Here is a 57,671-nt window from a genome sequence, read left to right as displayed (position 1 = left end):
GGCGCGGGCTACGCGGGCCGGGGTTTCGCGCAAACCCTCGCGGTCGGGGTCCTCCCCCACCGCAAGGAGCAACTCGCGTACCGCCGCCTCCGCCCGGTCCTGGTCGAAGGGGGCACGGGCGGGAATGTGATTATCAGGCATTAGTTATCTTCTTGCTTGTCGTCCTCGCGCGCATAGGGATTCTTGCGGCGATCCTTCTCGTCCCAGCCAGGGCTAAACCACTGGCTGGTCTCAGCCTCAGCATCCGCGCCGGCATCCGGCTTGTGATGCTTACCGCCGCCCGTAGCGGGGCGTGCGGCAGGGCGTGCCGTCGGACGCTCAGCGGGTTCGGAAGGCTGAGCCGGCCGATCAGGCTGTGCGCCAGCTCGTTTGGTGTCTGTGGACTCCTTGCCCTGGTTTGTTGGGGTGCTTCCCAACTCGCGGGCGGTGTCCGGATCGACGTAATCGCCAGCGTGCTGGCCAAAGTTGAAGCCCACTTCACCCTTCGGTTCTTCACCGGCGAGGCGGCGCTCACGGGCGGCCCGGGAGGCATCGAGAAGCGTCATGCGCTTAGGCAGCTCCTCGCCGCGCTCCTTAGCCAGCTCGACCGGGGTCTTGACCGGCGCATAACCAATCTGGCGGGGGAAGCGATCATCCTCGCCTGGGAAAACGTCGAAGGCTTCGCGTGGCTCGATGCCATCGAAGATTCGCTCCAGGTCGGGGCGGCGCAGGGTTTCCTTCTCCAGCAAGGCCTCTGCCAGCTTATCCAGGTAGTAGCGGTTATTGCGCAGGATGTCATAGGCCTGCTCGTGCGCGCGCTCGAGCAAGTAGCGCATCTGCTCATCGATCTTGGAAGCAACCTCATCGGAGTACTCGATGGAGCCGCCGCCACCCATCTGGCTAAAGGGATCGCCCTGCTCCTTGCCGTACTTCACGGTGCCGAGCTCCGGCGAGAAACCGTACTCGGTGAGCATGGAACGAGCGATCTTGGTGGCGTTTTCGATATCGGAGGACGCACCGGTCGTCGGCGCACCGAAGACCAGTTCCTCGGCCGCGCGACCGCCCATGGCAAAGACCAGGCGGGAGAAAAGCTCATCGCGGGTGTACATGCCCTTGTCATCTTCCTGCGAAGTCATGGCGTGGCCGCCGGTGCGACCGCGGGCCAAGATGGTGACCTTGTAGACGCGCTCAATATCCTTAAGGGCCCACGCGGAAAGGGTATGCCCGCCCTCGTGATAAGCAGTGACCTTCTTCTCGTGCTCGGAGATGATCTTGCCTTGGCGGCGCGGGCCACCCACCACGCGGTCAGTGGCCTCTTCCAAAGCGTCATAAGTAATGACGTTGCCGCCGATGCGAGCGGTAAGCAGGGCGGCCTCGTTGAGCACATTGGCCAGGTCCGCGCCGGACATGCCGGCGGTGCGCTTAGCTAGCTGCGCTACGTCGACCTCTTCTGCCAGCGGCTTATTCTTCGCATGCACGCGCAAGATCTGCTCGCGGCCGGCTAGGTCGGGGTTGGTAACCGGGATCTGGCGGTCGAAGCGGCCTGGGCGCAGCAGCGCCGGATCGAGGATGTCTGGGCGGTTGGTAGCGGCGATGAGGATAACGCCCTCGCGGTCACCAAAGCCGTCCATTTCTACCAAGAGCTGGTTGAGGGTCTGCTCGCGCTCATCGTGCCCGCCGCCGGTGCCGGAACCGCGCTGGCGGCCAACGGCGTCGATCTCATCAACGAAGATAATGCAGGGGCTGTTTTCCTTCGCCTGCTTGAACAGGTCGCGCACGCGGGAGGCACCCACACCAACGAACATCTCCACAAAGTCAGAGCCGGAGATGGAGTAGAACGGTACGCCGGCCTCGCCGGCCACGGCGCGGGCAAGCAAGGTTTTACCGGTGCCGGGAGGGCCGTAGAGCAGCACGCCGCGCGGGATCTTGGCGCCTAGATCGTGGTAGCGGGTGGGGTCTTCCAGGAAGTCCTTGATTTCCTGCAACTCGTCTACGGCCTCGTCCGCGCCGGCCACGTCCTCAAAAGTATTGGTCGGCATATCCTTGGTCAGTTCCTTAGCCTTGGAACCGCCGATGCCAAACATGCCGCCTGCACCCTGCTGCATGCGGGACATGAGCCAGAAGAGCACGCCGAAGAGGATGAGCATAGGCAGCAGCATGCTGAGCATGGAGCCGAGGAAGGATTCCTGCGTGACATTGGTCTGGTACTTCTGGGCACCAGAATCCTTAACAGAGTTAAAGACCTGCTCGGAGGCGCGGGCCGGGTACTTGGCCACAATCTCCTTCACGCCTTCGCGCTCATCTACCGTGATTTCGTCCTTGAGCTTGATGCGCAAGCGCTGCTCGCGGTCATCAATTTCCACCTCATCGACGTTTTTGTCTTTAAGCTGGGTCAGTGCAACGGAGGTATCCGCTTGCACGTAGCCGCGGGCATCGTTGCTAAAGAAGGTAAAGGCGTACAGCGCGATAAGGATAAGTGCCGCTATCCCGCCGTAGCGAATAATCTTGTTGTTTTTCATTACTGCGCGATTTTAGTCGGTGGTGTAGACATCAGGGTGAAGGGTGCCCACGTAGGGCAGATCGCGGTAGCGTTCCGCATAATCTAGCCCGTAGCCGATGACGAATTCATTAGGGATATCAAAGCCCACATCCAAAAGGTCAATATCGGCCTTTACTACCTCCGGCTTGCGCAGCAGCGTGACCACATCAAGCGAGGCTGGGTTTCGCCCCTTCAGGTTCCGGATAAGCCATGACAGGGTAAGGCCGGAATCGATGATGTCTTCCACGATGAGCACGTTGCGCCCCGCAATATCGCGGTCCAGGTCCTTCAAAATGCGCACCACACCGGAAGAAGAAGTGGAGGCGCCATACGAGGACACGGCCATAAACTCCAACTCGGAAGGGATGGATAGCTTGCGCGCGAAGTCCGTAAGGAAGAAAGCCGCACCCTTGAGCACGCAGACCAAAAGCAGGTCTTGCTCAGCGTCGGCATACTTTTCAGAGACCATATCCGCGAGTTCTTGGACGCGGTTTTGCAGTTCCTCTTCTCCAATGAGGATTGCTTCTACATCGTCACCGTAGCGGTTTGCGGGAACGGCGAAGTCTTTCTTGTCGTGCACGAGTGGGCTCCTTTAATGACCAGACAACAGTGCCAGTTTGCCACCTATACGGGCTACTTCCAACCTCTGCCCCACCTGCCGCGCCGATCGCACAGCCACCGGCCCTTGCCCATGCCAGTGGGTACACAGCTTAGCGACGTCCCCCACTCCCCTCCGCGTCACCTCTACCCCTTCGCTGACTAGCCACGCCGCGATCGCTCGCCGACGCCGCGGTTCTGCCATTGCCGCCAGCTCCGCGCAGTCCGTGGTGGGTGGGGTGTAGAGGGCGGCGTCGTCAAGCGCGGCGTCGGTGGCCGCTTGCGCCAGCGCTGGCACCGCATCCCCGCCAATGATGCGGCTCAGCTGCGGGATTACCTCGCGGCGCAGCGCCACGCGGCGGAAATTCGTGTCCGCATTCTGCGGATCCTGCCACACCGAAAGCCCCAATTCCGCGCAGGTGCCCTCGGTATCGGCGCGGCGCACGCCTAATAGTGGGCGCACCACGCGGGCGCCTTCCACCTCGCTGCGCTCGCTCATGCCGGTCACTCGCCCGCGCAGCGCCCCCAGCAGCAGCGTTTCCGCCTGGTCATCGGCCGTGTGCGCCACGGCAACCTCTAATCCTTCGTCCGCGCACGCGGCGGCCAGTGCCCGATACCGCGCCGCCCGCGCGGCCGCCTCCATCGACTCCGCCCCCGCCGCAGCGTCCGCCTCAACGCTAAGCACCTGCGCCCGCGCGCCTAGCGTTCGCGCCTGGTCGGCCGCGCGCTCGGCCTGCGCCCGCGATCCGTCCTGCAACCCGTGGTCCACGCACAGCGCGAGCACCTCGTGCCCCTCCGCCACCAGCGCCGCCAGGAGAGCCAGCGAATCCGCGCCTCCGGACAGCCCCACCGCCACTGCGTGGTCAAGGCCAGCGGCGCGCACGCCGCGCCGACACGCCAGAAAGTGCGGCGAAACCCGCGGCCAAAAGGGCTTATTAGAACTCATGCAGAGCAGAAGCCAACGCGTCTTGGGCCTTGCGGGCGGCCAAAATATCGCCGTCATTCACCAGGAAGGCAAAGGCATATACGCGCCCGGAATCACCCTGCGCGGTGCCGGCCAAGGCCGAGACCCCAGTCAGCGTGCCGGTCTTAGCTCGCACGTAACCCTTGGCCGCGGAATCGCCGTAGCGCTCGTACAGCGTGCCATCGCCGCCGGCTACCGGAAGGTAGGACACCAGCGGGCGCAGGCGCGGATCCTTGACCGCGCCATTAATAAGTTGCGTCAGCAGCCCGGCCGTGAGCCGATTATCCACCGAGAGCCCGGAATTGTCCTTAATGTCGACACCCTCGACGTCGAATCCTTGCTCCCGCAGCACCTCGAGCGTGGCCTGCGTATCGCCTTCAAAGCTGGCTTCCTTGCCACGGGACATCGCCAGCTCACGCGCAATGGCTTCGGCCATGACGTTATCGGAATGGCGCACCATTTCTCGGGCGCGGTCCGCTAACGGCGGCGAATCCACGCTCGCCACCTCCTGCGCGTTCTCCGCCACAGAGCCCATGCCTACCTTGCCCGCGCCGAGGCGATCGCCTAGCTGCTTAGCGACGTCCAAAGCCGGCTCATGACTCCTCGGCACGTCCCCCGTCGTCGCGCCCAAGCGACCACCGTAGAGCATGGCCGGTTCCATCGGCGCGACGAAGCCGCCGTCCACGTTTTCTGGATCCCAGCCTGGGGCCTGCGCCTCGCCGGACCACACTGAGGTATCGACGTAGACGCCATCGACCTGCTCGACGTTCTTCGAAATCTGCTCGGCCAAATCATCGAGCTGCTCGTGGGTCATCCATACATCACCCGCAGCCTTGATGACCACGTTCTTCTCATTCGCACCGCGGTAGACCTTAGTGGTGATTTTCTCGTTCTCATCCAGCGCCAACGTCGCCGCCGCGGTAGTGAGCACCTTCGTGGACGAGGCCGGGGTCAGCCGCTTATCCGCGTCCCGCTGCCACACCACGTCCCCGGTCTCGGTATCAATTACCTCGCCGCCGAACGTGGCAAGGTCCTTATTCTTAGAGAGCTCGTCCAGCTTCGCGCTTAGCGCATCCAGGTCCGCTTCCCCCGGCTCGGCGGTGCGCAAAGGCTCCTCAGGAGCCTGCACCGCCTGTGCTTCTCCGTGTGAGAGATCGCCGTATTCGCGCTGGAGGGTAACGCCCAGCGCAGCCGTACCTCCGACCGCTGCCGCTACCACGAGCGCGGTCGCTGACCACCAAACATGCTTTGTTTTCATTGCCTTTAACCCTAGCGCGAATCCGCAACGCGCTAGACTATGGGCAGTAATTGATACCCAATCCCCCATGGAGGACATCGCTGTGAGCGTTGAAGTAACCATTGAAATCCCGAAGGGCTCCCGCAACAAGTACGAGGTTGACCACGAGTCCGGCAAGGTCTACCTCGACCGTTACCTGTTCACCCCGATGGCCTACCCGGCTGACTACGGCTTCATCGACCACACCCTGGGCGAGGACGGCGACCCGCTCGACGCCCTGGTCATCCTGCCGGAGCCGGTCTTCCCGGGCGTAGTCGTTGAGGCCCGCATCGTCGGCGTCTTCAAGATGACCGACGAGGCCGGCGGCGACGACAAGCTACTCGCCGTCATCGATGACCCGCGCTGGGAGCGCTACCAGGACATCGACGATGTGGAGCAGCACATCAAGGACGAAATCGAGCACTTCTTCGTCCACTACAAGGACTTGGAGCCGAACAAGGAAGTATCCGGCTCCGGCTGGGGCGACAAGGCCGAGGCAGAGAAGATCCTCGAAGAGGCTAAGGCTCGCTTCAAGTAAGCGCTTCTGCCGCACGTTAACGGCGGCACTGTGAAGGTACGTTTCCGCAGACGGTGGGGACCGAAGAGGTTTCCCACCGCGCGCCGAAGCGTACCTTTCGCGTTTTCCGACTAATCACTGTCGTTCACGGTACATAGTGGCGAAAAATAGCGTGTTTCGGGGCGTTATTTGCCGTGAACGTTAAAGGCACCTGTGGACGAAAACCGCGCCTTAGAAGCCACAATGGGAGGCAAGCCAGCCGTCGAGCTCAGATTCCGGAGCATCAGGAGCGATGGGGTCCTCGACGAACTCCTCACCTGTGCACGCCTTGTCCTTGGCAGTAGTGAGCATGAGCGAGCGGCCGTCCGGGTAATCCAGCACCACGTTGGCGGAGGCGTAGCCGGCGGTCGGCTCGCCGAAGGTGCGCACGTTGTCCAGGCCGCGGAAGGTCAGGAGGATGGCTTCGGCGGAGGAGGCGGCGTCGATGGCGGCATCGAGGAGCTCCGCGTTGGTCGGGTCCTCTTTCAAAGCCTCGCGGGCGCGCTGAAATTCTTCACTCTCGCCATAGATTCCGGTATACGCTGCGGTATCCACCACCGCGGTGTTGATGTGTTTTTCGCTGGCGTTGAAAAGAAAATAGGGCTAGCCCAGCAGCGCCCCGCCATAGGAGGGGCCGAGGAAGTACACGGCGGCGAACACCGCGATAAAGGCAACGCTGAAGAGTCCGCCAAGAATTTTCAGTACAGTTTTCATTCTTTTTTCATTCTTTTCGACCTCCTGTGCGCAGCACGTAGCCGCGCAACGGTTCAACAAGGACAATGGCAAGAAGCGTGACCACCCAGCCCACCGCCAGGAAGCCGAAGGCCATAAGCAGGCGAGCGCTCACATCGACGTCGCTTTGCTCGACGTTGGAGAAGAACATCAGCGAAGCAATTCCGCCGCCGAAGAGAAAACCGAAGGAGCTCAAGGCCACGACCGGCCCCATGACGGTCAGCGCCCCGGAGCGGAACTGGAAGCCGCGCGGCACGCCCATCAAATCCAGAGAGCGGATGAGCTCCTTGTCCTCGAAGATGCCGGAAACCTGACCCAGGATGATGGACATGGTGGTCAACGTGAAGCCGAAAACGAGGGTTAGTACAACGCCAGTGGAGATGTCCTTGAACACCACGTTCATTCCGGGATCTTCTTCGAGCACCGAGGCCAAGGCATCGGAGCCCAGGGGCGCGGCAACGAGGAAGCCGGCCAGGTAGCCGAAGAAGCCGATGGCAGCGCTGCGCCGCCATGCCGGGCGGGCATTGCCCGCCACGCGCTGGCAGGCCACGAAGTGCGCGGTTCCGGGGAAGAGGGAGAAGACGTGCGCGCCCAACTGCAGGATGAAAGGCGCGATGAGGTTGATGCTCATCAGCATGCCAAACATGACCACGATGACCATCGCGGTGGGCGGGCCCGCCTTGCCCGTGAGGAACACGCCGCCGACTGCCACGATGATGAGGAAGACGATGGCGCGCCACCAGCGGTAGGCCGCGGGCATCTGGCGTTTGGCCACGCCCAGCGGGCTCACCCGCACGCGGCGCATGCCGTACAGTGCCGCGCCGATGGCCAGGAGGAAGAGCACGCCGGCCACGGCTATATATCCCCACCAGGGCAGCAGAATCTCTGTCAGGTCAATGGGCCGCATTTGGAAGTCCAGCTGGGTAAAGACCGGTGCGACGAGTAGGCTAATCAACCCGCCGAGCACGATGCCGATCACCGCCTGGAGGCCGGTTTCCACAATTGCCATGCGCTCCACCTGGCGGGAGCTTAAGCCCAGCAGGCGCAGGGTGGCTAGGCGCTGCTCCCTTCCGGACGCACCCAGGACGGCGGCCTGGGAGGTGAGGTTAAACAGCGCGGGAAGGATGAACGCGCAGGAAAAGAGAGCCAGGGCGAACCAGGGATAGAGGAAGGCCTCCATCTCGTTGCCAAAGGCCTCCTTGAGGGCGGGCGCGGCGTCCTCGACGTGCTGGGCGCGCTCCCAAAACATCCAGGTACCGCCCGCAACCAAAAAGGCGATGGCGGAACCGATGGTCAGGCTCACAATCGCCAATAGAGAGACGATGCCCGTGCCCGAGCGCGCGCGAATGGATTCGCGCTGCAGGTCATAGACCAAGGTGGCGGTGTTCATCGAATCACCCCCAGGCGGCGGTCGTCGTGAATGATGCCATCGCGAATCTCCACGCGGCGCTGCATCCAATCGGCCACCTTCGGGTCGTGCGTGACCATGACCAGGCTCGCCCCGGCCTGGCGCACGATGGTGGTGAGCATCTGCATGACCTCGTGGCCGGTGGACTGATCCAGCGCACCGGTCGGCTCGTCGGCGAAGACAACGCCTGGGTTCGCCACTAGCGCACGCGCAATGGTCACGCGCTGAGCCTGGCCACCGGAGACCTGCGCCGGGCGGCGGTCCGCCAGGCCACCCAGGCCCAGCTGATCAAGAAGCTCCATCGCGCGCCTGCGGGCCGCACCCCGCCCCATACCGTTAAGCATGGCCGGCAGCGCCACGTTATCCACGTTGCTGAGCTCCGGCAGCAGCTGACCATCCTGGAAGACGAAGCCGAAGTTGCGCAGGCGGGTGCGGGAGCGGGGGGTGTCGGAAAGCGCGGAGAGCTCCTCGTCCCCGTAGCGCACGCTACCGTGCGTGGGGGTGAGCACGCCGGACATGCAGTGCAGCAGCGTGGACTTGCCGGAGCCAGACGGCCCCATGACAGCCACGAGCTCGCCCGGTTCAATGTCGAGGGAAATTCCGGCGAGCACCGGGCCGCCGCCGAAGTCCTTGGTGATGTCTGTCAGGGAAAGTATCTGTGCCATGTCTCTCATTTCACCGTGCCGGGCCCGCAGAAAGAACAGCCCTAGCGTTGCTCTTTAAGGTAGTGCCAGCACTACCCCTGTAGTTCGGGACACCCGATATGCTGTGAACCGTGTTCCGAAAGAAGCCCCAACCCACCACGCACGAGCAGCAGCAGGCGCAGCAGATTGCGCAGCTCACGGCCTCGCGCCGCGCCATCGCGGACGCCTACGAGGTCGAGCGCGCCCGCATCGAGCGCGACCTGCACGACGGCGCGCAGCAATACCTCGTGGCCGCGAGCATGAAGTTGGGCGAGGCTCTTCTCGACGCCCCCGCTGGCCTCACCGAGCTCCTCACCGCCGCAAAGCAGGACGTGGACCGCGGCCTGAATTCCCTGCGCGCCACGGTGCACGGTATTCACCCACAGGTGCTGCAGGATCACGGCCTGGTCGCCGCGCTTGCCGACGCCGCCTCCTCCCACGGCCCCCACGTCAGCGTCTTTGCCCCGCATTCTCTGCCTGAGCTCTCCGCCTCCGTGCTGGCCTGCGGCTATTTCTTCGGCACGGAAGCTTTGACGAATGCGACCAAGCATGCGCCGGGCGCGCCGGTTTCGGTGCTGGTGACCTCGGACGATTCGCTGCGCATCACCGTGGTGGATGAGGGCCCCGGCGGCGCACAGGTCGTCCCCGGGCGCGGCCTGGCGGGGATGGCCGAGCGTCTTGCTGCCTTCGGCGGAGAAATGTCTTTGTCCTCACCGCCTGGCGGCCCGACCCGGGTGGCCGGGTCCATTCCCCTTCTTCTCGATCGCGGACAGCCAGGAGTGTAAAAGATGAGCTTAAGGATTGTGGTAGCGGATGACTCCGCCATTCTGCGCGAGGGCCTGGCCGGCCTGTTGGAGCGCCGCGGGCACTCTGTAGTGGACCAGGCTTCCTCTGCCCCTTCGCTCGAGGCTGTGGTGGATAAACTGCGCGACGACCTGCCAGACATCGTCATCACGGACGTACGCATGCCGCCGGGCATGGGCGACGATGGTTTGAAAGCCGCCGTGAATTTGAGAAACGCCTACCCGGGCCTGCCTGTCATGGTGCTCTCCCAATACGTGGCCCCGGCCTATGCGGTGGAGCTCTTCGACTCCCCCGAGGCCGGCACCGGCTACCTTTTGAAGGACCGTGTCTCCGAGGTGCGCGACTTCCTGGCCAGCCTGGACGTGGTGGCCCAGGGCGGCACCGTCATCGACCCCACCGTGGCTCAAGCTCTCATGAGCTCCGGACGCAGCGGCTTGGGCGAGCTCACCCCGCGCGAGCGCGAGGTTCTCGAATTAATGTCCCGCGGCAAGTCCAACAAGGACATCGCCGCCGAGCTCGTTTTATCCGCCGCCGCGGTGGCCAAGCATGTCTCCAACATCTTCACCAAGCTTCGCTTAGACCCCAGCGAGGACAACCGCCGCGTCAAGGCGATTCTGGAGTACCTCTCCGCGCACCGTTAAAACGCGCACGCAGGCCTCCGCGGGGCCAGCGCCGTGTGTGTCACTTTGACCCGATGCGCCACACAAGAATCGCCGCGGGCAGCCCGCACGACGCTCACGGTAAATAGAGCGCGAACCCCCCAATTTCCGACGCTATTTACAGAAAACGACATCGACTCCTCACACGAACCGACGATTTAAGTGCCACAGCCAGATCCGCGGCTTGCACCTGCGTGCTCTCCGCCAGAACCCGTTCTTCAACACGACGAATCACGCGGTCCTTCACATTTTTATTCCGGGCAGGTGTGGCCTAACTTTCTGGCCGGTTTGTGCTCTGATTCAGCAAGGTGCGAGTTTTAACCTTCACTAGGTTGAGATTCCACAGTCGAGCCTCATCGACCATAGCGAATTCGGTGGTGTCCTCATCCGAGATGTCCACTTCGATGGTGACAGCATTGCCTGCGGAAGAAATGATGGTGTAGTTAAGCCCTTCAAGCCTGTCAATTAAGGTGGTGACCGCTTCGCTTCTCGGGGAGGTCTTGCCCGAAAGCGCAGTAGCAATATCAACGAGCTTCTTTTCATCGATTGCTTCATCGCCGCTGTCGATGAAGCAATATTGTTGAATTGGCGATCCATCCTCTACAGGAGCGATGGAATGCTCTTCCGCTGAACCAACTTTTCTAAGTGTCAGCGTCCCGGTGACGTCCTCAAAAGCTAGCTGCTCCCGTGGACTGCGGTTGTTGCAGGCAAAGTGAATGGTGTCGCCTTCCCTCTCAGTGATAACAATTCCTGAATCACCAGTCATGCATTCGTATCCAGGTTCGACTCCTTCCATGTAACTATGGAGGTATTCGTTAAAGACACTGAGCCAGTCTGACTTTTGTCCGGTTCGCAGACGAAAGCCTGCGCTATTGCTAACGCCATCGGTAAGACGAATGCTGTTTTCTGTCTCATTATCAAAGAGCACGAACTCAGCGCTAAAGGTCCTAAGCCTCATTGCAGTGGGAGCCGTTCCTTGGCGAACTTCAAATTCGAGGTTGACAATATATTCGGTGTGAGGCTCCAAGCTCACCTCGATATCGCTTTCAATGGTTATGCCATCGATTTCAAGCGTGCCTTGTCGAAGCTCTGTCCGCATCTCTGCCAGACTTTGCATCAAAAATTTCCCTTTCAATTCAGATGAGCGTTGAAAGCGTGGCGGAGAAGCCCCACTCTCGCCATGAACAGAAAGCCGTACCGTGGGCTGTACGCCACTCTAATCACAACCAAGACGGGTTCGCCTGAATTCATCTCAGTTGCCGCTGGAAATTCATGCCCTGCGCACATCCGCCGCGGATGCCAAGGATTTGGACCAAGGCATACTCTAAGCCTCGACTACAAGGGGTTAAACGCCGAAGCAGATAACTGTTTGGGCTACAAATCTGGCGAGACAAGAGCTAAAGCTGCTGGAACAGACAATTGACGCAACGGGCCGAGCTCGCATGTTGTCGCCGTCCCTAGTTCCTCACGGCTCTTCTCGGACGCGGCACGCGGAGCAGCATAAGGACCTATGCGTGACTAGGGTATGAGGCATGAAAAACGTTCAACCAACCGAAGTACCAGAAGGCGCTCAGCTCATTGATGTCCGCGAGAATGATGAGTGGGCAGTGGAGCGCGCGAAGGGCGCGACCCACATCCCGATGAGCGAGATTACGGGTCGCATCCAGGAAATCGACCCAGATAAGGATATCTACGTAATCTGCCACGCAGGCGGTCGCAGCATGCAGGTCTGCCAGTATCTAGAACATGCGCTGGGCTGGGACACCATCAATGTGGATGGCGGCACGGATAAGTGGAAGGCTTCTGGGCTTCCCATCGAAACGGATTAATTGGCCTTAACCAATCTTTTGGGATTATGATGATGGTATGGCTTCCACGAATAATTCTGTAATCCCAACGACCCTGCTCGAGTCCCCGTCGTTCCAATTGGAGCGCCTCCGCCGCCGCACCCGCGATGGCGTAGAGGCTGCTTTGCAGACCAAGCAGACAACGCTGCGCGAGTACTGGGTCCTTACCTGTCTGGTCGACGCGGATGCCGCGTCGCAGTCTTATCTGTCCGAAACCCTGGCCATTGACGCCTCTGACATGGTGCGTCTTATCGACGCCCTCGAGGACCGCGGCTGGGCAAAGCGCGAACGCGACCCAAAGGATCGCCGCCGCCAGATCGTCGCTTCCACCAAAAAGGGCACAAAGGCCCACAAGGACCTGGCGGTGCTGGTCGCTACCGCCGAGGACGAGGCATTGGATGAGTCCACCAATAAGCAGCTCAAGCATCTGCGAAAGTTGGCTAAGTCCATCATTGCCGCGGACGAAGAAGAGGCATAAATGGCGGGTCCCGAATCGCTCGTCCCACAGCAGTACCTTCTAGGAAGCGCGGCACCGCGGCCGCGCACGCTGTGGGACATCATTACCACCACCGCGGAAATGAACCCCGATGCCGCCGCGCTTGATGACGGCGAAATCATCACCTATTCCGAGCTCATCCACGAGGTCGAGGCATGGGCTGCCGAGCTGCACGCCAATGGCGTGCGCCGCGGCGATCGCATCGGCATTAGGATGACCTCCGGCAAACGCGAGCTCTACCTCGCCATTTTGGCGACCTTGGCGGCAGGCGCAGCCTATGTGCCTGTCGACGCCGATGACCCTGACGAGCGCGCCGAGATGGTTTTCGGCGAAGCCGATATCGATGGCGTTTTCACGGACGACGGATTCCGCTTCCTGCGGGACTCCGCGCGCCCGGACGCCCCTGCCGAGGAGACGAATGCTCCGCGCCCAGAGGACACCGCGTGGATCATCTTCACCTCAGGTTCGACCGGCAAGCCTAAAGGCGTGGCCGTCAGCCATCGTTCCGCGGCCGCCTTCGTGGACGCGGAAGCGAGCCTCTTTTTGGTCAACCACCCGCACGGGCCCTTAGGTCCTGAGGATCGCGTGCTCGCCGGCTTGTCCGTCGCCTTCGATGCCTCCTGCGAGGAGATGTGGCTGGCCTGGGGCCACGGCGGCTGCCTGGTCCCAGCACCGCGGTCTCTGGTGCGTTCCGGCATGGATTTGGGCCCATGGCTCATCCGCCGCGACATCACCGTCGTGTCCACCGTGCCCACCCTGGCGGGCCTCTGGCCGGCCGAGGCTCTCGACAATATCCGCCTACTCATCGTCGGCGGCGAGGCCTGCTCGCAAGAATTGGTGGACCGTTTGGCCACCGAGGACCGCGAGATGTGGAATACCTACGGCCCCACCGAGGCCACCGTCGTCGCCTGTGCGCAGCAGATGCTGCCGGGCCGGCCGGTGTCCATTGGATTGCCGCTTAACGGTTGGGACCTGGTGGTCGTCGATAAGCAGGGCATGCCCGTGGAAATGGGCGGCGTCGGCGAGCTGGTAATCGGCGGCGTGGGACTGGCGTCCTATCTGGATCCGGCCAAGGACGCGGAAAAATACGCACCGCTGGAGTCCATGGGCTGGCAGCGCGCCTATCGCACCGGTGACCACGTTCGCCTGGAAGAAGACGGGCTGTACTTCGTCGGCCGCGTGGATGACCAAGTAAAGATTGGCGGGCGCCGCATCGAGCTCGGCGAGGTCGAAGCTAATGTTGCGGCGCTAGATAACGTCTACAACTCGGCCGTGGCCGTGCAAAAGACTCCCGGCGGCGAGTCCGTTCTGGTGGGCTATGTCTCCCTCGAGGATGAGGCCAAGGGCTTCGATCACGAGGCCGCGCACGCTCGCCTGGCCGATACCATGCCGGCCGCGCTCGTCCCGCGCATCTGCGTGATGGAAGAGCTGCCGGTGCGTACCTCCGGCAAGGTGGATAAGAAGGCCCTGCCGTGGCCGCTGCCTGGAGTGGGCGTGGAATCGACCACGCTGACCGAGACCGAGAAGTGGCTCGCGGAGCTGTGGGTAGAAACGCTCGGCGTATCCGTGGAGGACGAGAACGCCGATTTCTTCTCTCTCGGCGGCACCTCGCTCGCGGCCGCGACCCTCGTGGGTCATATCAGGGAGCGCTACCCCACCGTGGCCGTGCGCGACCTCTACGACCACCCACGCTTGGGCTCGCTGGCCGAGCTCATTGCGGGAGCCGAACCGCGCCCCGCTGCTGCTGACGTCCCCATGCGCGAGGTCACCAAGGTCGGCTTCGGCACCCGCCTCGCCCAGACCTTGATTCAGATTCCGGTCATGACCCTGGCCGCATCCAGCTGGCTGGCTTGGCTTATGTTGGGCTCCACCGTGGCGGCATCACTGGGCTTCGAGTGGGCCACTGCTTTCCCGTGGTGGCTGGTCATCGCCATGCTCATTGTCTTTGTCACCCCGGTGGGGCGCATCCCCCTCGGCGGCTACGGTGCGCGGCTCATTACGGCCGGCATTAAGCCTGGAGACTACCCGCGCGGCGGTTCTACGCACCTACGCATCTGGGCGGCTGAGCGCTGGGCTAATGCCGCTGGCGCGAGCTCCCTGGCCGGTGCCACGCGCGTGAATAACTACGCCCGTGCGCTCGGAGTCAAGGTCAAGCGCGGCGTGGACCTGCACTCCCTGCCGCCAGTTACCGGCCTGCTCACCCTGGGCAAGCACGCCGCCATCGAGCCCGAGGTGGATCTTTCCGGCTACTGGCTAGACGGCGATATCTTGCACGTGGGCGCCATCGACGTGAAGGAAGGCGCCCGCGTGGGCGCGCGCTCCACGCTGCTGCCTGGCACCGTGGTGGGCAAGTACGCCCACGTGGAGGCCGGTTCCACCGTCACTGGCCGAAAGAAGATCAAGGACGGCCAGCGCTGGTCCGGCTCCCCTGCCCAAAAGGTGGGCCGCTCCAAGCACCGCTTCCCGTCCCATACGCCAAAGCGTCGGCCGTGGTGGGTGGCCATCTATGACGCCACCTCCGTCCTGCTGGCCATCCAGCCGGTCGTGGCGCTGGCGGTTGGCGCGGCCCTTGTTCTCACCCTCGTGCAGTCCACCGGCGGCGATGGCTTTATCGGCGCGATCTTCTTCGCACCTGTAGGTGCGCTGGCGGCCTTTGCCACCTATATGCTGCAGACTTGGTTGGGCGTGCGCATTCTCTCCCTCGGCATTAGCCCGGGCGTAACGCCTGTGCGTTCGGTCAAGGGCTGGCGCCTGTGGGCCATCGAACGCCTCATGGACGAGGCGCGCACCAAGCTTTTCCCGCTCTATGCCTCGCAGCTCACCCCGACGTGGCTGCGCGCGCTCGGCGCGCAGATCGGCACTAACGTGGAAATTTCCACCGCGGTGATGATCCCCAAGCTCACCGAGGTCAAAGAGGGCGCCTTCCTGGCCGATGACACCATGATCGGCGGCTACGAGCTCGGCGGCGGCTGGATGCGCACCGGCGAGACCAAGGTGGGTAAGCGCTCCTTCGTGGGCAACTCCGGCATCACCGCACCCGGCCGCAAACTATCCAAGAACTCGCTGGTTGCCGTTCTTTCTTCTACCCCGAAGAAGACGAAGGCCGGCGCTAACTGGTGGGGTGCGCCGCCAGAGCGCATGCGCCGCGTGACCGTAGAGGTGGACTCCCCCGCCAACTCGGGTGAGGCGCTGACCTATAACCCGGGCTTTGCCGTCAAGGCCGCCCGCGGCGTGGTGGAAACCATGCGCCTTTTGGCACCGATGTTTTCTGCCATGTTGCTCGCGGCAACCCTTAGCGTCTACGACTTGCTTCTCGACGCCCTCGGCTTCCCCCTGACCTGGCTCCTCTCCGGCCTCGTGCTCATGGGCATGGGTGCGGTGGCCATGGCCGTCACCGTCGCGGTGAAGTGGATCTGCGTGGGCAAGCACCGCGCGGCTGACCACCCGCTGTGGTCCGCTTTTGTCTGGCTCAATGAGCTGCAGGATACCTTCGTGGAGGTCGTCGCCGCGCCGTGGTTCTTCCAGCACACCTACGGCTCCGGCGAGATCAACCTGGGGCTGCGCGCCCTCGGCGTGGAAATCGGCCGCGGTGCGTGGATCGATTCCTACTGGTTCCCGGAAACGGACCTCATCCGCGTCGGTGAGGCCGCCACCGTGGGCCCTGGCACGGTGGTGCAAACCCACCTTTTCCAGGACCGCGTGATGAGCCTAGATACCGTCACCATCCAGGACGGCTCCACCCTGGCCGCCCACTCGGTGGCGCTGCCTGCCTCGCTCATCGGCACTGCATCCACCGTGGGTCCCGGCTCGCTGGTTATGCGCGGTGACCGCGTGCCCACCAACGCCGTATGGCAGGGCAACCCCATCGAGCCGTGGGAGCGATAGGTCGCCGGCCATAATCTGCGCCCTACCGCGCGAAGTCCTGGTATTTAATCATCTCGCCGGACTTGAAGTCCCAGGCCTCCACCCGGACACGGTCAGCAAACACCTTGACCCGCAGTCCGGTGGAGGCCTCTTCCTTTTCCTTAACAATTTTTTCGTCGTTATCGCCATCCGGTAGGTACTCATTGAGAATGGCGCCGGTGTTGACCACGGGGAAGCCGGTACGGCCAGCCTCACCAGTGCCGTCATAGCGGCGGGTTCCCCACCAGTTATTCTGACGCAGCGAAGAGTGGCTGTGGCTGCTAAACCACACGATGTTGTTGTACTTATTGACCACGTTGGATAGCGCCTCGAGGTCCTCAAAGTCATTCTGGTACCACGCCGAATGAGACATCGATACCGTCTGCGGCAGCAGCGGATGGCTAAAGACCAACGCCGGAGTGCCCTTAGCATCCCAATAAGCCAGGCGCTCATCTAGCCAATCGAGCTGCTCCTTGCTGATGCGCTGGAACGGCTCCTTGCCGTGGCGCAGAATATCGGAATAAAACTCGGTATTTACCGAAATGAGCGGCACCCCATCCACCACTTCTTCCTTCCACGGTTTATCCTGGCCGGAGTATTTGAGAAAGCGATCCAGGTAAGTCTTAGAGCCTTCCTTGCCATACATTTCGTGGTTGCCGATGGTCCACAATTCCTTGCCCGAATCGTGCGGCACCTCGCTGTGCGCGGCCAAGAAATCATCCCACTGCTGCTGCGAGCCATCGTCCACGAGGTCGCCGTTGAGCACCAGCGCCCCGGCCTTGTCCTCCATACCGTTCAACTGGCGGACCGCGTCTTTGTAGTCTTGGGGGTCGCCCTGGACGTCGGAAAGCACGTCCACGGTAGCCTGCGGCGAGCCCTGAAGCTCACCGAGCGGCTTGACGACGCCCACGTTATCCACCGCCCACCACCAGTCATCATTGCCGTTGTTGTAGCTGAAGCTAACCTGCATATTCTTCGCGCCGGCTGGCACGTCCACGCCAATGGACTCGTGCTTGGAGAAGACATCCTTATCAAAGACGGCGATTTCCTGGGCTTCCCCGCCATCGAAGGAGACAGTCACCGTGGCATTTTGCCCGTCCTTGCCCTGGCGGTAATGGTGGTCGAATTCCACATTCACCCGCTCCTGCCCCGCCACCGGGATGGCCGGGCTCTTTAGACCCGCGGTCATGGAATCGCCTTCGGCCAAGCGCTGCTGCTTGTTGTCGATGATGGCGAAGGTGTCATGCGCCTGGGTGAAATAGTGGCGCATATCGGTACCAGATGCCCAGGTCCAATGGCGCATATCGCCAAAAGTCCAGCCCTTCCAGCGGGCCTCGCCCGAGTCCACGCCGTGCACGTCGGTCTTCCACCCCTCCGGCGCGCGGTGAGTAAACCATGCCGGGGTATCCACCCCGTCGAAGCTTTCCAGCCACAGCACCCGAGACTCAGTGGCGTCCTCCTGCTGCACATCGTCTCCTGTGGAGGAACCGTGGGAGGAGCTCGGTGAAGAACTCAGCGAAGAGCCGAATGACGACCCCAATGAAGAACCATGGGACGAACCCGGAAGCGAGGACTGGGCCGCAGCTCCGGGCGCGCCTACTATTGCGGTAAGCGCCAGGATAGATGAGAAAGCACAGAGTTTATTTTTCATAATTCAATTTCTATCCGTCCTGGGCAACGACGCGGTTACATATACGTAAACTCTTGGCAAGCACTACATGCCTGCCAAGAGTCCTCACTTTGAGGTCCGCGTGAATTTAGGCGTGGCGGTCGAGCCAGTCCACGACGGTATCGAGAGCCTGATCGGCAGCCGGCTCATTAAAGACCTCGTGCTTCTGCCCCTCCCAGGTCACGTACTCCACGTCCTTGGAGGAGATGGAGTTATACCAATCCTGGGAGAAGTACGGCGGAACGATTCCGTCTTTGGTGCCGTGCATGATGAGCGTCGGTGCGGTGAAGAGGTCCGCATTGACGGCGTCGTAATTCGCAATTGCCGCCAGCTGCAAGGCCGTGCCGGCACTGGTCTTCTGCGCAATGAGCGGGCTAGAGGCATACTCGTCCTTCACCGCTTGGTTAGTGGAGATACCATCCGTAAATGGATTAGACAGCTGAATGTCCTTGCTCCACTCCGGCGATTGTGCGCCGATTTCGGTGCGGTGCGGAATCAGGTTCTGCGCATAGTTCGCATTAAAGCTGGTGAGTTGGGCTAGCGGCAAGCGTTCAAAGATGGTGGGATCCAGCTTCTTCTGGGTCTCAGAAATATCATCCGGCGTGATGTTCTTTCCCGCAACATTCTTGCCCGAAAGGTTCAGCGGCGCGCCGCCACCGTTAGTGATGATGCCATCGACCTTGCCCGGCTCACGAATGCCATAGGCCTCCACGGTCAGCGAGCCCATCGAGTGGCCCAGCAGGAAGGTCTTTACTCCCTGATTTTCTTCCTTCGCCATGTCCACGACACGGTCGAAATCATCGAGGATGTACTGGAAATTATCGATATGCCCCATCGGTACGCTGCCGCCGGCGGATTTGCCGTGGCCGCGGTGATCTACGCGGTAGACGTTGTAGCCTGCATCGAGCAAGCGCTTGGCGACGTAATCGTAACGCCCCGAGTGCTCAGATACACCGTGCGCCAAAACCACCGCACCGCGTGGGCTTGCCACCTTCTGCTTCCGGTAGTAGATCTTTACACCCTGACCGCGCTGGCTATCGAAGTAGCCATCCTCGTCAGAAACCTGCTTGTCAGAGACGGTCGGGCGTCCCAATACATCTGGCTTCTGGTCTGCCGTTGGGGCCGGTGCCTCTTGAGCAGCTGCGCCAACTGTAAACGTTCCAGATACCGCCACTGGTGCCGCCATGACAGCAGCCGCCGTCAAGCAAGCGGTTATATGCTTCTTCATCATCACCGTCTCCTCTTTAGTGTTGTATCTCATAGTGCTTTCCTGGATGAGATTGAGATAACAGTGATGCTAAATACGCGACGATATAAAGCACAAATAACTTCCAATTATGTAACCTACGGTTCCGTAAAATAACCGCACGGAAACGGACTTTTAGGAAGAACAAATTTTGCCAAAACTATTGCCCAAATCCACCCCCGTTACCCCCTTAATACAAAAAGCGGGAAACTCGAAGTTTCCGAGTTTCCCGCCGTCGTGATGGCTAATCCAGCTAAAGCTTAGTCACCAATCTGGTCGCGACCACGCTTAACAATATTCTCATCAACCTCGCCCACCAGCTCGTGATCCTTGTTCGTATACTCGAACTTGGACAGTACATAGCGCATAGCGTTAATGCGGGCACGCTTCTTGTCGTTGGACTTAATGGTAATCCACGGCGACTCTTCCGTATCCGTATAACGGAACTGCTCTTCCTTAGCACGGGTGTAGTCGTCCCACTTATCCAGCGAGGCCAAGTCCATCGGGGACAATTTCCACTGGCGCACTGGGTCAATCTGGCGAATAGCGAAGCGAGTGCGCTGCTCCTTACGAGTAACCGAGAACCACAGCTTGGTCAGGGAGATACCCGAGCCCAGAATCATATTCTCCAGCATCGGAACCTCGCGAAGGAATTCCGCGTGCTGACTTTCGGTACAAAAGCCCATAACCCGCTCCACCCCGGAACGGTTATACCAAGAGCGGTCAAAGAAGACGATTTCACCACCGGCCGGGAAATGCTCGATGTAACGCTGGAAGTACCACGAGGTGGACTCACGCGGCGACGGCTTTTCCAATGCCACTGTGCGGGCACCGCGCGGGTTCAGGTGTTCGTTAAAGCGCTTGATAGTGCCGCCTTTACCGGCTGCGTCGCGCCCCTCAAAGATAATAATATGACGCTGACCAGTTTCCTTGGTCCAGTTCTGCCACTTCAGCAATTCAATCTGCAGCGCACGCTTAACGGACTCGTACTCATCGCGAGTCATGCGTTCATCGTAGGGGTAATTTTCACGCCAAGTCTGAACCGGGGAACCATCCGGCATGATCAGCGAAGGGTCATCCTCATCGGTTCCGTCGACGACGTAGCCGTCTGTTTTTGCCAGGTCAATCTCGGGAAGATCGTCGTCTTTAATATCAGCCATGCATTAAGTGTAACCCGAATATAGACAGCAAGCGCGTTAAACTTTCGAAGTTATCCCTTCCCTAAGAAGTTATCCCTTCCCTAAACAGCCACCAAAACGAAAAGAAGGCCTACCGAGACGGTAGACCTTCTTGCTTCAGTGAGCTTTAAAGCTCAGAACTGGAGGATGTTCTTATACGAACATGCCGATCAGCTTGGAAGCGCCTTCAGCAATGGACAGCAGCGGAGAAAGAACCTCGTGGATAGAGTTGAACAAATTGCTGCTCAATTCTACGAAGCTGCCGAAGTTGGAGGAAAGTTCCTGCATTTTAGTGTCTCCTTATTGAAGGTTGGTTGATGGAAAGGTCTTGCTTACTTGGAGCTCAGTTCTTCCAAGCCGTTACCGAAAGTCTCGAAAGCTTCCTTCAGGGCCTCAAATCCTTCAGCGACGCCTTTCCAGTCCTGGATGCCCTGAACAATCTTGCCCCAGCCTTCCCAGGTAGTTACGAAGTTATCCAAGTGCATCTGAATGGTGGAGAGATCCATGTTTGAACTCCTAAAATAGATCCGAAGCTACTGCCGCGGAGGGGTTTGCAGTTTGCAGACACCCTCAGCGGGCGTCACAAAAGATATTTTGACACAAGTTTGAACGAAATCAAGTCAAATTTGCATAGATGCCCCATCACGCAGGCAACTTGATAAGGATAAGTTTATGGCTTTTGGAGGCATTAAAATTTTTTACCTTAACTGAAAGGCTACTAAACTGGGCTTTTACATTACGCTTTAAATAGCTAGGTTAGCTCAGGCTTAACACTGTAACGCTTCCGGAGTAACGAACGATAGGTAGGCGCAAAACCCACTCTCCGAGAGCGAAAAACCTTTTTAAATTCCGCCCCTTCAGCTACCCCTATACGGGGTCACTGGGGTGCATGGTTCGCATGTTAAAAGCTGTGGCGGAGAATCGCGAGCCATATAGCGCGGTGAATTTCCCAAAAGCTCTCCGATCTCCAGCCCCAATTGAAACCGACTATGACGAGCACATTCGGAAAGTCATCTCGTAAAGACGCAGCGTTCACATATCGCATCACTTAAAGAAAATGGTGCAGACACGCCGAAGCGCCCCGTTTCATGCGCTCTAAAGCACAGAAACGGGGCGCTCAGGCTGATGCTAGGCCCGTTGTTATTGGCGGCCTATGGGGTATAGGGCGTTAGAAGCCCATGCCGCCCATGGCGTCAGCGTCCGGCATGCCGTTGTTGGCTCCGGCCGGCTCAGGCTTGTCGGCAACGACGGCCTCGGTGGTCAGGAACAGAGCTGCAATGGAAGCAGCGTTCTGCAGTGCGGAGCGGGTGACCTTGACCGGGTCATTGATGCCAGCCTCCATGAGGTTGACGTACTCACCGGTAGCAGCGTTCAGGCCCTCGCCTGCTGGCAGGGAGGAAACCTTGTCAGCAACAACGCCCGGCTCCAGACCAGCGTTGTGTGCGATCTGCTTCAGCGGTGCGGACAGGGCCTCGCGGACGATCTTGACGCCGGTAGCCTCATCGCCCTTGAGGTCATCCAGGGAATCCAGGACGGAAGCAGCCTGCAGCAGGGCTACGCCACCGCCGGCAACGATGCCTTCTTCCACGGCAGCCTTTGCGTTGCGGACTGCATCCTCGATGCGGTGCTTGCGCTCCTTGAGCTCGACCTCGGTAGCGGCGCCGACCTTAAGGACGGCAACGCCGCCGGAGAGCTTAGCCAGGCGCTCCTGGAGCTTCTCACGGTCGTAATCGGAATCGGAGCTTTCGATCTCAGCGCGAATCTGCTTGATGCGGCCGTCGATCTGCTCCTGGGAGCCAGCACCCTGAACGATGGTGGTCTCATCCTTGGTGACAACGACCTTGCGTGCCTGGCCCAGGTACTCGAGCTCGGCGGTCTCGAGGGAGAGGCCGACCTCTTCGGAGATGACCTGGCCGCCAGTGAGGATGGCCATGTCCTGCAGGGTGGCCTTGCGGCGATCGCCGAAGCCAGGAGCCTTAACGGCAACGGACTTGAAGGTGCCGCGGATCTTGTTCACCACGAGGGTGGACAGGGCCTCGCCCTCAACGTCCTCGGCGATGATCAGCAGCGGCTTGCCGGACTGCATGACCTTCTCCAACAGCGGAACGAGGTCCTTGATATTGGAGATCTTGGAAGAGACCAGCAGGATATATGGGTCCTCCAGGACTGCCTCCTGGCGCTCCATATCAGTAGCGAAGTAGCCGGAGATGTAGCCCTTGTCAAAGCGCATGCCCTCGGTTACCTCGAGGTCAACACCGAAGGTATTGGACTCTTCCACGGTGATAACGGAGTCCTTGTTTACGGAGCCGTTGCCCACGGTGTACATAGCCTCGGCGATCTTCTCGCCGATGGCCGGGTCAGCAGCGGAGATGCCAGCGGTGGTAGCAATCTGCTCCTGGGTTTCTACTTCCTTGGCGGAAGACAGCAGGGAGTCCACAACCTTCTTGGTTGCGGTCTCGATGCCGCGCTTGATGCCCATAGGGTTGGAACCTGCGGCTACGTTGCGCAGACCCTCGCGTACCAGAGCCTGTGCCAGCACGGTTGCGGTGGTGGTGCCGTCGCCAGCGACGTCATCGGTCTTCTTAGCTACTTCCTTGACCAGCTCGGCGCCGATCTTCTCATAAGCATCCTCGAGCTCGATTTCGCGAGCGATAGAAACACCATCGTTGGTAATGGTCGGCGCGCCCCAGGACTTTTCCAGGACGACGTTGCGGCCCTTAGGGCCGAGGGTGACCTTGACGGCGTCGGCCAGCGTGTTCAGGCCGCGCTCAAGGCCGCGGCGGGCCTCTTCATCAAAAGCGATAATCTTTGCCATTGTGTTTGTGCTCCTTGGTTTATTGAGGACGACACTCACGTCTTTCTCGCTGCGGACGCCCGCGACGGCATGGCTGGTGAGTGTGAACCAACCTCAACCACAACGATGTAGATTTATCTGGCACTCATACTGTGCGAGTGCTAACGACTATTCTGGCACTCTCCCATCGCGACTGCAAGAAAAAATGGCGCCCCCGCGAAGGGACGCCATTATATAAGGAATGGATCAGGAACTAGGAGCTCTTCACCGTGCGCTTGGTCCAGCGGTAGATGAACGTTAGCGCGATAATGAAGAGGATCACGCCTACCACGGTGGCGGAGGCACCACCCTCAAAGATTTCCAGCGGGCTCTCGCCGCCAGCGGCGGCGATGATGCCGGCATTGACCACGCCAAAGAGGGACTCACCCACGATCAAGCCGGTAGCCAGGAGGGTTCCCATGCGCTTGGCAAACTCGGGGCGGGATTGCTTCGCGGCCCACTTATCGTAGAAAGTGCCCAGGATGGCGCCGATGGGGATGACGATGGTCAGCGCGGCCGGCAGGTACATACCCATGCCAGCTGCCAGCGGGGACAATGAGTACTTATCGGTGAACTTGCGCAGGAGCTCGTCAATAATAATGAGGACAGCGCCGATGGCCATGCCGATAAAGATAAGGTCCCAATCCAGCGAGCTATCGAAGATGCCGGAGGCAACCGAAGACATCAAGGCGGCCTGTGGGGCGGCCAAGGCGTCTTCGCCCGCACCCTCCATGCCTTGGAAACCGAAACCGTTGAGCATGACCTGCAAAATCGGCGGGATGACTAGGGAGCCGAAGACCACGCCGATAATGAGCGCTACCTGCTGCTTCCACGGGGTAGCGCCAACGAGTGCGCCGGTCTTCAGGTCCTGCAGGTTGTCATTGGAAATGGTGGCAATACCAAAGACAATGGCCGCGGTAAAGAGCGTATACGCCACCAAGGACAAAGGATCAGCGCTGGTGCCGCGGGTAACGGCGGCGATGAGCAGCGAGGCAGCAAGCACGGCAATGATACCGATGGAGGAAATCGGCGAGTTAGACGCACCAATCAGGCCCGCCATGTAGCCGCACACAGAGGCGATAATGAGGCCTACCAGCAACGTAAAGAGCACGGAGACGGTAATGAGCACGGCCATATGGTCATGGATATCGGTACCCTGCACGAAGTCCCACAGCAGCAGCGCGATGGGCACCATAAACGCCACGATGGTGGTGGCAACATAGGGGAAGGGAATATCTCGCTCGGTCACATCCACGGCGGAACCGGACTTACGGGCGCGCGAGGAGGCTAGCGACTGGCGGATACCCAGCGCAATGGGCCCGGCAATCTTCAGCAGGGTCCAGATAGCGGCAATGGCCATGGTGCCCACGCCGATGAAGCGGATATCATCGGAGAAGGTGGTATCGACGACGTCGGCAAGAGCGGTGGCGCCCGAAATATCACCGGTGGTGAAAATGGGCAGCAAGATGAAATAGGAAATCACTACGCCAACCAGCATGGCGATGCCCACCGGCAGGCCCACCAAGTGGCCCACGCCGATAAGGGCGGTAGAAAGGCTCGTGCCCAGGGTGGTCGCGCCGGCGCCGAGTTTGAAATAGGCGGTGACCTCAGAGGCGGCCGCCTTCATTGCGGTCAGCAGCGCCATGACGGCCGAGGTAATACCGCCGGCGACGATGATGCGCAGACCCTTGGCATTTTCTTCCTGGCTGGCGCCGGAAGCATTTTCATCGCCCACCTTGAGGACCTCGGCCGCGGCCACGCCCTCCGGGTAGGGCAGATCGGAGCCTGTTACCAAAGCGCGGCGCAACGGGATGGAATACATCACGCCCAGCACGCCGCCGATGATGCACACACCGGCCGTCTGCAGGAAGCCGAAGCCCTGCCAGTACCCCACCATCACTAGGCCCGGGAGGACGAAGATGATGGCGGACAAGGTGCCCGCAGCAGAGGCGATGGTCTGGACAATATTATTTTCTTTAATGTTATGACCTTTGAAATGGCGCAAGACTGCCATGGAAATCACGGCAGCGGGGATGGAGGTAGCAAAGGTCAAGCCCACCTTCAGGCCTAGGTACACGTTGGCAGCGGTGAAGATGAGGGTAATCAGGCCGCCGATGATAATGCCGCGCAGAGTCAGCTCGGGCAGGGTGGCCTTGGAACCTGCGGCGGATGATGCGTTCGCCATGCCAGGTCCTTTCTATTCTCGGCTATGAAAGTTTCTCGTTTCACCCCGCGTAACAAACCGCAGCCTGCCACGTCCGTTCCTGTCTGTTTGGCCCCGATTCCTCGCCGGAATAGGGTCCGAACGGACAAAATCCGCACAGGGTGGAATGAATAAATTTTAGTTCACCACCCCAGCGTTTTCCTATTCCGGTTGCTCTATAGCTTGGGCAGGGCGGGTACGGTAGTACACATGACTGCACTTAATGAAAGCATCCGCAACGACCGCGAGACCATTTTCCGCCAGCTCAGCGAGCTCGTAGCCTTCAACTCCGTCCACAATGAGGAAGGCTTGGAGGACCAGACCAAGGGCGCGAGCCAGTGGGTTAAGTCCGCACTCGAAGAAGCCGGAGTGAGCGTGGAAACCATCACCACGGCCGATGGCTCCACCGCCATCTTGGGCGAGCGCAAGGGCGACGAGGGGGCCAAAACCGTCCTGCTTTACTCCCACTATGACGTAGTACCGGCGGGCAACCGCGAAGCGTGGGATTCTGATCCTTTTACCCTTACTGAGCGCCAGGCCGCCGATGGCTCTACTCGTTGGTACGGCCGCGGCGCCGCCGATTGCAAGGGCAACGTGGCCATGCACCTAGCGGCCCTGCGCGCGGTGGACAATAACGGCGGCACCAAGGTCAACCTGAAGTACCTCATCGAGGGTTCTGAGGAACGCGGCGGCGAGGGCCTTTCCCAGCTCATCAAGGACCGCCCGGAGCTTTTTGCGGCCGATGCCATCCTCATCGCCGATGCCGGCAACTCCGCCGTAGGCCAGCCGACCTTGACCACTTCCCTACGCGGCGGCGCGCAGATTGGTGTGCAGGTCGATACGCTGGCCGCCGGCGTTCACTCCGGCCAATTTGGTGGCGCGGCCCCGGACGCCGCCAAAGCCCTGATGCGCGCCATCGACTCCCTATCCGATGAGTACGGCCGCACCGTTATCGATGGCGTAGATACCACCGCCGAGTGGTCCGGCCAGGAATACTCGGCCGAGGCCTTCCGTGCCGATGCACAGCTGCTGGAGGGCACCAAGATCATGGGCGAAGATGACCCGGCTGGCGCCACCCCGGTGGCGAATATGGTCTGGTCCCGCCCAGCCATTACCGTGACCGGCTTTACCTCTACCCCGGTTGCAGAAGCAGTCAACGCCGTGCCCGCTACCGCTTCCGCCCAGCTCAACCTGCGCGTTCCGGCTGGCGCCGATGCCGCCGCGATTGCCGACGCCGTCTGTGCGCACCTCCGCAGCCACACCCCTTGGGGCGCCCACGTCAAGGCCGAGGTGCTCGAGTCCAATGCCGGCTTTGCCACCGATCCGGAAAAGCCAGCCGCTGCCCTGCTAGGCGAATGCCTTTCCGAGGCCTATAACGCAGAGACTGCCGCTCAGGGCATGGGCGGTTCCATTCCGCTAACCACCGAGCTGCAAGAGGCGCATCCTAACGCGGAGATCGCCCTCTACGGTGTGGAGGAGCCCAAGTGCACCATTCACTCCGCCAATGAGTCGGTGGATCCCACCGAGATCGAAAATATTGCCGCAGCCGAGGCACTCTTCCTGCAGCGCTACTCCTAAGGCTTGCGCCCCTGGCCCAGCCTGGGTCCTGGCTATTGCCGCGGCACTGCGGCGTACCCCGCTCCCCACGGAGCGGGGTTTCTTTATGCCGCAAAACAGCAGCATATAATACAGCGCCAAAAATAGTTCTTTCAAAGCCGTAGAAAAGCCGGTAAAGTGGCAAAAAGTTGGCCCCGCGCTCGGCCATGTTGCTTGCACTATGCCACCGCGGCGTACTCAGCGGCGTGCGGCTCGTGAATGTTCTCGTCTCTCAGTAGTTGTGATGCTCGTGGTGTTCGCGGCAGCGGGGCAAGAGAACGCGATACAACCAAAAGGAGCGCAGTAACCAACGTGCTAATACTCCTAGGTACTCTCATCGCCGCCACCGTGGTGGCACCGCTGCTCATCATGCGAATGGGTCGCCCGGCATTTGGAATTTTGGCCCTAGTCCCCGGCGCAGGCTTTGTGTGGACGCTCATGCACTTTCTGCGCGGCACCTTCGCAGACGGTGGCGCGGTTGAGCATACCGTGGAATGGATGCCCTCCGCGAACCTAAGTTTTGACCTCCGCTTAGACGGACTAGGCGCGCTGTTTAGCCTCATCATCTTGGGCATGGGCGCGCTGGTATTGATCTACTGCTGGGGCTATTTCGACGGCACGCGACGCCGCTTGGCCATGTTCGCGGCGCAAATGGTGGGCTTCGCCACCGCCATGTTTGGTCTAGTGGCCGCGGATAATTTCCTGCTGATGTACGTGTTCTGGGAGATTACCTCCCTGCTGTCTTATCTCTTGGTTAGCTACTATGCGGAACGAGCCTCCTCCCGCCGCGCGGCCCAGCAGGCGCTGATGGTCACCGCGCTGGGCGGGCTAACCATGCTCATGGGCTTTATCTTGCTCGGGCGGCAAACTGGGGCGTGGACCTTTAGTGATATCTCCGCCTATGAGAACTTTGCGCAAACACCCTATGTCACGGTGGCCATCGTGCTCATCTTGGCGGGCGCGCTGACAAAGTCCGCAATCGTACCGGCACACTTTTGGCTCCCCGGCGCGATGGCGGCGCCGACTCCGGTCTCCGCTTATCTCCACTCCGCCGCGATGGTTAAGGCCGGCATCTACCTCGTCGGGCGCTTGGCGCCCTCGATGTATGAGGTGGCAACCTGGCACGTGGTGGTTATCTCCTTAGGCGTATTTACCATGCTGCTCGGTGGCTGGATGGCGCTCAAACAGCGCGACCTGAAGCTGATTTTGGCCTATGGCACCGTCTCCCAGTTGGGTTTTATCACCTCCATCATGGCCGTAGGCTCGCGGGAAGCCATGCAGGCCGGCCTCGCGCTGACCTTTGCGCACTCGCTATTTAAGGCGGCGCTTTTTATGGTCGTCGGAGCTATCGATCACTGCTCGGGCACGAGGGATATCACCAAGCTATCCGGCTTGGGGCGCAAGGAGCCCTTCCTTTTCGGTATTGCGATCATTTCCGGGTTCTCCATGGCCGGCGTCCCACCACTGTTTGGCTTCGTGGCTAAAGAGGCCGTGCTGGAAGCCACCATGCACGAAGAGCTCTTGGCCGGCATGCCGCGCAATATGATGCTTGTGGCCTATGTCCTCGGTTCTATCCTCACGATGGCCTATACGCTGCGCTTTTTGTGGGGTGCCTTTGCCACCAAGAAGGAGGTCAATGGAACGGAGCTGGCAGAGGCCGTCGCCAAGATGCATCCGGTCAACCTGGGGCTATGGCTCTCCCCTGTCTTACTTACCGTCCTGACAGTGGTACTTGGTGTATTCCCCAAGCCGCTTTCGGCAGCCTTTGACCAACACCTCAATTCCACCTTCGGCCCGGAGGAGCATAGCGAGCTAGCCCTGTGGCATGGCTTGACGGTGGCGCTGGGCCTCTCCGCACTCATTATTGTGGCCGGTATTATTATGCACTGGCAACGCCAGGTCCTGGTCAAGTGGCAATTCTCCTACCCCGCACTGGGCAATGCGGATGACGCCTACGATTCGGTCATCGCTCTTTTGCGCCAGCTCTCGCTGCGCACGACGGCAACCACGCAGCGCGGCTCCCTGCAGCTGAACTTGACGGTTATCTTTGCCACGTTGATGCTGCTGCCACTGGCTATGATCATCAAAGGCGATCTCACTGATATCCGCATGATAGTGGCGGAAAATCCTTGGCAGATCGTCGCCGCCTTCATCATCATGGTGGCCGCCGTGGCTGCCACGGTCACCGATAATCGTTTATCAGCCGTCATCATCGTCGGGGTGACTGGCTATACGCTCGCCTTCATCTTCGCTCTGCACGGTGCGCCGGACTTGGCGCTGACGCAGCTGTTGACCGAGACCATCGTGATGGTTCTTTTCATGCTGGTTCTGCGCCGCATGCCGGCCTCCACCGAATGGAAGCAGGACCCCAAGATGGGCCGCCTGCGTGCCTGGCTTTCCGTGGGCACGGGTCTTACCGTCACCGTAGTAGCGATGTTTGCTATTAACGCGCGTCAGTCCAAGCCCATCTCCGAGTTCATGCCGGATCTGGCCAAAGAGATTGGACACGGTGCCAATACTGTCAACGTCTTGCTGGTGGACCTGCGCGCCTGGGATACCTTTGGCGAAATCACGGTGATTATCATTGCCGCACTGGGCGTGGTCTCGCTGATTTATCGCACCCAATCTTTCGGCCGTGAAAGCCGCCGCCCCACCCTGCGGGTTACCGGCCGGCGGTGGCTGGCCGCCGGGGTGGAATCTGAGCAAGCACTCAACCGCTCGCTGATGATCGATGTCTCCACCCGCGTGCTCTTCCCGTCCATGGTCGCACTGTCCTTCTATTTCTTCTTCTCCGGCCACAATGCTCCTGGCGGTGGCTTTGCCGGCGGCCTCGTGGCAGCGCTAGCACTCATCCTGCGTTACCTGGCTGGTGGGCGCGCGGAGCTGGAAGAAACCCTGCCTATTGACGCCGGCCGCACCATGGGCACCGGTCTCTTGCTGTCCGCACTAGCCACGGTGACCCCGATGTTCTTTGGTCACCCGCCGCTTACCAGCGGATACACCTCACCGGAGATTCCGCTCATCGGCAAGGTTTCGCTACCTTCAGCGTTGGTCTTTGACGCAGGTGTCTACCTCATCGTCGTGGGGCTCACGCTCTACATCCTAAATTCCTTGGGCGCCAAGCTGGATGAAGAAGAGGATATGCGTAAGCAACGTGCCCGCGATCGCGCCCGCTCGCTGGCCCGGCAGCAGCGCCAACGCACCGCCAAGCAAAAAGCGCAACGGGCCCAACGCAAGGAAAAGAAACAAGCCGCTACAGCAAGCACAACCGCCACCACAGGGAAGGAGAAATAAATGGAAGCCAACCTCTTCCTCCTCTTGGCCGCCGGTGTGCTCGTAGCCGCGGGCGTCTACCTGCTCCTGGACCGCGCCATGACCAAAATGCTGCTTGGACTGCTGCTTTTGGGCAATGGCGCAAACCTCTTCCTGCTGCAGTCCGGCGGTTCGGCCGGTTCTCCGCCTATCGATGGCCGCGACTCGGAACCTTTCGGCACCGAGATTGCAGATCCGCTGGCACAAGCAATGATTCTGACTGCCATCGTCATTTCCATGGCGCTGACGGCCTTCATCCTTACCCTGGCCTACCGCCAGTACCGCTACCGCACGGATGATGTCATTGAAGATGACGCGGAAGATACCGCTATTGCCGCCAAGGCCGCGCGCCCCGGCAATGCGGCCGCCAGCCCGGACCACGATGCGTCCAATGATCCGGCTACCGGCCGCGCCACCAAGCAAGGCGATAACTTCGGCCCTGCATCCTTCGAGGAACCAGTAAAGGGGGCCCGCGATGAGTGAGACCGTACAGCCGCTTGTCGATGCCCTCTTTCCCTACATCGGCTACCTCATTCCGCTGCCCATTATCATCCCAGCAGTGGCCGCGGCCCTCGCCTTGATCTTTTGCCGCATTCCCAATGTGCAGCGCCAGATCGTATTTTTCTCACTGCTCATTACCGCCGTGGTCAATGCCGTACTCATCCTCATCGCAGATTTTGAAGGCATCCAAACCCTGCAGGTAGGAGGCTGGGACGCCCCGGTGGGTATCACGCTCGTGGCGGATCGCCTCTCTGCGGTCATGCTCTTTACGTCCTCCGTGGTGCTGTTTTCTGTCATTTGGTACGCCATTTCTCAGGGCGTTCGCGACGGCACCAAGGACGAACCGGTGGCCGTCTTCTTGCCCACCTACATGCTGCTGACCATGGGCGTTAATATCTCCTTTTTGGCGGGCGATCTCTTCAACCTCTACGTGGGCTTCGAGGTCTTCCTCGTGGCGTCCTATGTGCTGTTGACCTTAGGTGCCTCGGCTGGTCGAGTGCGCGCCGGCGTGGGCTACGTGATGGTGTCGATGGCCTCATCCATGATCTTCTTGCTCGCGTTGGGGTATGTGTATTCCTCCGTGGGCACGATGAACATGGCACAGATTGGCCAGCGCATGCAGGACATTCCGGAAGGAACTCGCACCGCTATCTTTGCCACGTTGCTCGTCGCCTTTGGCATTAAGGCCGCCGTGGTCCCGCTGGATGCCTGGCTGCCGGACTCCTATCCCACGGCACCTTCGCTGGTTACGGCCGTCTTTGCCGGCCTGCTGACCAAGGTGGGTGTCTACGCCATCATCCGCGCCCGCACCTCTGTCTTTACTGCGGGTGGGCTCGATACCGTGCTCATGTGGGTAGCCCTCGCCACGATGCTGGTGGGTATTTTGGGCGCCATCGCGCAATCCGATATTAAGCGCCTTTTGTCTTTTACCCTGGTCAGCCACATTGGTTATATGATCTTCGGCGTCTCTTTGGGTACCGCGCAGGGGCTTTCTGGCGCCATCTTCTACGCCGTACACCACATTCTGGTCCAGACTGCGCTATTTCTGGTGGTCGGACTGGTTGAGCGCCAAGCCGGAACATCTTCGCTGCGCCGTTTGGGCTCGCTGATGTATTCCGCCCCGCTCATCGGAATCTTGTATTTCATCCCCGCCATCAACCTGGGCGGCATCCCGCCGTTCTCCGGTTTCCTGGGCAAGGTCATTTTGCTGCAAGCCGGTGCGAATGAAGGATCCTGGATGGCCTGGGTACTTATCGTTGGAGCCGTGGCTACCTCCCTGCTTACCCTCTACGTGATGATGCTGGTGTGGGCTAAGGGCTTTCAACGCGACCGCGCCGATGCCCCTGAAGGCAACGTGGCGCTCGCCCGCCCGGCCCCGCTTTCCGATATCACCGATGAGGTGGAATTTTCCTCCCGCCAGGATGTGGGCAGGGTGCCCTTTGGCATGATCGCCTCTACGACCCTGCTGGTGGCCGCGTCTACGTCCATTACTTTCCTGGCCGGACCGATTTCCGGTGTAACCTCGCGCGCGGCCGAATCCGCGCAGGATACGTCCATCTACCAGTACGCCGTGCTGGGCGACCGCGCGGATGATCCCACCCGCCACCTCAACCAGAAGGAGCGCTACACCGGCGGCGCTGATTCCTATGAAAATAGGCGCAGCCACTCTCCTGAGGCGGAGCCCCCGGCCTCGCCGGGCCTGGATTCCCGCACCGATCCAGAAGCCGGTGGACGCGATGCGCATTCCACCACCGTAAAGTCCCCGGACGCCGCCAAGAGGAAGGATATTAGCGATGACTAACTCGCGCTTTTCCGGCCTGCACCACCGCTTCCGTCCGTGGTTCATCGTCTGGCTCATCATCATGTGGTGCATGCTGATGGGCGAGGTCACCGTGGGAAACTTGGTGGCGGGACTTATCATCGGCGTCGTTATTGTCTTTGCCCTACCGCTGCCGGCCATGCCGATTACCGGCATCGACGTCTCCTGGGGCAAGCTCATTGCTTTTATGCTCCGCTGGTTCTGGGAGTTGTTCTACGCCTCGCTCAAGGTGGGATGGCTGGCCGTGCGCCCGCAGCCGGTGCCCAAGACCGCCATCTTGGAGCTGCCCATGCGCTTGGATAATGAGTTTGCCATCTCTTTGGCGGTGACGCTGTACAACCTGCAACCGGGTGGCACGGTAACCGATATTGATATTGCTAACCGCATGCTCACCGTCCACATCTTAGATGCCCACGATGAGGAGCAAATCCAGCGCGAGATCAATGCCGTGGCCCGTATGGAGGTCTCATTCATCGAAATCTTTGAAAGGAGCCACCCCTAATGGATCCTCAGATCTACAATGCGATTTTGCTGGTGGCCGCCGCGCTGCTGGTCGTCTCCTTCCTCATTACCGTCTGGCGCATTATCACCGGGCCTAATTCGCTGGACCGTTTGGTGGGTATGGATGGCTTTACCGCGATGTTCCAGTGCGCGCTTGCTACCTACATGTGCTGGTCGCTCAACACCACGGTGGCCTCGGCCATGCTGGTCATTGCGCTCTTGGGTTTTATCTCTACCGTGTCGGTTACAAGGTTTAGGAAGAGGGATAACCAATGAGCTGGTCCTTTATCGCTGATGTACTCTCGCTCATCCTCATTATTAGCGGCAGCCTCCTCACCTTGGCCGCAGCCATCGGTATCGCTCGATTCAAAGACACAATGTCGCGCGTACACGCGGTGAGCAAGCCGCAGACCACCGGTCTTATCCTCACCATCCTGGGCGCGATCATCCGCCTCACGGGCGCGGAATCCTTCAGCGTGGCCGAGCGGGGGGATTTAGGAATGCTCATTTTGCTGGTACTGTTTGCCATGTTCACTAGCCCGGTAACCGCGCAGCGCACCTCACGTATTGCACGCCGTGAGGGCCTATACGGCACCGAGGAAACCATGTCCCGCAACGACCGCCCCGCCGCGAAGTCGCTGCGCCGCAAGTAGGAGACGCTTTTCACCGTGAAAAAGCTTTATGGGCTTCCCACTGTGGTGACTTTGCTCGCCGCCCTCATCGGCGTCATTGTCTATCGCTTCAGCATCTACGATGGCAATAGCGCCTTTGTGTGGCGCGTTCCGCTAGATCTGAAGATTTATTGGCTCGCCGGTGGTGAGGTAGCGCAGGGCGCAAACTTGTACGATAACGCCTATATTGGTGACCTGCCTTTTACCTATCCGCCCTTTTCCGGCACTCTTTTCACGTGGCTTTCCTCGCTTGCCGACGACCCTTTGATCCTCCTTTGGCAAGGCGGCACCGCCCTTGCCCTGTTTACGGTCATCATGCTGGTTCTGCGCGAGCGCGGGCTCAAGCTCTCCCCGGCAATGTGGTTATTGGGCATCTTGCTTTTGTGCTGCACCCCGGCAAATGAACCGGTGCACGGCACCCTATTCTTTGGCCAGATCAACATCTTTTTGATGTTGCTGGTTGCCTTGGACCTCCTCCCGCGCAAGCGGGCCCTGCCGGGCATCGGCATCGGTTTGGCTGCGGGTATGAAACTTACCCCCGCTTATATGGGACTGGTTCTGCTCTTCCAAAAACGCTGGTGGCAGGCGATTATCGCCATCTTGACGTTCGCGGTAACCGTTGCCATTGGCTTTGTAACCATCCCGGATGCCGCCGAATTCTGGACCGATGCCATCTTTAAATCCTCCCGCGTGGGCGAGCACACTAACCCAGGTGCGCAGTCCATCCGCTCCGTGATGGTCCGCGCATGGGGCATCGACGGCGGCTGGGTATGGCTTGCCGCCGTGGTCGTGGTCTTTATTCTGACCTGCTTGGCGCTGCGTACCGCGATGAAGCACCGTAATAACTCGGCCGCGCTTGCGCTCGCCGGTATCAGTTCCTGCTTGGTCTCCCCCTTCTCCTGGTATCACCACTGGGTATGGACGGTGCCTTTGGCCGTCGTCGTACTGGTTTCCGTTAACCAGGCGCTGGGCAGGCGCTTGCACGGTTTCCTCGGCGCACAGCTTGCTGGCTTTGTATCGGTGCTGGCCATGTGTGCGGTAACCATGCCGTTCATTTCCGCAGCCGTGTGGTTGTCTGCTGCTAGCCGCTCGCTCAACCACTGGGATCTGCAGCCCTGGGGCATGTTGGCCTTTACCGGCGCCGGCGTTATCTATATCGCCTTCTACGCGGTGTGGGGATTTATCCCTGGCACCCAACCGGCCAAGGAAACGACCACCCCTGGTAGCCCCCAGCAGCCCGCTGCCGCGCAACCTGCTGCCACCACGACCGCGGCCCATCCGGCGCATTCAGTGAACACCGAGTCTACGACCCGTGGTGGTCATTCACGGGCAGCGCGCACTATCAGCGATGAAACGGCAGAAATGCCCGCGGTGGGTCCCGAAACGCGCGCTTTCCCCGCGTCCCAGGACATCACCGATATCCCCGATACCCCGGCTTATGGGCGCCACTCGCGCTCCGAGGACTAAGCCCGAGGCGGCTACCGGCCCCCTGCCCTCCCGCTTTAGAGCGGGCGGAAGGTGCGCAGCTCGCGGCAGGTCTCCTCAACCACCTCGCGCCAGCTGCCAGTTTCTTTGAACAAGCGGCGCTGCCGCTCATAGCCGGCGCCGCCATCAATAATTTCGTGGATAAGCTGCAGCTCATTAAAGCATCCCAGCTCGCGGGCGATGGGGGCGAGTTCTTCCACCATCTGCGCTAGCTCGTCTTTGACCCAGGCTTCATCGGTCTCGCGGGAGGTAATTACCAGCGCATCCATGCCGTAGCGGGCGCCGCGCCACTTATTTTCTGCCACGTGCCAGGGCTGCAGGGTGGGAAGGGGTTCCGCGGCGTCGATAAGCCGGTCGTAGTAGACCACCAAGCAGTGAGTAAGCGCAACGATGGCGGAAAGCTCGCGCAGATTCGACGTCGCATCGCTCACGCGCACCTCCACCGTGCCCCACTTGGCGGCCGGCCGAATATCAAAGTGCATGGAGCCGGTGTGGTTGATAACGCCGGAAATCGCTTGGTCGCGCATATAGGACTGCCACTCGGCCCAATCGCGGAATTGATATGGCATGCCTGCGGTAGGCAGCTGCTGGTAGAGCATGGTGCGGTTGGAAGCATAGCCGGTATCCAGGCCCTCCCACCCCGGCGAGCACGCTGATAAGGCCAGCAAGTGGGGGTACTTGGTCATTAGCGCATTGATGATGGGCCACACGCGGTCCTCGTGGCTAATGCCCACGTGCACGTGCGTGCCCCAAAGCAACATCTGCTTGCCCCAGTACTGGGTGCGCGCGATGATTTCTTGATAGCTGGGTTTATCCGAAAGCGGATTCTCGCGGAAATCCGTAAATGGGTGCCCACCGGATGCCCAGACATCTACCCCCAGCTTATCGGCGGCTTCTTCCACCGCGTTCAGGGAATTTTTCAGGTCAGCGATTGCTTCCGGAACGGTGTGGCAAATGCCTGTAACTAGCTCCACCGTATTTTGGAGAAATTCCTTTTCCAGATGGATATCGGGATAGGTCGCATTGGCCAGATCGATAAGTTCCGCACCGCGCGGGACGAGGTCGCGCGTTTCGCGGTCCACGAGCGCTACCTCCCATTCCACACCTAGCGTTGGTTCGGGAGAGCGGGCGAATTGTTCTGCCGGGATCTTCACCCATTCAGCTTAACGGCTGACAGGTATTAAGACGTGAATTTTATTTAACCCATTCTCAGCGGCGGCCGTGCGGGTAGGCAATATCTCAGATCATAAAAGTCCAAGGGCATCCGGCCACAGAACAATAAAGTTTCTTTGTGGCCGGATGCCCTTGGACTTTAGGTCAGGTACGCAGCTAGCTTAGGCCTGCGGCACCGCTAGGGCGACAACGACGGCGCCGTCATCGGTTGCTTCCTTAGGCAGGTCGCGATTCATGGGCGCGATATCGGCCTGATAGCGAGCGGCTACCTCTTTGGCCAGTGCTTCAGCAGAGGTATCGCCTTCCGGGTAGAAGACGGTGGTCTTCGGGACGGTAAGGACATCGCCAGGCAGGTTGCCCACGTAGCCCACCTTGAAGCCGCCGCCTTTGAGGGAATCGGCTTCCTTCTTGGCTTTGTCTACCTCACCGGAGTTATTGAGGACGCTGACCTTAATATCTTTGCGGTCGCGCGCGGCGGAGTGGGCGTTTTCCTCTCCTGCAGCGTCATTGCCCTGAGGCGCAGCAGCCTCGTCGGCAGCACCGGAAGCAGCCGAATCACGTGGGGCATCGCCCTTTCCTGGCGCCGGTGCAGGGGAAGGAGCGCTTGCGCCCTCGGAAGCGCCTGGGGCACCGGGGGCACGGGAACCTGCGGCATCGGGACCAGCGGAGCCTTCGGGTGCGGCACCAATGGTGGAACCGGTGGAGTTTTCTTGCTTGCTCTCGGAGGCCACGGTGGAATCATCGTCGCCCGAGGTTATGGAGTACAAAGCCCAGAGGCCGAGCATGACGGCCACCGCGATGAGGACCATCGCCAGGCCGCGCAGCGGGAGTCCGCCCTTTTTAGCGTGCGCGCCGCCACCAGCGGGGCGCTTAGCGGCACGGGAAGCGGACGCACCGGCAGCGGAGCCGGCGCGGGTTTCGTCGGGTACCTTGTCGGTCGATTTTTCCGGATTCACATTAGTCACATACGCAACACTAGTACCCAGAATTAACTAAAAGGGGTATTTCCCCGCGCGGCGCGCCGCGTGTTTTCTCTCTCCTCGCGCACGCGGCGCAGCCGGGCGACTAGGAGCGGGTGGGATTGGGCGGCTGCGGGGGCGTCGAGAAGCAGGTTAAGGCGCTGATGGTAGCGCACCGGGGAGATATCCAGTTGCGCGCGGATGGCCTCTTCCTTGCGGCCGATGCTGCGCGGCGCGGTTTCTTCAAAGTCCAAAATGGCGGCGTCTAGGTCAGACAAGGGGTTCATGCCTAAACTGTAAGGCATGACTATTCGCCCCATCGTTATCCACGGCGAGCCCGTGCTTCACAACCCCACCCAACCGGTGGAAGAATCCGAAATTTCCACCCCGGAAATGCAGCAACTCATCGCGGACATGTATGAAACCATGGATGCCGCCCATGGCGTGGGCCTAGCCGCAAACCAGGTAGGAATTGGCAAGCGCCTCTTTGTCTACCACTGCCCTGATACGGACGGACCCAATGGCACCGAGCTGCCGTCCGAAAAGGCAGGCATGCGCAAGGGCTGCGTTATTAACCCCGTGTTGGAGACCTCTGAAATTCCGGAGACCATGCCGGCTGACGACGGCTCCGATGACGAAGGCTGCCTCTCCGTTCCAGGCGAGGGCTTTCCCACCGGCCGCGCCGACTGGGCACGCGTGACCGGCAAGGACGAAAACGGCAACGACATCTCCGTCGAAGGCTATGGCTTCTTCGCCCGCTGCCTGCAGCACGAGACCGGCCACCTCGATGGCTTCCTGTACACCGATACCCTCATCGGCCGCTATAAGCGCCAGGCCAAAAAGGCCATCAAACGCAATGGGTGGACCGAGCCGGGTTATTCCTGGGTACCGGGCGAGGACGCCGATCCCTTCGGCCACGACGACTAATGTCACGTATTTTCCGCTCCGATGCCGTCCAGGTGGGCGAGCGCGTGGTGGCCCGGCGCGATTTCGGCGGCGTGCATAGCGACGTCATCGGGCACGTGCTGAGCCTCAATCCGCTGGTTATCCGCCCGCAGGAGGTCGGTGGTTTCCCCTCTGACCTGGATGCGGTAGAGATCCCGCCGGAACAGCTGAAAATCATCAAGCGGCTCTCCCCGCGCATGGTCCGCAATTCCGATATCCGCGCCGTGGAGGTTGCGGCGGCCGCGGCTTTCCCCGGCGGGGAGCACGCCTGGACTAGCGATGGTTCTTGGCTCCTGCGCGCCGGCGACGGGGCTACCGGCAGCTCCAATTCGGCTGTGCCTTTGGGCCCTTCGGCCGGCTTCACCCCGGTGCCGATGGAAGAGATTAAGGACTTCTTCGCCCGCCGCGACCTGCCGGTGCGCCTATTGGTTCCAGAGCGCATTGGCAAACCCGCCGAGCGCCTGCTTGCCGACGCCGCGTGGGAAACCGAACCAGAAACGCTCGCTATGGTCTTGCGCGGTCTGCCCGCGCTTGCCGAAGCCCCCTCTGCTTCCCCCACCGTCCACATCGAAGACCACCCCGATGACAAGTGGCTGGAGATGTATCACTCCCGCAGCGGAACCCTTTCGCCTCAGGCACTGAAGCACCTGAGCGCCCCCATCGAGGGCACACTTGGCTTTGGCCGCCTAGCGCTCGAAGGCGTAACCGTCGCCATTGCCCGCGGTGCCATTAGCGAATCCGGCGATGGCACCGCGTGGCTGGGCCTTTCTAATGTGGAGGTAGCTGCGAACTCCCGCCGCCGCGGATTCGGCACCCTGCTAGGCCAGCACCTGCTGCGCTGGGGCCGCGACAATGGCGCGGAGCATGCCTACCTCACCGTTCCGGCTTCCAATACCGCAGGAGTGCGGCTGGCTGAGAAGCTCGGCTTCATCGAGCAACACCGCCGCGTCTACGCCCGCCTGCGGGGCTAGGCCCCGCGCAGCACCCTTTCGGGCTGGGTGGTGAGCCTTATGGGACTGCCCACTGACCTCGCTGCAGCGGGCAGGTACTGTATGTGGCATGCGCATCGCCACGTGGAATATTAACTCCGTTCGTACCCGCACACAGCGGGCGCTGGACCTTATCTCCAAGCACGATATCGACGTTTTGTGCCTGCAGGAAACTAAGGTAAAAGACGATAAGTTTCCACGCGAGTCCTTCGAGGAAGCGGGTCTGCACGTCACGTGCCACGGGCTCAACCAGTGGAACGGCGTGGCCATCGTGTCCACAGACGCGCCCGAGGAGGTCTTTGTAGGTTTCCCGGGACAACCCGGCTTTGCCAAAGATCCAGATAAGCCACAAGACCGTGAGGCACGAGCGCTAGGGGCCCGCATCCGTGGCGTAGAAATGTGGTCCCTCTACGTGCCCAACGGCCGCGAGATCACGGACCGCCACTATGACTACAAGCTGGACTTTCTCTATCACCTGGCGCACTATGCGGAAAATAATGCGCAGTCTAAGCTTCTCTTGACCGGTGATTTCAATATTGCTCCGCGCGATGAAGACGTATGGGACATCGAAGCCTTCCGCGGCAAGACGCATGTCACCGAGCCAGAGCGCGCCGCATTCCAGATGCTGGAAGAGTCCGGGCTCGAGGAGGTCACCCGCCGGTTCACGGAGGACCAACGCTATACCTACTTCGATTACAAGGGCATGCGCTTCCAAAAGAACGAAGGCATGCGCATCGATTTCCAGTTGGCTTCCGCCCCACTTGCCCAACACGTAACCGGCGCACAGGTAGACCTGGTTGAGCGCGCCGGCGATAAAACTTCCGATCACTGCCCGCTTCTCGCAGATTTCGATCTGCCCGATTTCGATTCCGTGCGATAAATGTCTTGGTCGCTTGATCTCAGCTTCTGGCAGCTTTTATTCCTAATCCTGGATTACGGCATCAAGATTATTGCCGTCGGCTTCGTGCCCGAAGGCCGCCGCCCGTCCAGCTCCACCGCGTGGCTGCTGGCAATTCTGGTGCTGCCGTTTATTGGGCTGCCGCTGTTTTTGCTCATGGGCTCGCCGTATATCAACCGGCGCCGCCACCGCATCCAGCAAGAGGCCAATGAGAAGATTGAAAACGTCACGGCCCGCACCCCGGACCACCCGCAGGGTATCCTTTCGGCGGAAACAGAGTCGGTCATCCGGCTCAACCGCGAGCTGACCGGTTTCCCAGCGTTGGTGGGCCACAACCTGGGTCTGCACGCGGATTATGACGAGTCCATTCGCGCCATCGCCGCCGCCATTGACCGCGCCGAGAAGTACGTGTCCATCGAGATCTACATCCAGTCTTGGGACGAGGTCACGGACGTCTTCTTCGAGTCCCTGCGCAGGGCTACCGCCCGCGGCGTGAAGGTGCGGCTGCTGCTGGATCAGATCGGCAGTTTTAAGTACAAGGGCTATTTCAAGCTGGGCAAGCAGCTGACAGAGATAGGCGTGGACTGGCATCTCATGCTGCCTATCCAGATTCACAAGGGCCGTTTCCGGCGTCCGGACCTGCGCAACCACCGCAAGCTGGTGATCATCGATGGCAAGGTCGGCTTTATCGGCTCGCTAAATATGATTAAGCGCCAGTACAAAACCAAGGACCGCTACTGGATCGACTACATGGTGGAGCTGTCTGGGCCAATTGTGACTTCTATGTCCGCGGTCTTCGCCGTGGATTGGTACCTGGAGGCAGACGAGAATCTTCCGCTCGATGAGCTGCCTTATGACGACGCCCAGACTGCCGACGCCAATCACCTCCAAATAATCCCCTCCGGCCCTGGTTATACCACTGAGCCAAACCTGCGCATGTTCAACTCCCTGGTTCACCACGCCAAGGACCGGCTAGTTTTGTGCTCGCCCTACTTTGTCCCGGATGAGTCCCTGCTAGAGGCCGTGACCACCGCTTGCTACCGCGGCGTGGATGTGGAGCTTTATGTATCGGCAAAGGCGGACCAATTTATGGTCAACCATGCCCAGTCCTCCTACTACCAGGCCCTGCTAGAGGCCGGCGTACACATCTACCAATTCCCCTACCCCTTTGTGCTTCACTCCAAGTTCATTATCACCGACCCGGACGATCCCGGCCACGATCCGCTGTGTATGTTCGGCTCCTCCAATATGGACCCGCGTTCCTTTGGCCTTAACTATGAGTCCACCATGCTGGTGGCCAAGGGAGACCTCATTGATCAGTTCAACCAGCTCGTAGCCAATTACCGCGCCGTGTGCCACGAGCTAACTTTGGAGGAATGGAATGAGCGCGGCTTTATCCGCCGCTACGTGGATAATGTCATGCGCCTTACCTCCGCGCTGCAGTAAAGCGCACCCGGACCATCACGACTGCAGCGAAAACGGTCCGGAAACAAGACACCGCCCCGGTGAGCAGCGAATGAGCTGCCGGCCGAGGCGGTGAAGCGCCTAAGCAATGGGGGCTTAAGCGTTGGAGGTGTTTAGGCGTCGCGCTTTTGCAGGACGATGACGCCGAGGACCCACAAAAGGAGAGCCCAGGCAATAAATACCAGGCAAAATACCCAGTTATCTTTCCAGGGAGCATCAACCGGATCTATCTCCCACAGCCAAGACTGGAAAGACTTGAACGGCATAAAGTTGACCAGCTTGCTACCAAACTTGGGAAGGGCAGCCACAAGATTATCCACGCCGAGGAAGAGGATGAGACCAATGGCCACGGAACCAGCCGTCGAGCGCAATAACAGTCCGAGACCTTGGGAGAAAAGGACGAGCAGCGCGGCGGCTAGAGGATACTTCCACAGCTGCTTCTGCCCCATCTCATCGTCCCAAGGCTGGAATTGCGCGGCTACCTCATCGTGAGCAAAAAACTCGGTGAGTAGGTAGGCACCCACCACGGCCACAAAGGTCAATGCTGCGGCGATAACCGCGTACATGAGCAACTTGACCACAGCGACCGACCAGCGGCGTGGGGTGGCCATGAAAGTGATGGTCTGCGTACCAAAGCGGTACTCAGTGGTGACAATCATGATGGCTTGGATCATGAGTACAGGCAGGCCAAGGGAAAAAAGGAAAGTCACTGCGCCATCTGGGGTAATAATCCCCATGCCCAACTCTACATCCTCGGGGGTTTCCGCCGGTTGGGTAAGGCGAGCATTCAAGATGGCCCAACCCCAGACAAAGAAGAGGAAGATGAAGGTAGTCCACCAGAAGGAGCGGGTGGTGTGCAGCTTGGTCCATTCGGACTTCAAGGTATTCAGCATGGCGACTTAAACCTCCTGCTGGGTGGGTCGAGCGAACGGAGTGGCGGCGCCAGCGGTTCCGGGGGTGGGGGCGCCGGTGGAGCCGTGGTACTGGACGGCGTCGCCAGTAAGCTCCATGAAAGCATCCTCTAGGGAGGCGCTCTTGAGGCTTAGCTCATTAAGCGGCACACCGGTGGAGTACGCCAGCTGGCCCACGAAATCCGTGGTCTGGTTGGCAATCACCAAGCGGGGGCGGCCTTCCTCGTCGGTGGACTCGGTAAAGGAGATTCCCTCGGCGCGCAGAGCAGAGCCAAAGGCATCGAGGTGATCGGAGCGCACCAGCACGGAGGACTCCGAGTGGTCCTTCACAAAGTCATAGGTGGGCTGGTCCGCTACCAAGCGGCCCTTACCAATGACCACGAGGTGATCTGCGGTTTGGGACATCTCCGACAGCAGGTGGGAAGAAATCAAAATGGTGCGGCCCTCTTTGGCTAGGGCACGTACCAGCTGGCGGACCCAGCGAATGCCCTCCGGGTCAAGGCCGTTGACCGGCTCGTCCAAAATGAGGATGCCCGGGTCACCGAGCAGTGCGCCGGCGAGGCCCAAGCGCTGGCCCATGCCGAGGGAGAAGCCGCCGACTTTCTTACCGGCGACGTCGGAAAGCCCTACCAGCCCCAAGACCTCGTCAACGCGGGAAGTAGAAATGCCATTGGACTGTGCGATCCATTTCAGGTGATTAGCGGCGCTGCGGTTGCGGTGCACTGCCTTGGCATCGAGCAAGGCACCCACCTCACGCAGGGGCTGCTTGAGCTCGTGGTAGTGCTTGCCGTTAATGCGCGCCTTGCCGGCCGTAGGAGCATCCAAGCCGAGGATCATGCGCATGGTGGTGGATTTGCCCGCGCCATTGGGGCCTAGGAACCCGGTGACCATGCCGGGTTTTACCTGAAAGGTGAGATCATCAACGGCGCGGACAGACTTATATTGTTTAGTCAGTCCTTCTACTTCGATCATGGCACTAGAGTGCCATAAATCTGGCAACTTTACCTGTTCAATGCCTCCATACTCTCCCGCAGGGTGGGAAAGGAGCGGCGAAAGGCAGCCAATAATGGGAGGGTCTCCACCTCGTCGAAAGGCACCCAGCGCAGCTCATAGGACTCTTCATTAGCTGTAGTAGGAAGCGGAACACCGGTGCGCGTGCGCGCGAGCACGGTGGTATAGGTCCACTCCCCCGGTAGATCCCCCGCTGCGGGATAAGGCCCGGCCGTGACTTGCGCATCGAGTACCTCTACATCGTGGGGCGCAATCGCGCATTCTTCCTGAGTTTCGCGCAACGCGGCCTGGGTCGGCGTCTCCGTAAAATCACGGGCGCCACCCGGAATCCCCCATGTATCGCCGTGATTGGTCCACGCGGCACGGTGTTGGAGAAGCACCTTGCGCCCGGCAACAAGAAAGAGGCCAGCGGCACCGAATTTTCCCCAGACCCGAATGCCGCCAGGACCTGCCGCCCAGCCGTCTCCACTGTGAGGATTATGCATGCTGCCTATCCTAGCCACACACGCGGGTATATGGTGGCGCCCAGCACACTGCGGACGCTATTCTGAGTTAATGACCGAGCAGGCAGTCCGGGCAGAAAGCGTGCACAACGAGCACGCTCACCCGAGCGATCACTGGCTCGATGAGGTCACCGCGCCCACCGGCCCGGCCTTCAGCGGGCTCAGCAGCCGCGCCATGCAATGGTTCGCAGGCCCGGCGCGCCTGATGCGCCGCTTTTACTACTTTGCCTCCACCACCCCGGGCAAGCTTTTTACGGTCACGCTCATCCTCACCGTGGCCCTGGGCGCTGCCGGCTTATCGATGTCCCAATCTTCCGCCGCCCGCCACTCCGATTTGGACGAGCTGCTAAGCACTACCGAACCGATGTCGAATGCGGCGCACCACCTTTATAGTTCGCTTTCGGTGGCCGATACCGTGGCCACCACCGGCTTCGTACAGGCCGGTGTGGAATCAGAGCAAAATCGCGATAGCTATAACGAAGCTATTGATGCCGCTTCGGTGGCAGCCACCGAATCCGTGCTGGGTACCACACAGGAAGATGGCCGTGTGCGCGAGCTGGTGACCTTTATCCAGCGCGAGCTGCCCGTCTATACCGCGATGGTGGAAAAGGCCCGTTCTAATCACCGGGCGGGCAATGCGGTAGCTAACTCCTATATGTCCAATGCCTCTGCACTAATGCGCGAGCATATCCTGCCGGCCGCCTCCGAGCTTTTCCAACTGACCACCGCCAAGGTAAACCAGCAGCAGCAAAAGCTCACTTCGCCGCAGTGGGTGCCGCTCTCCGGCCTCTTTGCCGCGCTCTTTTTCCTCGTTGTGGCCCAGTGGTGGCTGTGGCGCCAGACCCGCCGGCGTTTTAATCGTGGCTTTTTGACGGCCAGCGTGCTGCTCTTCCTAGCCATTTCTTGGGTAGCACTATCCAACCTCGCTACCTGGTCCACCGGCCACCAGGGCTTTGAGACAGCCTCGCGCCCATGGGATTCGCTGACGGCCTCGCGTATTGAGGCGCAGCAGGCGCGCACCTCTGAAACCCTGGCGCTGGTGCTGCGTTCCTCCGAGGAGGATACGATGGTGCGCTTTTCCAGCTCGATTAACTCCATCGAAATGGCCTTGCAGGATTATGAGGATGCCCTCAATGATGAGGACGTGGAGGTCACCGACCCCGAACTCATCCACAGCGCCCGGGCGGCCGCCGAGCAGTGGCGTGGCACCCACGATAAGCTCATGGGCGCGCTGAAAGACGGCGACTATGATGAAGCCATCTACCAGGCCACGGCCACCGAGCCCAAGGACGGTGAGATGACCACGGCGCGTTCCTATGACGAGCTCGACGCGGAGCTCTCCGATCTCATTAGTCAGGCGCGCGTCGCTATGCGCAGCTACCTGGAACGCGGCCTGACCGCCATGACCGCGGTGTCCTCGGCCGTATTCTTGCTGACCTTATGCGCCATTATCGCCGTGTGGCTGGGCATCCGTCCCCGATTGCAGGAGTACCTCTAATGCGCCGCCCACGCCTCGTCCTCGCTTCGCTTGCCTGCGTCTGCGCCGCGCTGCCTCTGGCTTCCTGCGATGTCCGCTCTACCCCGCCACTGGAGGCGCCCGCCGAGCAGGCCCTTGACGCAAAGCCGGGCCCGCCGCTGCCAGATGGGGCAAAGATTGAAAAGGCAGGAACCACCCCCGCGCACCGCGCCTCTGGTGAAGACATTAAAGGCAGCTACCGCCCAGATGACAAGAAAGCGAAAGAACGGGTGCCGGACATCGTCAAGCGCGGCCGGCTCATCGTGGGTGTGGACCGTTCCAATAACTTGCTGAGTTACCGCGACGCCGCCTCGGGTGAAGTACGCGGCTTCGAGGTAGATATCGCCCGCGAGGTTGCCCGCGATATTTTTGGTGATCCCAATAAGGTGGACTTCCGCTTCGTGGAATCCTCCAACCGAGTCGATGCCCTTAATTCCGGCGCGGTGGACATGATTGTGCGCACGATGACTATTAGCCCGGAGCGAGAGCGGGAGGTGGCCTTTTCCATCCCCTATATGCGTACCCAAACCCGCATGCTGGTGCTCAGCAAATCTGGCATCAAATCCATCAAGGACACCGCTGGGAAGACGCTGTGCGGTGTGGGCGAATCCACCGCACTCGATACCATCCGCGAGCACGCCCCGAAAGCCGATATCTTGGTCACCCGTTCCTGGGGCGATTGCCTCATGGCACTGCAGCTCAACCAGGCCGATGGCATCGTCGTCGATGATGCCCTGCTCTCCGGCATGGCCGCCCAGGATTCCTATACCTCCATCGTGGGCGAACCGCTGGAAACCGAAAACTACGGCGTGGCCGTGCGCCTGCCCAGCAAGCAGCATGACACCCGCCCACTGCTGCGCCAAATAAATTCCACGCTAGAGCGCATACGCCGCGATGGCACGTGGTCTTCCCTTTTTGAGGAGTGGCTCGGTGCCTACTTAGAAGAGCCCACGCTGCCGGCCGGAAAGTATATCGAGGAGGAGGCTAAACCATGAGCCATAACCCGAACTTTAGCGATGATGAGCTCGAATACATCGAGCCGGAAAACCTTGATACCCAGCGTGCCTTCCGCCAGCCCACCAATGCCACCAATTCCGCGCAGGAGCCGGATGCGCTAGGCGATGCCCCCTCGGACGACGGCCCCGCCACCGCAGCCGTAGCTTTTGACCCGTTTGCGGACGAAGACGAGGAAGCAACCGCGGCGGTGGCCTTTGATCCCTTCGCAGACGAGGATGAAGCAGACGGTGATACCGGCACCTCCGCGGTAGCCTTCGATCCCTTCGCAGACGATGACGAGGATGGCGATGGTTCCATCGACCCGGACCATATCTCTAGCCTCTTGGCGGACCTAGACAATATCCGGGCTAAGCGCGAACAGCAGCGCGCCCAGCAGGCCCAGGAGGACTCCTCGCAGCGCTCGCGCCGCCGCGCACTCGATACCTTCCGCGAGCGCCGTGGCACCCACCGCACCGAGCGCCGCGTGGCCGATGGCATGGTGCGGCTGCCGTTTATCACCCCCTCCGAGCCGACCGACGCCCTGATCGACCCACACGAGGCATCCTCCGGTAAAAAGATCCCGCCACCGCAGTTACAGCCTGGTGACATGGTGGCCGGCCAATATGAAATCTTGGGCGTCATCGCCCATGGCGGCATGGGCTGGATTTACCTGGCCAATGACCACTTTGTTTCTGGAAGAGTGGTGGTCCTCAAAGGTATGCAGGCCCAAAAATCGGCCGATGAAACCGCCGCTGCGGTGGCAGAACGCGAGTTCCTCGCGGATATTACCCACCCGGGCATCGTCAAGATTTTCAACTTCATCGATGACCCCCGGGTACCCGGCGGCTTTATTGTCATGGAGTACGTCGGCGGGCCGTCGCTTAAAAACAGGCGGAAAAAGCAGACGGACAAACTACTGCCGGTCGATATCGCAATCGCTTATATCCTGGAAGTCCTGCCCGCGCTGGAGTACCTGCATTCGCGCGGGGTGGTCTATAACGACTTAAAGCCCGATAACATCATCGTCACCGAGGACCAGGTTAAACTCATTGACCTGGGCGCGGTCTCCGGCATCGGCGCCTTTGGCTATATCTACGGCACCAAGGGCTATCAGGCCCCGGAAGTCGCCACCGAGGGGCCTTCCATCGCCAGCGATATCTACACCATCGGCCGTACCTTAGCCTCGCTGTGCCTCAAGCTTCCTACCGAAGACGGCGTTTATCTGCCAGGTATCCCCACCCCCACCGAGGAGCCGGAACTGCGCCGTTTCTTGTCCTTATACCGTCTGCTACAGCGCGCCACGGACCCGGATCCGGAGCGCCGCTTTACCTCCATCAAGGAGCTGCGCACCCAGCTCTACGGCGTGCTGCGCGAGGTCATTGCCATCCGCGACGGCCTGCAATATCCTTCCCAGCACTCGCTCTTTTCGCCGCAACGTACCACCTTTGGCACCAAGCACTTGGTCTTTCGCACCGACCAGCTTATTGACGGCATCGATCGCACCGTCCAGATCACCGCCCCCGAGGTAGTCTCCGCCCTGCCCACCCCGCTGCTAGACCGCGACGATGTGGGCGCCGGCCTGCTGCAGGGTGCTTCCTACGCGGAGCCACAAGAAGCCCTCGAAACCCTCCGCCAGGCCATGCAGACCCCCGAGTACGAGCACTCGGCCGAAATTCCACTCGGCGTGGTGCGCTCCATGATCGACCTGGGCTATACCGGCCAGGCGCGGCAGTGGCTCAGCTCCATCGAAGACCGCCTCGGCCGGGACTGGCGCTTCCAGTGGTATGCCGGCATCACGGAACTGCTCCTCGATGACTACCGCGACGCCCAGAAATACTTCTCCGCCGTCCTCGATCTCCTTCCGGGCGAGGCGGCACCCAAACTCGCCATCGCCGCCATCAACGAGCTCATCCTGCAGCAACTGGACTACAGCGAAATCTCGCTCATTGATCCCAGGGTGGCCCGGGCCTGTTCCAATATGCATTCCACCTTGGCCGATCTCCCCAACTCCGCCTTTGAGGGCCAGCCAGAAATCTGGAACCACGTCACTCAAGACCCCGCTGCCCTGCGGTTTAACTCCATGCGCCTCTACGGCATCGTGTGGTCCACCAACCCCACGACCGTGTCCTCCTCTTTTGGCCTCGCCCGCCAGCTGCGCTCCGAGGGAGAGGTGGAGGTCGCCGTCACCGTACTAGACAAGGTTCCTAATGCCTCGCGTCACTACCGCATGGCCCGCTTGACGACGATCCTTCAGCTCATCGTCCACGATCTCTCCGAATCCCGCATCCGCCGCGCTGCCCGACGCCTCGAAGAGGTCCCCACCAACGAGCCGCGCTTCCTCCAGATTAAGATCGCCGTCATCTCCGCCGGCCTAAACTTCCTGCGCAACGCGGATCTTTCCCATGCCGCCTCCCCCAACGATCTTTTCGAATACGCCTTCACCCAACGCGGTCTGCGCACCGGCCTGTCCGAGACCCTCCGCGCTCTCGCCCGCCAGGCACCGTTTAGCCGCCACCGCTACGCCCTCGTGGACCTTGCCAACCAGGTCCGTCCCGTGACCACCTTCTAGCTTGCGTTCTTGCATCTGCTCGCATCTGCTCGCACAGCGCAGAAAACAAAAGAAGGGGGCGTGCGGTCTTCTTTACCGCACGCCCCCTTGTTCACTGCTCGGCCGTTTTCACTGGCCGGGGAGGAACCTTCTTATTTGTAGAGCCCAGCCTCGCGCGCCATAGCGGCGATTTCGGCAGACTTCTGGGCGATAGCCAGCTCCTCATTGGTCGGAACGACAAAGACCTTAACCGGGGAGTCCTCAGTGGAAATCATGCGCGGCTGGTCGGAGCGGACCAGGTTGCGCTCCTTATCAAAGTGGATGCCGTACATATCCAGGTTGTACAGGGAATCCTGGCGCACCTCGGTATCGTTTTCACCCACACCAGCGGTGAAGGTGATTGCGTCAACGCGGCCCAAGGCAATCATGTAGGAACCGATGAAGCGGCGCAGCTGGTGGATGTAGATATTGTAGGCCAGCCACGCGTCCTGGTCCTCGTTGTCGATGCGCTCGCGCAGCGTACGGAAGTCATTGACACCGGAGATGCCCTTGACACCGGACTGCTTATTGAGCAGGTTGTCAATCTCATCTACGCTCATGCCCGCTTGGCGGACAAGGTGGAAAATGATGCCTGGGTCAATATCGCCAGAACGGGTACCCATGGCCAAACCAGCCAGCGGGGTCAAGCCCATCGAGGTATCAATGGCGCGGCCATTGCGGATGGCCGCAGCGGAAGCGCCGTTGCCCAGGTGAAGGGTGATCTGGTGGGTATGCATCGGGTCGCGACCCAGCAGGCCTGGCACCTGCTGAGAGACGAACTCGTGGGAGGTGCCGTGGAAGCCGTAGCGGCGAATATCGTACTTGGATGCCACCTCATTATTGATGGCATACAGCGCGGCTGCCGGCGGCAGGGTGTTGAAGAAGGCGGTATCGAAGACGGCAACGTGCGGGATATCCGGCAGCATCTTGCGAGCCACGCGGATGCCGTCCAAGTTAGCCGGGTTGTGCAGTGGAGCCAGCGGGATGAGGTCCTCAATCATGGACTCGATCTGGTCCACGATGAGCTGCGGCTCGGAGAAGAGGCGTCCGCCGTGGACGACACGGTGGCCAACGGCGATGACATCCACGTCGGTCGGGCCCACGTTGTGCTCACTCATGATGGCAAAAGCGCGCTCAAGGCCAAAGGAGTGAGTAGGGATTTCCAGCTCTTCCTTGTACTTCTCGCCACCAGTCTTCACGGTGACAGCGCCGAGGGGCTCGCCAACCTGCTCGACCAAACCAGAAACCAACGGGGTATCCGTGGCGCTGGATTCGGGATCGACCAGCTGGAATTTAACGGAGGAAGAACCTGAGTTAAGGACCAGAACGTATGACATTTATTTCTCTCCAGCCTGAATAGCGGTGATTGCAACGGTGTTGATGATGTCCGGAACGGTCGCACCACGCGACAAATCGTTAACCGGCTTGTTCAGACCCTGCAGAATCGGGCCCACGGCGAGCGCGCCGCCGGTGCGCTGTGCCGTCTTGTAGCCAATATTGCCAGCCTCCAAGTCCGGGAAGACGAAAACATTTGCCTGTCCGGCAACCTCAGAATTCGGCATCTTCTTCGCAGCAACGCCTGGATCGCAGGCGGCATCGAACTGCAGCGGACCATCCACCTTGACGGAGGAATCCAGCTTCTTGGCGGCCTCTACGGCGGCCACGGCGCGCTCGACGTCCGGGCCGGAACCGGAAGTACCGGAGGAGTAGGACAGCATGGCCACGCGCGGGTCGATGCCGAACTGGGAAGCGGTCTGTGCGGAGACAATCGCGATCTCACCCAGCTGCTCGGCGGTGGGGTTCGGGTTGACGGCACAGTCACCAAAGGCCCACAGGCGGCCGCGCATGACCATCAGGAAGATGGAGGAGACGACGGAAGCATTCGGCTTAGTCTTGATGATCTGGAAGGAAGGCTTGATGGTGTGGGCGGTGGTGTGAGCAGCGCCGGAGACCATGCCATCGGCCAAGCCCTTGTGGACCATCATGGTGGCGAAGTAGGAGATATCCTGCATCGTCTCGCGCGCCTGCTCGAGGGTAACGCCCTTCTTCTTGCGCAGCTCGGCAAAGTCGGCGGCGAATTCCTCCGCCAGCGGGGACTCGAGGTGATTGATGATTTCGGCACCAGCCAGATCGAGCTTGAGCTCTTCGGCGCGGGCCTTGATATCGGCCTCGTTGCCCAGAATGGTCAGCTTGGCAACCTTATCGCGCAGCAGCACATGAGCGGCTTCGAGGATGCGGTCATCGTCGCCTTCCGGCAAGACGATGTGTGCGCCAGCCGCGCGGGCCTGGTCAATGAGCTGCTTCTGGAAGAGGTCTGCGGACATGACCGGGGTGACGTCGCCAAGCGAGGCAAGTGCGCCCGGAACCGCCTCCAGATCGGTGAAGATGCCAGCGACGGTGGCACCCAAGGATTCCGCATTCTGCTGGGCCAGTTCGCCGGTGCGCTGCGGGGCGCCGGAAATGATGGCCAGAGGCAGGCCGAGGGCGGCAGCTACCTCAGCATCAAAAGTGATATCGCCGGTGCCCTGCGCCACGATGTTCTCGGCAGCAGGCGCCTCAGCGAGTACAGCGGCGACGGTGGCGTCAAAGTCTTCGAGGCGGATGAACTCCGCCCCCAAGTCTTGGGCTAGGGCCGACACGTCGAGGCCATCAAAGCCACGGCCGATAGTGCTGATAACTGCGGAATGGGATGCAGACATGCAAATTACCTTTCATTCACGGTCACTTGAACACAATTAACGCGTGTCATAACTTCATGTCATCCATCACAGTTATTAACACGCGGTGACTCTTCCACTGTACGCGATTTACCCCCTCCTATGCCCTATCGTGACCGCCCTAAACTGGGGTTAGTAATGCTGTGGTTTTTATCGCATAGTGACCGCGTAGAATATGCAGCACAACGAAAGAAAGGACACCCTAAGCACATGACTAACCCAGTGCGCGTCGCCGTGGTCGGCTCCGGCCCGGCAGGCATTTACGCCTCTGACCTTCTAGTGAAATCCGACCTCGATGTGCAGATCGATCTTTTTGAAAAGATGCCAACGCCGTTCGGTTTGATCCGCTACGGCGTGGCACCGGATCACCCGCGTATTAAGGGCATCGTGCAGTCCCTGCACAACGTTATGGAAAAAGAAGAGATCCGCTTCCTGGGCAATATCGAGGTGGGCAAGGACATCACCGTCGAGGAGATGCGCGAGTATTACGACGCTATCATCTTCGCCACCGGCGCCACCGCCGATAAGCGCATGGGCATCCCCGGTGAGGATCTTAAGGGCAATCACGGCGCGGGCGAGTTCGTAGGCTTTTATGACGGCAACCCCAACTTCGAGCGCGACTGGGATCTCTCCGCAGAATCCGTCGCCGTCGTGGGCGTGGGCAATGTCTCCCTCGACGTCTCTCGTATCTTGGCCAAGACCGCCGACGAGCTGCTCGTTACCGAGATCCCGGATAATGTCTACGCAGCGCTGAAGAAAAACCGCGCCAAGGAGGTCCACGTCTTCGGCCGCCGCGGCCCGGCACAGGCCAAGTACACGCCGAAGGAGCTCAAGGAGCTAGACGAGTCCCCGACCATTGAGGTCATTGTCAACCCCGAGGACATCGAATATGACGCCGCCTCCGAGGAGGCACGCCGCGCCGCCAAGTCCACCGACCTGGTATGCCAGACGCTAGAGTCCTACGCTATGCGCGAGCCGGGCGATGCCCCGCACAAGCTCTACATCCACTTCTTTGAGTCCCCGGTAGAGGTGCTGGGCGAGGACGGCCACGTTACCGCCATCAAGACCGAGCGCACTGAGCTCAACGGCGATGGCACCGTAACCGGTACCGGCAAGTACACCGAGTGGCCGGTCCAGGCCGTCTACCGCGCGGTGGGCTACCACCCACAGTCCGTCGACGGTGTGCCCTTCGACGAGACCAAGGCCACCATGCCCAACGACGGCGGCCATGTGCTGGCCAATGTCGACGGCGAAAAGCTGCCTGGCCTCTACACCACCGGCTGGATTAAGCGCGGCCCGGTGGGCCTGATTGGCAATACCAAGTCCGATGCCAAGGACACCACCACCATGCTCATCGCCGATTACAAGGCCGGTGACTTGGAGCCTGCCACCAAGCGCGATCCGCAGGACATCCTGGACTTCCTGGCTTCCCGCGATATCGCCGTGACCACCTGGGAAGGCTGGCACCGCCTGGATGCCGCGGAGCGCGCCGCCGGTGAACCGCACGGCCGCGAGCGCATCAAGATCGTCGAGTGGGACGAGATGGTCAAGCACGCCGGTCCGCAGGCCTAGCCCATGCCGCATTTCATTTCCGCCGCGCCCTTGGGTCAACTGGCAGCCTTGGACGTCCACCAGCTCTACAAGCTGCGGGTGGATGTCTTTGTGCACGAGCAGCGCTGCCCGTATGCCGAGATTGACGCCACCGACGCCGACCCCCAGACCGTGCACGTGCTGGCCTGGGACGCGGACTCCCACGAGCTGCTTGGCACGGCCCGCGTCTTTCCGGCCGCGCCTACTGACGCCGCGCTTGCCGACGCCACCGGCGCACAAATCGGCCGCTTCGCGCTCGCGCCGGCCGCACGCGGCACGGGACTCGGCCGCGAACTTCTCCAGGCGGCCATAGACCTAGGCGAACGCATGCACCCAGGCAAGCCGCTCTACTTGGAGGCGCAGGCCGGCCTCGTGGACTATTACGCCGGCTTTGGCTTTACTCCGGTAGGCGAGCTATTCGACGACGAGGGAGTCCCCCACCAGCCGATGCTGCGCCCCGCTTCCTAGTCGGCGTCGTCCACGCCGGAGGCGAGCTTCGGATCGAGCTCCACGCCGCCTGCGTACTCCACGACCTCAATATCGGGAACATTCTCGGTTTCTGGATCGATGCCGCGGGCGCCGCCTTGCGCCAGCAGACCCGGCGTGGTGGTCACCTCGATCTTGTGTGCCGCTAGAGCCGCACGGTCGCGCGCTTCTTCCACATTTTCTGCAGTAGAAGAGACCAAACCCATGCGGCGGCCCTTGTAGGCCCCCGGCTTGCCAAAGAGTTTCACGTCCGTCTCCGCATAGCTAAGGGCCGCGGCGACGCCGGTATAGGCCACCTCATTCAGCTCCTCGTCCGCGTGGATGACCACGCTGGCACCCGGGGTGACCAGGGTGGCGTCAATGGGGTAGCCCAAAATCGCGCGCGCATGCAGGTCAAACTCGGAAAAGCGCTGCGTGTAGGAGGTAAGCATCGCCGTATCCGCGGGGCGCGGGGACACGGAGGAAAAGTACACGTCATCGCCCGCAACGAAGAGCTCCACGCAGTACACGCCGCGCCCGCCCAGCTCATTAGAGATGCGCGCGGCCACCGAGCGTGCGTTTTCCAGCGCGATCTCGCTCATGCCGGTAGGCTGCCACTCCTCCACGAGGTCACCGCGCTCATGGCGGTGACCGATAGGCTCGCTAAACCACGTGGCCAGCTTGCCCGTGGCCGGATCGATGGAACGGATAGCCAGCAGGGTAACCTCGAGGTCAAAGTCCACAAAGCGCTCGGCCACCACGCGCTGCGAATCCGAGGACACGCGCCGCACGGTCTCCCATGCAGTGCGCACATCCTCCTCATCGCGGGCAATCATATGGCCCTTGCCGGAGGTGGACACATCCGGCTTAATAATGCACGGAAAGCCCAGCTCCCCCACCGCTTCCTCCAGTTCCTCCACGGAGCTAGCAAAGCGATACGCGGAGACCGGCAATCCAATATTCTCGGCCACCTCGCGCACGCACTGGCGATCCTGCGTCATGGCGCAGGCGCGAGCCGAGGGGACCACGATGGCGTCGCTATGCGCCTCCATCTCCTCCAGCGCTTCTACCGCAACGGTTTCTACCTCCGGAACCACAAAATGCGGCCGAATCTCCTTCGCTAGCTGCAGGATGCGCCCGGCGTCCTTGATATCGGCGACGTAGCTATACTGCGCCACTTGGTGTGCCGGCGCGCCCGCATACGAGTCCACCGCGTGGACCTCAAGGCCCAGGTTCTGGAAGGACATGGCCAGCTGCTTGCCCAGCTCGCCTGAGCCCAGCAGCAATACCTTGGTGGCATTGCTGGTCAGCGGCGTGCCAATATGACCGGCGATCTCGCCTGGATTATCCATGAAAATGCTCCTTCTAAGCCGCAGGCAGCGGCGGTTACTGCCTTAAATTATTTCATATTTAGGCCCCAACCCCACTACCCACATGCCAGGTGCCACGGATAAGAAAAGGCGCCCTGTGGGCAATTCCACAGGGCGCCTGAAAGGTATCCGCTAGGCTGCAGGGGCCTCAGCCGGGGCCTCGGCTGGGGCTTCAGCCGGTGCCTCCCCCGCCGGTTGCTCGGCGGGCTGCTCTGGCTCGCCTACCGGCTCTGCCACGGTAATGATGTTGTCCTCATAACCCAGCGCGCCGCCAACGAACTGGCCGCCGCAGGTAATAAGAACCAGGCGGTTCTTACCCTGCTTATCGTTGACCACGTCCGGGAAGCCGGAACCCTTGGGCAAGCGATACGGCGCTTCGGTCACGCGGAAGGTGCGCTCTTGGCCGTCGATGACCACGGTAAATTCCTGGTCTTTCTTCAGCTTCGTGAACTTCTCCGCATAGCCGGTGCCCTGGCCCTGGTAGTTAATGTGCCCGGTAATCACACTCGAGCCCACATTGCCCGGCTCACCTGGCACGGCGGAGGCGGAGTACCAGCCCACGCGGGTGACGTCGTGTGGCGGCAGCAGCACACCCTGGTCCGTGACCTGTACGGGGTCCACGGCCGCGTACTCGCCATCGATGCCCACGGACATGCCTTCAAAGCCCTTGAATTCACCAGGCGCGGCCTCATACTCGTGCTCCTGCTGGCCCGAATCATCCACGAAGGCATCCGACTTCGGCCCGGATTCCTCCGGTGCGCTCTCGCTGGCCACCGTCTCTGGCGCCGAGCCGGCCTCATCCTCATCATCGCGCGCCAGGTACAGCACTACCTGCAGCAATACCAATGCCACGACAACAATTGCCGCAATAATGGCGATCAGCTTGCCACGGCCCATGCCCTGCTTGCCGACGCCCCCTTCTTCCCCACTCGCCGGATACTGCGAAGTTCCATTCTCTTCCGGCTGCTGTGGTTGCGCGTGCTTTCCCATAGCTAGCTTCCTTTACTTCCTCGTTTTGTCTACCTTGTGCAGGTTATATGCAAATCCCCTCCAGCGTGTGCAGTCACACCCTGGAGGGGATTTTTGGTGTTTAAGTCTCAACCCCGGTGGGGCGACCCGCGGGCCGCCTCACCGATGCTTATGGACTACTTGATGTAATCCTGCATACCCGGCTCAAGCTCGGTTGCGCCGGACGGTACGGACTTAATCTCAACGCGCTCGGCGTTGGATGGCAGTGCGTTACCAGTCTCTTCAGGTTCCTGACCTTGGACCTCGACGCCGCGGCCGTGTCCATTGTCAGCGTTGCCGCCCTTAGGGGCATCCTGACCCTTGACCTCATGACCATTGCCACCATCGTGGTTACCGGTGTTGTCACCGTGGCCACCATTGTGGCTGCTGGTGTTGTCACCGTGGCCACCGTTGTGGTTGCCATGATCCTTGTGGTCGAAGTGATCCTTGATGATCTTGCCCAAGCCGATGCCCGGAATCAGGATGAGCCACCACTTATTGTCCTTAGAGGAACCGTTAGAGGATCCACCGTTGGAGGTGTCATCGTCAGGATTGTCCTGATCCTCAACCTCGTGGGAAATCACGGTCTGGTCATCATCGTCGATGTCCTTATGCTCAGCGATGTGGTTCGGCTTCTCCGGAGTAGTACCCGGAGTCTCCTCACCCTTGTCATTGACCTCGGTGGAGGTGAGCTCCTCGAAGGCAACCGCAGCCTGGACAGGCTCCTTCACATCATCGTTCACGGTGATGGTGACAGGGACCATGCCGTGGGACTTCTCCGGGGTGAAGGTCTTTTCACCGGTACCCAGAACAGTCTCGCCGTCCTTCTTGTTAATGAGCTCAGCCTTCAGGGTGTATTCCTTACCCGGAACCAGGCCCTCGTAGGTAACCTCATCGATAATCTTGGCACCAGCAATAACTGCGTGGGAGCCCTTCTCGAAGTCAGCGTTAGTGGTGATCTTCGGGGTCTTCTCAGAGCCCTCGGAGGTCACAGTCTGGTCATCATCATTGATGTCCTTGTGTTCACCAACGTGGTTCGGGTTGTCCTCATCGGTCGGGTTGTCCTCACCGTGCTTATCCACCTGGGTGGAAGTCAGCGTCTCGAAGGCAAC

General features: G+C 60.6%; 50 protein-coding genes (1 of these 50 running past the window's edge). 23 read left to right on the top strand and 27 right to left on the bottom strand.

Going from position 1 to position 57,671, the window contains the following annotated elements; genetic code table 11:
- The 5 genes in view from folE to dacB are tightly spaced (at most 12 nt apart) and all read right to left on the bottom strand, a layout consistent with a single transcriptional unit that may run on beyond the window.
- Positions 1-141 carry the beginning of a GTP cyclohydrolase I FolE gene (folE, locus tag WMQ00_RS06140; RefSeq protein WP_023019934.1) on the bottom strand. The gene continues 453 nt to the left of window position 1, outside the view, so only the first 141 of its 594 coding nucleotides appear in the window; it begins with the start codon at positions 139-141; its stop codon lies beyond the left edge, outside the window.
- Positions 141-2,498, bottom strand: a complete 2,358-nt coding sequence (ftsH, locus tag WMQ00_RS06135; RefSeq protein WP_200288623.1) for an ATP-dependent zinc metalloprotease FtsH — start codon at positions 2,496-2,498, stop codon at positions 141-143. Before ftsH ends, folE begins: the two co-directional genes overlap by 1 nt.
- Positions 2,499-2,510: 12 nt before the next feature.
- Positions 2,511-3,098: a hypoxanthine phosphoribosyltransferase gene (hpt, locus tag WMQ00_RS06130; protein WP_023019936.1), complete on the bottom strand. Its 588-nt coding sequence runs from the start codon at positions 3,096-3,098 to the stop codon at positions 2,511-2,513.
- 12 nt (positions 3,099-3,110) lie between these two features.
- Positions 3,111-4,061: a tRNA lysidine(34) synthetase TilS gene (tilS, locus tag WMQ00_RS06125; RefSeq protein ID WP_340440773.1), complete on the bottom strand. Its 951-nt coding sequence runs from the start codon at positions 4,059-4,061 to the stop codon at positions 3,111-3,113.
- A complete protein-coding gene (gene dacB, locus WMQ00_RS06120; protein ID WP_340440278.1) occupies positions 4,051-5,337 on the bottom strand; it encodes a D-alanyl-D-alanine carboxypeptidase/D-alanyl-D-alanine endopeptidase in 1,287 nt (428 codons plus the stop codon). The genes tilS and dacB overlap by 11 nt, the downstream gene beginning before the upstream one ends.
- Positions 5,338-5,404: 67 nt before the next feature.
- On the opposite strand from dacB, the gene WMQ00_RS06115 reads away from it, so the two are divergent.
- Positions 5,405-5,893: an inorganic diphosphatase gene (locus WMQ00_RS06115; RefSeq protein ID WP_282438290.1), complete on the top strand. Its 489-nt coding sequence runs from the start codon at positions 5,405-5,407 to the stop codon at positions 5,891-5,893.
- 210 nt (positions 5,894-6,103) lie between these two features.
- Here the strand turns inward: WMQ00_RS06115 and WMQ00_RS06110 are convergent, their stop codons facing one another.
- The 3 genes from WMQ00_RS06110 to WMQ00_RS06100 all read right to left on the bottom strand — a co-directional run bounded on the left by WMQ00_RS06110 (position 6,104) and on the right by WMQ00_RS06100 (position 8,716).
- A complete protein-coding gene (locus WMQ00_RS06110; RefSeq protein ID WP_316349282.1) occupies positions 6,104-6,466 on the bottom strand; it encodes a S41 family peptidase in 363 nt (120 codons plus the stop codon).
- Between the two features lie 166 nt (positions 6,467-6,632).
- Positions 6,633-8,033, bottom strand: a complete 1,401-nt coding sequence (locus WMQ00_RS06105) for an FtsX-like permease family protein (protein WP_023019941.1) — start codon at positions 8,031-8,033, stop codon at positions 6,633-6,635.
- Positions 8,030-8,716, bottom strand: a complete 687-nt coding sequence (locus tag WMQ00_RS06100) for an ABC transporter ATP-binding protein (protein ID WP_023019942.1) — start codon at positions 8,714-8,716, stop codon at positions 8,030-8,032. Before WMQ00_RS06100 ends, WMQ00_RS06105 begins: the two co-directional genes overlap by 4 nt.
- 110 nt (positions 8,717-8,826) lie before the next feature.
- On the opposite strand from WMQ00_RS06100, the gene WMQ00_RS06095 reads away from it, so the two are divergent.
- On the top strand, positions 8,827-9,519 hold the full coding sequence (locus WMQ00_RS06095; RefSeq protein WP_023019943.1) for a sensor histidine kinase: 693 nt from the start codon (positions 8,827-8,829) through the stop codon (positions 9,517-9,519).
- Positions 9,520-9,522: 3 nt separating this feature from the next.
- A complete protein-coding gene (locus WMQ00_RS06090; RefSeq protein WP_023019944.1) occupies positions 9,523-10,179 on the top strand; it encodes a LuxR C-terminal-related transcriptional regulator in 657 nt (218 codons plus the stop codon).
- 289 nt (positions 10,180-10,468) lie between these two features.
- Here the strand turns inward: WMQ00_RS06090 and WMQ00_RS06085 are convergent, their stop codons facing one another.
- Positions 10,469-11,317, bottom strand: a complete 849-nt coding sequence (locus WMQ00_RS06085) for a hypothetical protein (protein ID WP_156905932.1) — start codon at positions 11,315-11,317, stop codon at positions 10,469-10,471.
- Positions 11,318-11,729: 412 nt separating this feature from the next.
- On the opposite strand from WMQ00_RS06085, the gene WMQ00_RS06080 reads away from it, so the two are divergent.
- Genes WMQ00_RS06080 through WMQ00_RS06070 form a run of 3 tightly spaced genes read left to right on the top strand, consistent with a single transcriptional unit; the run spans position 11,730 to position 16,425 of the window.
- Positions 11,730-12,026 carry a rhodanese-like domain-containing protein gene (locus tag WMQ00_RS06080; RefSeq protein WP_023019946.1) on the top strand — a complete coding sequence of 99 codons (297 nt, stop codon included), beginning with the start codon at positions 11,730-11,732 and terminating at the stop codon, positions 12,024-12,026.
- Positions 12,027-12,063: 37 nt separating this feature from the next.
- Positions 12,064-12,522, top strand: a complete 459-nt coding sequence (locus WMQ00_RS06075) for a MarR family winged helix-turn-helix transcriptional regulator (RefSeq protein WP_023019947.1) — start codon at positions 12,064-12,066, stop codon at positions 12,520-12,522.
- Entirely contained in the window at positions 12,523-16,425 is a 3,903-nt protein-coding gene (locus WMQ00_RS06070) for a Pls/PosA family non-ribosomal peptide synthetase (protein ID WP_248100083.1), read from the top strand.
- Between the two features lie 22 nt (positions 16,426-16,447).
- Here the strand turns inward: WMQ00_RS06070 and WMQ00_RS06065 are convergent, their stop codons facing one another.
- From WMQ00_RS06065 to WMQ00_RS06035, 7 genes are all read right to left on the bottom strand, one after another.
- Positions 16,448-18,094, bottom strand: a complete 1,647-nt coding sequence (locus WMQ00_RS06065; protein ID WP_248100080.1) for a metallophosphoesterase family protein — start codon at positions 18,092-18,094, stop codon at positions 16,448-16,450.
- A gap of 106 nt (positions 18,095-18,200) precedes the next feature.
- On the bottom strand, positions 18,201-19,373 hold the full coding sequence (locus WMQ00_RS06060) for an alpha/beta hydrolase (RefSeq protein WP_023019950.1): 1,173 nt from the start codon (positions 19,371-19,373) through the stop codon (positions 18,201-18,203).
- A 245-nt stretch (positions 19,374-19,618) separates the two neighbouring features.
- On the bottom strand, positions 19,619-20,518 hold the full coding sequence (gene ppk2 / locus WMQ00_RS06055; protein WP_023019951.1) for a polyphosphate kinase 2: 900 nt from the start codon (positions 20,516-20,518) through the stop codon (positions 19,619-19,621).
- Positions 20,519-20,689: 171 nt separating this feature from the next.
- Positions 20,690-20,824 carry a hypothetical protein gene (locus WMQ00_RS06050; RefSeq protein ID WP_023019952.1) on the bottom strand — a complete coding sequence of 45 codons (135 nt, stop codon included), beginning with the start codon at positions 20,822-20,824 and terminating at the stop codon, positions 20,690-20,692.
- Positions 20,825-20,868: 44 nt separating this feature from the next.
- A complete protein-coding gene (locus WMQ00_RS06045; RefSeq protein WP_023019953.1) occupies positions 20,869-21,042 on the bottom strand; it encodes a hypothetical protein in 174 nt (57 codons plus the stop codon).
- A gap of 662 nt (positions 21,043-21,704) precedes the next feature.
- Positions 21,705-23,351: a chaperonin GroEL gene (gene groL, locus WMQ00_RS06040; RefSeq protein WP_023019954.1), complete on the bottom strand. Its 1,647-nt coding sequence runs from the start codon at positions 23,349-23,351 to the stop codon at positions 21,705-21,707.
- A gap of 232 nt (positions 23,352-23,583) precedes the next feature.
- Positions 23,584-25,554, bottom strand: coding sequence for an OPT family oligopeptide transporter (locus WMQ00_RS06035; protein ID WP_239208097.1), 1,971 nt, complete (start codon positions 25,552-25,554; stop codon positions 23,584-23,586).
- Positions 25,555-25,782: 228 nt separating this feature from the next.
- Here WMQ00_RS06035 and WMQ00_RS06030 point away from each other — a divergent pair, with 228 nt between their 5' ends.
- The 8 genes from WMQ00_RS06030 to WMQ00_RS05995 all read left to right on the top strand — a co-directional run bounded on the left by WMQ00_RS06030 (position 25,783) and on the right by WMQ00_RS05995 (position 35,439).
- On the top strand, positions 25,783-27,150 hold the full coding sequence (locus WMQ00_RS06030; RefSeq protein WP_239208098.1) for a M20/M25/M40 family metallo-hydrolase: 1,368 nt from the start codon (positions 25,783-25,785) through the stop codon (positions 27,148-27,150).
- A 330-nt stretch (positions 27,151-27,480) separates the two neighbouring features.
- Positions 27,481-30,462 (top strand): Na+/H+ antiporter subunit A, encoded by a 2,982-nt coding sequence (locus WMQ00_RS06025; protein WP_200288614.1) that lies wholly within the window; start codon positions 27,481-27,483, stop codon positions 30,460-30,462.
- Positions 30,463-30,963: a Na(+)/H(+) antiporter subunit C gene (locus WMQ00_RS06020; protein ID WP_200288613.1), complete on the top strand. Its 501-nt coding sequence runs from the start codon at positions 30,463-30,465 to the stop codon at positions 30,961-30,963.
- A complete protein-coding gene (locus tag WMQ00_RS06015) occupies positions 30,956-32,782 on the top strand; it encodes a Na+/H+ antiporter subunit D (RefSeq protein WP_023019960.1) in 1,827 nt (608 codons plus the stop codon). Before WMQ00_RS06020 ends, WMQ00_RS06015 begins: the two co-directional genes overlap by 8 nt.
- Complete coding sequence (locus WMQ00_RS06010) at positions 32,775-33,302, top strand: Na+/H+ antiporter subunit E (protein WP_023019961.1); 528 nt, start codon at positions 32,775-32,777, stop codon at positions 33,300-33,302. Before WMQ00_RS06015 ends, WMQ00_RS06010 begins: the two co-directional genes overlap by 8 nt.
- A complete protein-coding gene (locus WMQ00_RS06005) occupies positions 33,302-33,577 on the top strand; it encodes a monovalent cation/H+ antiporter complex subunit F (RefSeq protein ID WP_023019962.1) in 276 nt (91 codons plus the stop codon). Before WMQ00_RS06010 ends, WMQ00_RS06005 begins: the two co-directional genes overlap by 1 nt.
- Positions 33,574-33,954, top strand: coding sequence for a monovalent cation/H(+) antiporter subunit G (locus tag WMQ00_RS06000; RefSeq protein ID WP_023019963.1), 381 nt, complete (start codon positions 33,574-33,576; stop codon positions 33,952-33,954). The genes WMQ00_RS06005 and WMQ00_RS06000 overlap by 4 nt, the downstream gene beginning before the upstream one ends.
- Positions 33,955-33,969: 15 nt before the next feature.
- The gene (locus tag WMQ00_RS05995) at positions 33,970-35,439 is read left to right on the top strand and encodes a glycosyltransferase 87 family protein (protein WP_200288611.1); all 1,470 of its coding nucleotides are present in this window, start codon (positions 33,970-33,972) and stop codon (positions 35,437-35,439) included.
- 35 nt (positions 35,440-35,474) lie between these two features.
- On the opposite strand, the gene WMQ00_RS05990 is transcribed toward WMQ00_RS05995, so the two are convergent.
- The 3 genes from WMQ00_RS05990 to WMQ00_RS05980 form a co-directional block, all read right to left on the bottom strand.
- Positions 35,475-36,611, bottom strand: coding sequence for a glutamate--cysteine ligase (locus WMQ00_RS05990; RefSeq protein ID WP_023019965.1), 1,137 nt, complete (start codon positions 36,609-36,611; stop codon positions 35,475-35,477).
- A gap of 180 nt (positions 36,612-36,791) precedes the next feature.
- Entirely contained in the window at positions 36,792-37,595 is an 804-nt protein-coding gene (locus tag WMQ00_RS05985) for a LytR C-terminal domain-containing protein (protein WP_284835472.1), read from the bottom strand.
- A 23-nt stretch (positions 37,596-37,618) separates the two neighbouring features.
- Positions 37,619-37,894 (bottom strand): DUF3263 domain-containing protein, encoded by a 276-nt coding sequence (locus tag WMQ00_RS05980; RefSeq protein WP_086588240.1) that lies wholly within the window; start codon positions 37,892-37,894, stop codon positions 37,619-37,621.
- Between WMQ00_RS05980 and WMQ00_RS05975 the strand changes: the two genes are divergently transcribed.
- From WMQ00_RS05975 to cls, 4 genes are all read left to right on the top strand, one after another.
- Positions 37,893-38,516: a peptide deformylase gene (locus WMQ00_RS05975; protein WP_023019968.1), complete on the top strand. Its 624-nt coding sequence runs from the start codon at positions 37,893-37,895 to the stop codon at positions 38,514-38,516. The genes WMQ00_RS05980 and WMQ00_RS05975 overlap by 2 nt on opposite strands.
- Positions 38,516-39,505 (top strand): N-acetylglutamate synthase, CG3035 family, encoded by a 990-nt coding sequence (locus tag WMQ00_RS05970; protein ID WP_308766996.1) that lies wholly within the window; start codon positions 38,516-38,518, stop codon positions 39,503-39,505. Before WMQ00_RS05975 ends, WMQ00_RS05970 begins: the two co-directional genes overlap by 1 nt.
- 88 nt (positions 39,506-39,593) lie before the next feature.
- Positions 39,594-40,403, top strand: coding sequence for an exodeoxyribonuclease III (locus tag WMQ00_RS05965; protein ID WP_308766997.1), 810 nt, complete (start codon positions 39,594-39,596; stop codon positions 40,401-40,403).
- On the top strand, positions 40,404-41,867 hold the full coding sequence (gene cls / locus WMQ00_RS05960) for a cardiolipin synthase (RefSeq protein WP_200288608.1): 1,464 nt from the start codon (positions 40,404-40,406) through the stop codon (positions 41,865-41,867).
- Between the two features lie 131 nt (positions 41,868-41,998).
- Here cls and WMQ00_RS05955 read toward each other — a convergent pair whose 3' ends face one another.
- Genes WMQ00_RS05955 through WMQ00_RS05945 form a run of 3 tightly spaced genes read right to left on the bottom strand, consistent with a single transcriptional unit; the run spans position 41,999 to position 44,292 of the window.
- Positions 41,999-42,778 carry an ABC transporter permease subunit gene (locus WMQ00_RS05955; RefSeq protein WP_023019972.1) on the bottom strand — a complete coding sequence of 260 codons (780 nt, stop codon included), beginning with the start codon at positions 42,776-42,778 and terminating at the stop codon, positions 41,999-42,001.
- A 6-nt stretch (positions 42,779-42,784) separates the two neighbouring features.
- The gene (locus tag WMQ00_RS05950; protein ID WP_023019973.1) at positions 42,785-43,768 is read right to left on the bottom strand and encodes an ABC transporter ATP-binding protein; all 984 of its coding nucleotides are present in this window, start codon (positions 43,766-43,768) and stop codon (positions 42,785-42,787) included.
- 29 nt (positions 43,769-43,797) lie between these two features.
- Entirely contained in the window at positions 43,798-44,292 is a 495-nt protein-coding gene (locus tag WMQ00_RS05945; RefSeq protein ID WP_023019974.1) for an NUDIX domain-containing protein, read from the bottom strand.
- A 70-nt stretch (positions 44,293-44,362) separates the two neighbouring features.
- Here WMQ00_RS05945 and WMQ00_RS05940 point away from each other — a divergent pair, with 70 nt between their 5' ends.
- Genes WMQ00_RS05940 through WMQ00_RS05930 form a run of 3 tightly spaced genes read left to right on the top strand, consistent with a single transcriptional unit; the run spans position 44,363 to position 49,391 of the window.
- On the top strand, positions 44,363-45,808 hold the full coding sequence (locus WMQ00_RS05940) for a hypothetical protein (protein ID WP_023019975.1): 1,446 nt from the start codon (positions 44,363-44,365) through the stop codon (positions 45,806-45,808).
- Positions 45,808-46,821, top strand: a complete 1,014-nt coding sequence (locus WMQ00_RS05935) for a glutamate ABC transporter substrate-binding protein (protein ID WP_023019976.1) — start codon at positions 45,808-45,810, stop codon at positions 46,819-46,821. Before WMQ00_RS05940 ends, WMQ00_RS05935 begins: the two co-directional genes overlap by 1 nt.
- On the top strand, positions 46,818-49,391 hold the full coding sequence (locus tag WMQ00_RS05930; RefSeq protein ID WP_317001478.1) for a serine/threonine protein kinase: 2,574 nt from the start codon (positions 46,818-46,820) through the stop codon (positions 49,389-49,391). Before WMQ00_RS05935 ends, WMQ00_RS05930 begins: the two co-directional genes overlap by 4 nt.
- A 131-nt stretch (positions 49,392-49,522) precedes the next feature.
- Here the strand turns inward: WMQ00_RS05930 and WMQ00_RS05925 are convergent, their stop codons facing one another.
- Together WMQ00_RS05925 and pta are read right to left on the bottom strand one after the other, a co-directional pair.
- Positions 49,523-50,746, bottom strand: coding sequence for an acetate kinase (locus tag WMQ00_RS05925; protein ID WP_005325574.1), 1,224 nt, complete (start codon positions 50,744-50,746; stop codon positions 49,523-49,525).
- A complete protein-coding gene (pta, locus tag WMQ00_RS05920; protein WP_340440772.1) occupies positions 50,747-52,108 on the bottom strand; it encodes a phosphate acetyltransferase in 1,362 nt (453 codons plus the stop codon).
- A 228-nt stretch (positions 52,109-52,336) separates the two neighbouring features.
- Here pta and WMQ00_RS05915 point away from each other — a divergent pair, with 228 nt between their 5' ends.
- Complete coding sequence (locus WMQ00_RS05915) at positions 52,337-53,698, top strand: FAD-dependent oxidoreductase (protein ID WP_239208110.1); 1,362 nt, start codon at positions 52,337-52,339, stop codon at positions 53,696-53,698.
- 3 nt (positions 53,699-53,701) lie between these two features.
- Complete coding sequence (locus WMQ00_RS05910; protein ID WP_308767000.1) at positions 53,702-54,184, top strand: GNAT family N-acetyltransferase; 483 nt, start codon at positions 53,702-53,704, stop codon at positions 54,182-54,184.
- Here the strand turns inward: WMQ00_RS05910 and purT are convergent.
- From purT to WMQ00_RS05895, 3 genes are all read right to left on the bottom strand, one after another.
- Positions 54,181-55,533, bottom strand: coding sequence for a formate-dependent phosphoribosylglycinamide formyltransferase (gene purT, locus WMQ00_RS05905; protein WP_340440771.1), 1,353 nt, complete (start codon positions 55,531-55,533; stop codon positions 54,181-54,183). The genes WMQ00_RS05910 and purT overlap by 4 nt on opposite strands.
- Positions 55,534-55,683: 150 nt before the next feature.
- On the bottom strand, positions 55,684-56,541 hold the full coding sequence (locus tag WMQ00_RS05900) for a class F sortase (protein WP_301733009.1): 858 nt from the start codon (positions 56,539-56,541) through the stop codon (positions 55,684-55,686).
- Positions 56,542-56,696: 155 nt separating this feature from the next.
- On the bottom strand, positions 56,697-57,671 hold a 975-nt coding region (locus tag WMQ00_RS05895), incomplete at its 5' end, for a VaFE repeat-containing surface-anchored protein (RefSeq protein WP_340440770.1).

The sequence above is a fragment of the Corynebacterium sp. KPL2825 genome (assembly GCF_037908445.1).
GTDB classification, from domain to species: domain Bacteria; phylum Actinomycetota; class Actinomycetes; order Mycobacteriales; family Mycobacteriaceae; genus Corynebacterium; species Corynebacterium kefirresidentii.
Note: the sequence above shows the minus strand (reverse complement) of the source record. Positions and strands in the feature narration are given on the sequence as shown.

Bases quoted from the DNA above. Each gene is read 5' to 3' on its own strand.
- ftsH (WP_200288623.1), bottom strand. From the start codon at position 2,498: ATGAAAAACAACAAGATTATTCGCTACGGCGGGATAGCGGCACTTATC.
- tilS (WP_340440773.1), bottom strand. From the start codon at position 4,061: ATGAGTTCTAATAAGCCCTTTTGGCCGCGGGTTTCGCCGCACTTTCTG.
- dacB (WP_340440278.1), bottom strand. From the start codon at position 5,337: ATGAAAACAAAGCATGTTTGGTGGTCAGCGACCGCGCTCGTGGTAGCG.
- WMQ00_RS06115 (WP_282438290.1), top strand. From the start codon at position 5,405: ATGGAGGACATCGCTGTGAGCGTTGAAGTAACCATTGAAATCCCGAAG.
- WMQ00_RS06105 (WP_023019941.1), bottom strand. From the start codon at position 8,033: ATGAACACCGCCACCTTGGTCTATGACCTGCAGCGCGAATCCATTCGC.
- WMQ00_RS06100 (WP_023019942.1), bottom strand. From the start codon at position 8,716: ATGGCACAGATACTTTCCCTGACAGACATCACCAAGGACTTCGGCGGC.
- WMQ00_RS06090 (WP_023019944.1), top strand. From the start codon at position 9,523: ATGAGCTTAAGGATTGTGGTAGCGGATGACTCCGCCATTCTGCGCGAG.
- WMQ00_RS06080 (WP_023019946.1), top strand. From the start codon at position 11,730: ATGAAAAACGTTCAACCAACCGAAGTACCAGAAGGCGCTCAGCTCATT.
- WMQ00_RS06075 (WP_023019947.1), top strand. From the start codon at position 12,064: ATGGCTTCCACGAATAATTCTGTAATCCCAACGACCCTGCTCGAGTCC.
- WMQ00_RS06070 (WP_248100083.1), top strand. From the start codon at position 12,523: ATGGCGGGTCCCGAATCGCTCGTCCCACAGCAGTACCTTCTAGGAAGC.
- WMQ00_RS06065 (WP_248100080.1), bottom strand. From the start codon at position 18,094: ATGAAAAATAAACTCTGTGCTTTCTCATCTATCCTGGCGCTTACCGCA.
- WMQ00_RS06060 (WP_023019950.1), bottom strand. From the start codon at position 19,373: ATGAGATACAACACTAAAGAGGAGACGGTGATGATGAAGAAGCATATA.
- ppk2 (WP_023019951.1), bottom strand. From the start codon at position 20,518: ATGGCTGATATTAAAGACGACGATCTTCCCGAGATTGACCTGGCAAAA.
- WMQ00_RS06050 (WP_023019952.1), bottom strand. From the start codon at position 20,824: ATGCAGGAACTTTCCTCCAACTTCGGCAGCTTCGTAGAATTGAGCAGC.
- WMQ00_RS06045 (WP_023019953.1), bottom strand. From the start codon at position 21,042: ATGGATCTCTCCACCATTCAGATGCACTTGGATAACTTCGTAACTACC.
- groL (WP_023019954.1), bottom strand. From the start codon at position 23,351: ATGGCAAAGATTATCGCTTTTGATGAAGAGGCCCGCCGCGGCCTTGAG.
- WMQ00_RS06035 (WP_239208097.1), bottom strand. From the start codon at position 25,554: ATGGCGAACGCATCATCCGCCGCAGGTTCCAAGGCCACCCTGCCCGAG.
- WMQ00_RS06030 (WP_239208098.1), top strand. From the start codon at position 25,783: ATGACTGCACTTAATGAAAGCATCCGCAACGACCGCGAGACCATTTTC.
- WMQ00_RS06020 (WP_200288613.1), top strand. From the start codon at position 30,463: ATGGAAGCCAACCTCTTCCTCCTCTTGGCCGCCGGTGTGCTCGTAGCC.
- WMQ00_RS06015 (WP_023019960.1), top strand. From the start codon at position 30,956: ATGAGTGAGACCGTACAGCCGCTTGTCGATGCCCTCTTTCCCTACATC.
- WMQ00_RS06010 (WP_023019961.1), top strand. From the start codon at position 32,775: ATGACTAACTCGCGCTTTTCCGGCCTGCACCACCGCTTCCGTCCGTGG.
- WMQ00_RS06005 (WP_023019962.1), top strand. From the start codon at position 33,302: ATGGATCCTCAGATCTACAATGCGATTTTGCTGGTGGCCGCCGCGCTG.
- WMQ00_RS06000 (WP_023019963.1), top strand. From the start codon at position 33,574: ATGAGCTGGTCCTTTATCGCTGATGTACTCTCGCTCATCCTCATTATT.
- WMQ00_RS05975 (WP_023019968.1), top strand. From the start codon at position 37,893: ATGACTATTCGCCCCATCGTTATCCACGGCGAGCCCGTGCTTCACAAC.
- WMQ00_RS05980 (WP_086588240.1), bottom strand. From the start codon at position 37,894: ATGCCTTACAGTTTAGGCATGAACCCCTTGTCTGACCTAGACGCCGCC.
- WMQ00_RS05970 (WP_308766996.1), top strand. From the start codon at position 38,516: ATGTCACGTATTTTCCGCTCCGATGCCGTCCAGGTGGGCGAGCGCGTG.
- WMQ00_RS05965 (WP_308766997.1), top strand. From the start codon at position 39,594: ATGCGCATCGCCACGTGGAATATTAACTCCGTTCGTACCCGCACACAG.
- cls (WP_200288608.1), top strand. From the start codon at position 40,404: ATGTCTTGGTCGCTTGATCTCAGCTTCTGGCAGCTTTTATTCCTAATC.
- WMQ00_RS05955 (WP_023019972.1), bottom strand. From the start codon at position 42,778: ATGCTGAATACCTTGAAGTCCGAATGGACCAAGCTGCACACCACCCGC.
- WMQ00_RS05950 (WP_023019973.1), bottom strand. From the start codon at position 43,768: ATGATCGAAGTAGAAGGACTGACTAAACAATATAAGTCTGTCCGCGCC.
- WMQ00_RS05945 (WP_023019974.1), bottom strand. From the start codon at position 44,292: ATGCATAATCCTCACAGTGGAGACGGCTGGGCGGCAGGTCCTGGCGGC.
- WMQ00_RS05940 (WP_023019975.1), top strand. From the start codon at position 44,363: ATGACCGAGCAGGCAGTCCGGGCAGAAAGCGTGCACAACGAGCACGCT.
- WMQ00_RS05935 (WP_023019976.1), top strand. From the start codon at position 45,808: ATGCGCCGCCCACGCCTCGTCCTCGCTTCGCTTGCCTGCGTCTGCGCC.
- WMQ00_RS05930 (WP_317001478.1), top strand. From the start codon at position 46,818: ATGAGCCATAACCCGAACTTTAGCGATGATGAGCTCGAATACATCGAG.
- WMQ00_RS05925 (WP_005325574.1), bottom strand. From the start codon at position 50,746: ATGTCATACGTTCTGGTCCTTAACTCAGGTTCTTCCTCCGTTAAATTC.
- pta (WP_340440772.1), bottom strand. From the start codon at position 52,108: ATGTCTGCATCCCATTCCGCAGTTATCAGCACTATCGGCCGTGGCTTT.
- WMQ00_RS05915 (WP_239208110.1), top strand. From the start codon at position 52,337: ATGACTAACCCAGTGCGCGTCGCCGTGGTCGGCTCCGGCCCGGCAGGC.
- WMQ00_RS05910 (WP_308767000.1), top strand. From the start codon at position 53,702: ATGCCGCATTTCATTTCCGCCGCGCCCTTGGGTCAACTGGCAGCCTTG.
- purT (WP_340440771.1), bottom strand. From the start codon at position 55,533: ATGGATAATCCAGGCGAGATCGCCGGTCATATTGGCACGCCGCTGACC.
- WMQ00_RS05900 (WP_301733009.1), bottom strand. From the start codon at position 56,541: ATGGGAAAGCACGCGCAACCACAGCAGCCGGAAGAGAATGGAACTTCG.